The 56,165-nt window shown below is 62.3% G+C and carries 57 protein-coding genes, 1 tRNA gene and 2 pseudogenes (1 of these 60 running past the window's edge); 25 read left to right on the top strand and 35 right to left on the bottom strand.

The window, feature by feature from the left end; translation table 11 throughout:
• Positions 1-49, bottom strand: partial view of a FlaD/FlaE family flagellar protein gene (locus C437_RS16680; protein WP_004518170.1) — the 5' end (the start) only. Its footprint begins 437 nt before the window's first position; only the first 49 of its 486 coding nucleotides appear in the window; its start codon is at positions 47-49; its stop codon lies beyond the left edge, outside the window.
• Positions 50-219: 170 nt separating this feature from the next.
• On the opposite strand from C437_RS16680, the gene C437_RS16675 reads away from it, so the two are divergent.
• Entirely contained in the window at positions 220-1,125 is a 906-nt protein-coding gene (locus C437_RS16675) for a ParA family protein (RefSeq protein WP_004518169.1), read from the top strand.
• The gene (locus tag C437_RS16670; protein WP_004518168.1) at positions 1,122-2,096 is read left to right on the top strand and encodes a chemotaxis protein CheW; all 975 of its coding nucleotides are present in this window, start codon (positions 1,122-1,124) and stop codon (positions 2,094-2,096) included. The genes C437_RS16675 and C437_RS16670 overlap by 4 nt, the downstream gene beginning before the upstream one ends.
• Positions 2,097-2,124: 28 nt before the next feature.
• Here C437_RS16670 and C437_RS16665 read toward each other — a convergent pair whose 3' ends face one another.
• Complete coding sequence (locus tag C437_RS16665) at positions 2,125-3,270, bottom strand: NAD(P)/FAD-dependent oxidoreductase (RefSeq protein WP_004518167.1); 1,146 nt, start codon at positions 3,268-3,270, stop codon at positions 2,125-2,127.
• Between the two features lie 108 nt (positions 3,271-3,378).
• On the opposite strand from C437_RS16665, the gene C437_RS16660 reads away from it, so the two are divergent.
• The gene (locus C437_RS16660) at positions 3,379-4,599 is read left to right on the top strand and encodes a PAS domain-containing protein (RefSeq protein WP_004518166.1); all 1,221 of its coding nucleotides are present in this window, start codon (positions 3,379-3,381) and stop codon (positions 4,597-4,599) included.
• A gap of 1 nt (position 4,600) precedes the next feature.
• Here the strand turns inward: C437_RS16660 and mvaD are convergent, their stop codons facing one another.
• The 3 genes from mvaD to msrA all read right to left on the bottom strand — a co-directional run bounded on the left by mvaD (position 4,601) and on the right by msrA (position 6,972).
• Positions 4,601-5,575 carry a phosphomevalonate decarboxylase MvaD gene (gene mvaD / locus C437_RS16655; RefSeq protein ID WP_004518165.1) on the bottom strand — a complete coding sequence of 325 codons (975 nt, stop codon included), beginning with the start codon at positions 5,573-5,575 and terminating at the stop codon, positions 4,601-4,603.
• A gap of 104 nt (positions 5,576-5,679) precedes the next feature.
• The gene (locus tag C437_RS16650; protein WP_004518164.1) at positions 5,680-6,216 is read right to left on the bottom strand and encodes a cob(I)yrinic acid a,c-diamide adenosyltransferase; all 537 of its coding nucleotides are present in this window, start codon (positions 6,214-6,216) and stop codon (positions 5,680-5,682) included.
• An 87-nt stretch (positions 6,217-6,303) separates the two neighbouring features.
• Positions 6,304-6,972, bottom strand: coding sequence for a peptide-methionine (S)-S-oxide reductase MsrA (gene msrA / locus C437_RS16645; protein WP_004518163.1), 669 nt, complete (start codon positions 6,970-6,972; stop codon positions 6,304-6,306).
• Between the two features lie 92 nt (positions 6,973-7,064).
• Here msrA and C437_RS20715 point away from each other — a divergent pair, with 92 nt between their 5' ends.
• From C437_RS20715 to C437_RS16635, 3 genes are all read left to right on the top strand, one after another.
• Entirely contained in the window at positions 7,065-7,235 is a 171-nt protein-coding gene (locus C437_RS20715; protein WP_004518162.1) for a DUF7838 family putative zinc beta-ribbon protein, read from the top strand.
• A gap of 68 nt (positions 7,236-7,303) precedes the next feature.
• Positions 7,304-7,507 (top strand): DUF7511 domain-containing protein, encoded by a 204-nt coding sequence (locus tag C437_RS16640; RefSeq protein WP_004518161.1) that lies wholly within the window; start codon positions 7,304-7,306, stop codon positions 7,505-7,507.
• Between the two features lie 38 nt (positions 7,508-7,545).
• Positions 7,546-7,914: a response regulator gene (locus tag C437_RS16635; RefSeq protein ID WP_004518160.1), complete on the top strand. Its 369-nt coding sequence runs from the start codon at positions 7,546-7,548 to the stop codon at positions 7,912-7,914.
• Here C437_RS16635 and C437_RS16630 read toward each other — a convergent pair.
• The 6 genes from C437_RS16630 to C437_RS16605 all read right to left on the bottom strand — a co-directional run bounded on the left by C437_RS16630 (position 7,911) and on the right by C437_RS16605 (position 18,242).
• Positions 7,911-11,798: a PAS domain S-box protein gene (locus C437_RS16630; protein WP_004518159.1), complete on the bottom strand. Its 3,888-nt coding sequence runs from the start codon at positions 11,796-11,798 to the stop codon at positions 7,911-7,913. The two genes, C437_RS16635 and C437_RS16630, sit on opposite strands and share 4 nt — an antisense overlap.
• Before the next feature lie 76 nt (positions 11,799-11,874).
• Positions 11,875-13,296, bottom strand: a complete 1,422-nt coding sequence (gcvPB, locus tag C437_RS16625; RefSeq protein ID WP_004518158.1) for an aminomethyl-transferring glycine dehydrogenase subunit GcvPB — start codon at positions 13,294-13,296, stop codon at positions 11,875-11,877.
• Between the two features lie 82 nt (positions 13,297-13,378).
• Entirely contained in the window at positions 13,379-14,722 is a 1,344-nt protein-coding gene (gcvPA, locus tag C437_RS16620) for an aminomethyl-transferring glycine dehydrogenase subunit GcvPA (RefSeq protein ID WP_004518157.1), read from the bottom strand.
• Positions 14,723-14,828: 106 nt separating this feature from the next.
• Positions 14,829-15,212, bottom strand: coding sequence for a glycine cleavage system protein GcvH (gcvH, locus tag C437_RS16615; RefSeq protein ID WP_004518156.1), 384 nt, complete (start codon positions 15,210-15,212; stop codon positions 14,829-14,831).
• Positions 15,209-16,300: a glycine cleavage system aminomethyltransferase GcvT gene (gene gcvT / locus C437_RS16610; protein ID WP_004518155.1), complete on the bottom strand. Its 1,092-nt coding sequence runs from the start codon at positions 16,298-16,300 to the stop codon at positions 15,209-15,211. Before gcvT ends, gcvH begins: the two co-directional genes overlap by 4 nt.
• 145 nt (positions 16,301-16,445) lie before the next feature.
• Positions 16,446-18,242: a sensor histidine kinase gene (locus C437_RS16605; protein ID WP_049919868.1), complete on the bottom strand. Its 1,797-nt coding sequence runs from the start codon at positions 18,240-18,242 to the stop codon at positions 16,446-16,448.
• A gap of 164 nt (positions 18,243-18,406) precedes the next feature.
• On the opposite strand from C437_RS16605, the gene C437_RS16600 reads away from it, so the two are divergent.
• Entirely contained in the window at positions 18,407-18,853 is a 447-nt protein-coding gene (locus tag C437_RS16600; RefSeq protein WP_004518153.1) for an NYN domain-containing protein, read from the top strand.
• A gap of 53 nt (positions 18,854-18,906) precedes the next feature.
• Positions 18,907-19,752, top strand: coding sequence for a TatD family hydrolase (locus C437_RS16595; RefSeq protein ID WP_004518152.1), 846 nt, complete (start codon positions 18,907-18,909; stop codon positions 19,750-19,752).
• Positions 19,753-19,786: 34 nt separating this feature from the next.
• Here the strand turns inward: C437_RS16595 and pstB are convergent, their stop codons facing one another.
• Genes pstB through C437_RS16575 form a run of 4 tightly spaced genes read right to left on the bottom strand, consistent with a single transcriptional unit; the run spans position 19,787 to position 24,389 of the window.
• The gene (gene pstB / locus C437_RS16590) at positions 19,787-20,686 is read right to left on the bottom strand and encodes a phosphate ABC transporter ATP-binding protein PstB (protein WP_004518151.1); all 900 of its coding nucleotides are present in this window, start codon (positions 20,684-20,686) and stop codon (positions 19,787-19,789) included.
• A gap of 3 nt (positions 20,687-20,689) precedes the next feature.
• The gene (gene pstA / locus C437_RS16585) at positions 20,690-22,390 is read right to left on the bottom strand and encodes a phosphate ABC transporter permease PstA (RefSeq protein ID WP_004518150.1); all 1,701 of its coding nucleotides are present in this window, start codon (positions 22,388-22,390) and stop codon (positions 20,690-20,692) included.
• Between the two features lie 19 nt (positions 22,391-22,409).
• The gene (gene pstC / locus C437_RS16580) at positions 22,410-23,342 is read right to left on the bottom strand and encodes a phosphate ABC transporter permease subunit PstC (protein WP_004518149.1); all 933 of its coding nucleotides are present in this window, start codon (positions 23,340-23,342) and stop codon (positions 22,410-22,412) included.
• 51 nt (positions 23,343-23,393) lie between these two features.
• Complete coding sequence (locus C437_RS16575) at positions 23,394-24,389, bottom strand: PstS family phosphate ABC transporter substrate-binding protein (RefSeq protein WP_004518148.1); 996 nt, start codon at positions 24,387-24,389, stop codon at positions 23,394-23,396.
• Between the two features lie 309 nt (positions 24,390-24,698).
• Here C437_RS16575 and C437_RS16570 point away from each other — a divergent pair, with 309 nt between their 5' ends.
• Positions 24,699-25,697, top strand: coding sequence for a phosphate uptake regulator PhoU (locus tag C437_RS16570; RefSeq protein ID WP_004518147.1), 999 nt, complete (start codon positions 24,699-24,701; stop codon positions 25,695-25,697).
• A 48-nt stretch (positions 25,698-25,745) separates the two neighbouring features.
• On the opposite strand, the gene C437_RS16565 is transcribed toward C437_RS16570, so the two are convergent.
• A complete protein-coding gene (locus C437_RS16565) occupies positions 25,746-26,117 on the bottom strand; it encodes a 30S ribosomal protein S8e (protein ID WP_004518146.1) in 372 nt (123 codons plus the stop codon).
• Positions 26,118-26,207: 90 nt separating this feature from the next.
• On the opposite strand from C437_RS16565, the gene C437_RS16560 reads away from it, so the two are divergent.
• Together C437_RS16560 and C437_RS16555 are read left to right on the top strand one after the other, a co-directional pair.
• Positions 26,208-26,648, top strand: a complete 441-nt coding sequence (locus C437_RS16560) for a DUF2240 family protein (protein WP_004518145.1) — start codon at positions 26,208-26,210, stop codon at positions 26,646-26,648.
• Positions 26,648-26,992: a hypothetical protein gene (locus C437_RS16555; protein WP_004518144.1), complete on the top strand. Its 345-nt coding sequence runs from the start codon at positions 26,648-26,650 to the stop codon at positions 26,990-26,992. The genes C437_RS16560 and C437_RS16555 overlap by 1 nt, the downstream gene beginning before the upstream one ends.
• 50 nt (positions 26,993-27,042) lie before the next feature.
• Here C437_RS16555 and C437_RS16550 read toward each other — a convergent pair whose 3' ends face one another.
• Positions 27,043-27,525 carry a hypothetical protein gene (locus C437_RS16550; RefSeq protein WP_004518143.1) on the bottom strand — a complete coding sequence of 161 codons (483 nt, stop codon included), beginning with the start codon at positions 27,523-27,525 and terminating at the stop codon, positions 27,043-27,045.
• 116 nt (positions 27,526-27,641) lie between these two features.
• Here C437_RS16550 and pyrF point away from each other — a divergent pair, with 116 nt between their 5' ends.
• Complete coding sequence (gene pyrF, locus C437_RS16545) at positions 27,642-28,475, top strand: orotidine-5'-phosphate decarboxylase (protein ID WP_004518142.1); 834 nt, start codon at positions 27,642-27,644, stop codon at positions 28,473-28,475.
• On the opposite strand, the gene C437_RS16540 is transcribed toward pyrF, so the two are convergent.
• Positions 28,476-28,676: a hypothetical protein gene (locus tag C437_RS16540; RefSeq protein WP_004518141.1), complete on the bottom strand. Its 201-nt coding sequence runs from the start codon at positions 28,674-28,676 to the stop codon at positions 28,476-28,478. It abuts the gene before it with no gap.
• A gap of 132 nt (positions 28,677-28,808) precedes the next feature.
• On the opposite strand from C437_RS16540, the gene C437_RS16535 reads away from it, so the two are divergent.
• Entirely contained in the window at positions 28,809-28,994 is a 186-nt protein-coding gene (locus C437_RS16535) for a hypothetical protein (protein ID WP_004518140.1), read from the top strand.
• Here C437_RS16535 and trpG read toward each other — a convergent pair.
• From trpG to trpD, 4 genes are read right to left on the bottom strand one after another with little or no spacing between them, the layout of a single operon-like run.
• Positions 28,991-29,614: an anthranilate synthase component II gene (gene trpG, locus C437_RS16530; RefSeq protein WP_004518139.1), complete on the bottom strand. Its 624-nt coding sequence runs from the start codon at positions 29,612-29,614 to the stop codon at positions 28,991-28,993. The genes C437_RS16535 and trpG overlap by 4 nt on opposite strands.
• On the bottom strand, positions 29,611-31,224 hold the full coding sequence (gene trpE, locus C437_RS16525; protein WP_004518138.1) for an anthranilate synthase component I: 1,614 nt from the start codon (positions 31,222-31,224) through the stop codon (positions 29,611-29,613). The genes trpG and trpE overlap by 4 nt, the downstream gene beginning before the upstream one ends.
• On the bottom strand, positions 31,221-31,865 hold the full coding sequence (locus C437_RS16520) for a phosphoribosylanthranilate isomerase (RefSeq protein WP_004518137.1): 645 nt from the start codon (positions 31,863-31,865) through the stop codon (positions 31,221-31,223). The genes trpE and C437_RS16520 overlap by 4 nt, the downstream gene beginning before the upstream one ends.
• Positions 31,862-32,857 carry an anthranilate phosphoribosyltransferase gene (gene trpD, locus C437_RS16515; RefSeq protein ID WP_004518136.1) on the bottom strand — a complete coding sequence of 332 codons (996 nt, stop codon included), beginning with the start codon at positions 32,855-32,857 and terminating at the stop codon, positions 31,862-31,864. Before trpD ends, C437_RS16520 begins: the two co-directional genes overlap by 4 nt.
• A 178-nt stretch (positions 32,858-33,035) precedes the next feature.
• Between trpD and C437_RS16510 the strand changes: the two genes are divergently transcribed.
• Together C437_RS16510 and C437_RS16505 are read left to right on the top strand one after the other, a co-directional pair.
• Positions 33,036-33,110, top strand: a tRNA-Val gene (locus C437_RS16510).
• Between the two features lie 289 nt (positions 33,111-33,399).
• Complete coding sequence (locus C437_RS16505; protein WP_004518135.1) at positions 33,400-33,753, top strand: hypothetical protein; 354 nt, start codon at positions 33,400-33,402, stop codon at positions 33,751-33,753.
• A gap of 13 nt (positions 33,754-33,766) precedes the next feature.
• Here the strand turns inward: C437_RS16505 and C437_RS16500 are convergent, their stop codons facing one another.
• Together C437_RS16500 and C437_RS16495 are read right to left on the bottom strand one after the other, a co-directional pair.
• Entirely contained in the window at positions 33,767-34,258 is a 492-nt protein-coding gene (locus tag C437_RS16500) for an HTH domain-containing protein (protein ID WP_049919867.1), read from the bottom strand.
• 181 nt (positions 34,259-34,439) lie between these two features.
• Complete coding sequence (locus tag C437_RS16495) at positions 34,440-34,760, bottom strand: lycopene cyclase domain-containing protein (RefSeq protein ID WP_004518133.1); 321 nt, start codon at positions 34,758-34,760, stop codon at positions 34,440-34,442.
• Between the two features lie 108 nt (positions 34,761-34,868).
• Here C437_RS16495 and C437_RS16490 point away from each other — a divergent pair, with 108 nt between their 5' ends.
• Positions 34,869-36,011 (top strand): CBS domain-containing protein, encoded by a 1,143-nt coding sequence (locus C437_RS16490; RefSeq protein WP_004518132.1) that lies wholly within the window; start codon positions 34,869-34,871, stop codon positions 36,009-36,011.
• An 18-nt stretch (positions 36,012-36,029) separates the two neighbouring features.
• Here the strand turns inward: C437_RS16490 and C437_RS16485 are convergent, their stop codons facing one another.
• Both C437_RS16485 and C437_RS16480 read right to left on the bottom strand, forming a co-directional pair.
• Entirely contained in the window at positions 36,030-37,043 is a 1,014-nt protein-coding gene (locus tag C437_RS16485; RefSeq protein ID WP_049919875.1) for an NADP-dependent oxidoreductase, read from the bottom strand.
• Between the two features lie 185 nt (positions 37,044-37,228).
• The gene (locus C437_RS16480) at positions 37,229-39,454 is read right to left on the bottom strand and encodes a CDC48 family AAA ATPase (protein WP_004518130.1); all 2,226 of its coding nucleotides are present in this window, start codon (positions 39,452-39,454) and stop codon (positions 37,229-37,231) included.
• Positions 39,455-39,654: 200 nt separating this feature from the next.
• On the opposite strand from C437_RS16480, the gene C437_RS16475 reads away from it, so the two are divergent.
• Together C437_RS16475 and larC are read left to right on the top strand one after the other, a co-directional pair.
• A complete protein-coding gene (locus tag C437_RS16475) occupies positions 39,655-40,071 on the top strand; it encodes a universal stress protein (protein WP_049919866.1) in 417 nt (138 codons plus the stop codon).
• Positions 40,072-40,144: 73 nt separating this feature from the next.
• Positions 40,145-41,473, top strand: a complete 1,329-nt coding sequence (larC, locus tag C437_RS16470) for a nickel pincer cofactor biosynthesis protein LarC (RefSeq protein ID WP_004518128.1) — start codon at positions 40,145-40,147, stop codon at positions 41,471-41,473.
• Positions 41,474-41,475: 2 nt separating this feature from the next.
• Here larC and C437_RS16465 read toward each other — a convergent pair whose 3' ends face one another.
• The gene (locus C437_RS16465; RefSeq protein ID WP_004518127.1) at positions 41,476-42,243 is read right to left on the bottom strand and encodes a hypothetical protein; all 768 of its coding nucleotides are present in this window, start codon (positions 42,241-42,243) and stop codon (positions 41,476-41,478) included.
• Positions 42,244-42,400: 157 nt separating this feature from the next.
• On the opposite strand from C437_RS16465, the gene C437_RS21000 reads away from it, so the two are divergent.
• The 3 genes from C437_RS21000 (at position 42,401) to radB (ending at position 43,996) form a co-directional block, all read left to right on the top strand.
• Positions 42,401-42,841, top strand: coding sequence for a hypothetical protein (locus C437_RS21000; protein ID WP_241431702.1), 441 nt, complete (start codon positions 42,401-42,403; stop codon positions 42,839-42,841).
• A gap of 96 nt (positions 42,842-42,937) precedes the next feature.
• Entirely contained in the window at positions 42,938-43,231 is a 294-nt protein-coding gene (locus C437_RS20995) for a hypothetical protein (protein ID WP_241431701.1), read from the top strand.
• Positions 43,232-43,285: 54 nt separating this feature from the next.
• A complete protein-coding gene (radB, locus tag C437_RS16455) occupies positions 43,286-43,996 on the top strand; it encodes a DNA repair and recombination protein RadB (protein ID WP_004518126.1) in 711 nt (236 codons plus the stop codon).
• 317 nt (positions 43,997-44,313) lie between these two features.
• Here the strand turns inward: radB and phoU are convergent, their stop codons facing one another.
• The 7 genes from phoU to C437_RS16420 form a co-directional block, all read right to left on the bottom strand.
• The gene (gene phoU / locus C437_RS16450) at positions 44,314-44,994 is read right to left on the bottom strand and encodes a phosphate signaling complex protein PhoU (RefSeq protein WP_004518125.1); all 681 of its coding nucleotides are present in this window, start codon (positions 44,992-44,994) and stop codon (positions 44,314-44,316) included.
• A gap of 126 nt (positions 44,995-45,120) precedes the next feature.
• Complete coding sequence (locus tag C437_RS16445) at positions 45,121-45,432, bottom strand: hypothetical protein (protein ID WP_004518124.1); 312 nt, start codon at positions 45,430-45,432, stop codon at positions 45,121-45,123.
• A 53-nt stretch (positions 45,433-45,485) separates the two neighbouring features.
• Positions 45,486-46,817: a Trk system potassium transporter TrkA gene (trkA, locus tag C437_RS16440; protein WP_004518123.1), complete on the bottom strand. Its 1,332-nt coding sequence runs from the start codon at positions 46,815-46,817 to the stop codon at positions 45,486-45,488.
• A 540-nt stretch (positions 46,818-47,357) separates the two neighbouring features.
• Positions 47,358-47,918 (bottom strand): DUF7344 domain-containing protein, encoded by a 561-nt coding sequence (locus C437_RS16435; RefSeq protein WP_004518122.1) that lies wholly within the window; start codon positions 47,916-47,918, stop codon positions 47,358-47,360.
• 43 nt (positions 47,919-47,961) lie between these two features.
• The gene (locus tag C437_RS16430) at positions 47,962-48,675 is read right to left on the bottom strand and encodes a DUF7344 domain-containing protein (protein WP_004518121.1); all 714 of its coding nucleotides are present in this window, start codon (positions 48,673-48,675) and stop codon (positions 47,962-47,964) included.
• Between the two features lie 471 nt (positions 48,676-49,146).
• Entirely contained in the window at positions 49,147-50,850 is a 1,704-nt protein-coding gene (locus C437_RS16425) for a helix-turn-helix transcriptional regulator (RefSeq protein ID WP_004518120.1), read from the bottom strand.
• A 105-nt stretch (positions 50,851-50,955) separates the two neighbouring features.
• Entirely contained in the window at positions 50,956-51,714 is a 759-nt protein-coding gene (locus C437_RS16420) for a helix-turn-helix domain-containing protein (RefSeq protein WP_004518119.1), read from the bottom strand.
• A gap of 428 nt (positions 51,715-52,142) precedes the next feature.
• Here C437_RS16420 and C437_RS16415 point away from each other — a divergent pair, with 428 nt between their 5' ends.
• From C437_RS16415 to C437_RS16405, 3 genes are all read left to right on the top strand, one after another.
• Positions 52,143-53,558, top strand: a complete 1,416-nt coding sequence (locus C437_RS16415) for a DUF4330 family protein (RefSeq protein WP_004518118.1) — start codon at positions 52,143-52,145, stop codon at positions 53,556-53,558.
• A 49-nt stretch (positions 53,559-53,607) separates the two neighbouring features.
• Entirely contained in the window at positions 53,608-54,057 is a 450-nt protein-coding gene (locus C437_RS16410) for a hypothetical protein (protein WP_004518117.1), read from the top strand.
• 834 nt (positions 54,058-54,891) lie between these two features.
• Positions 54,892-55,248, top strand: coding sequence for a site-specific integrase (locus C437_RS16405; protein ID WP_004518116.1), 357 nt, complete (start codon positions 54,892-54,894; stop codon positions 55,246-55,248).
• A 45-nt stretch (positions 55,249-55,293) separates the two neighbouring features.
• Here the strand turns inward: C437_RS16405 and C437_RS16400 are convergent.
• Positions 55,294-56,011, bottom strand: a pseudogene (locus C437_RS16400) (IS5/IS1182 family transposase); the annotation flags it as partial.
• Between the two features lie 67 nt (positions 56,012-56,078).
• On the opposite strand from C437_RS16400, the pseudogene C437_RS20250 reads away from it, so the two are divergent.
• Positions 56,079-56,165 (top strand): annotated as a pseudogene (locus tag C437_RS20250) (IS5/IS1182 family transposase); the annotation flags it as partial.

Raw genomic sequence — 56,165 nt, 5'->3', positions numbered from 1 at the left:
CCATCTTCCGTAACTCGTCGAGGTCGTAATCGCGCGGGTTGATGGTCATGATACTTACCCTTCAATCTACACAATCATAAATCTTGCACACCGTCAGACGGCCGTCATGCACACGCTCGCGGGCGTTTCCGTCTCGCCCGCGTTCCGTCCCCCAGTTGCGACGTTGATAATCGGGACCACATTTTTATAGTGACTCGGAGTCGACCTGTGGATACTTAGATGACGAACCGGCAATCAGAAACCGGTCCAGCCCGCTTCTGTGTAACCAACGCGAAAGGCGGGACCGGAAAGACGACAGTTGCTATCAACGTAGCCGGTGCACTGAACGACCGCGGCCGGGACGTCCTCTTCATCGACCTCGACCCGCAGGGCAACGCCACGGAGGGCGTCGGCCTCGTCGAGGCGTACGACGCCGACCCGCCGACGCTGTTCGACGCACTGACCGGCGACCCATCGGCGCTGGGTGAGCTAATCTGTGAGGGCGAGGAGATGGACGTGATCCCCTCCAGCATCGATATGCTTCAGGCCGAGCACGAACTGACCATCGCCGACCTCATCGCACGGGTCAACACCCGGGGCGGGGATATCGACCAGGCCGCGCTGGCCTCGTTCGCTATCAACATCACGCCGGAGATGGTCACGGGGTCACACGCGCTCGACACGCTCGACCGGGCGCTGTCGACGCTCGATACCGACTACGACTACGTTATCATCGACTGCCCGCCGTTCTACGGGAAGCTGACCGATACCGGCATGTACGCCGCACAGAACGTTCTCATCCCCGCGCTGACTGAAGCGACCTCAGAGCGGGCCATCGAACTACTGATGGACCAGATGGCCGCGATGGAGCGCCAGACCGACGCGTCGATCAACACGCTCGGCGTCGTCGCCAACCGCGTCGAGACCACGTCCGAAGACGAGACGATGCTCGAGTGGTTCAACATGGCGTTCCCGGACAGTCCGGTCTGGGAGGTCCGCAAACGGGTGGCGCTCCAGCGCGCGTTCAGCGCCGGCCAGTCTATCTTTGCGACCGAGGAATCGTGTGACATGGCGGCTGTCTTCGAGGACATCGCCGCAGAACTCGACGAGCAGTTCGGCTTTACCGATACAGAGGTACCAGCATGAGTGACGACGAACGTATGGACAGGGCAGAGCGCATCCGGCAGATGCGCGAGGGGAACAAAGCAGAGACTACCGACGACACCGAGGAGGCGGACAACGCCTCCGCAGACGGGTCCGGTGAGCAGCCCGACGGGGCGGGCGAGGCCGAGGAGACAGCCCCTGCGGAGTCAGCAGCCACCGACAGCGGCGACGCGCCTGACGAAGCGGCTGCGGCTGATGGACAGGGTACCAACGACGGCGACAGCGACACTGACTCCGACGGCAAAGCGACTGCCCAGAACGACACTGACGCGATGGCCGCCGCACAGCGAGCGGCAGAGACCTCCGCACAGATGACCAGTGAAAACGTCGACGCCGGCGTCGCCGACCAGCCGACGGATGACCTTTCGGCGTCGGCCAGCCCGATGCAGGGACCGACCGGCGTCGAGTTGCCGGATCAGGAACTCATCGAGGAGGCGATGGCGTCGGACAACACCGCAACGACCGAGGGTGGCGCTCGTGCTGCGGCTATCGACGACGGCGCGACCCAGACAGAGGAACTGGTCCGGGTCCTCGAATTCGCGCTCGGCGACGAGTACTACTGTCTCGACATCGACTACGTCGAGGAAATCGTCAAACGCGAAACGGTCACCCGCGTCCCCAACACCGAGGACTACGTCGAGGGCGTCGTCGACCTTCGGGGCCAGATTACGACGATTCTCAACCCCAAGGCGATGATGGACATCGACAGCGACGGAACGGAGAACCTCATCGTCGTCTTCGACGCGGGTGTGTTCGAGGAACAGGGCGCGATGGGCTGGATCGTCGACGAGGTCCGGCAGGTCGTCCCCGTCGCCGAATCCGAAGTGAACACCGCCCCGGTCGACGGCGAGTACATCAACGGCGTCGTCGACCGCGACGGCGAAGACGAGTTCGTCATCTGGATCGAGCCCGACGACGTCCTCGGAAACGCGACCGCGGACGACGAGGACTGACGCACCGGACTACGGTTTTCGCGGTATTCTATTCGGGCTCTGTCTCCCCTGTATCGAGGTTCAGTTCTTCGCTCACGAGGTCGACCGCGTTCTGGACGGCACCGACCGTTCCAAGATAGCCCGCGCCGACGGTGGTCTTGAGCGCCAGCGCGGCCCGGCCGGTGAGGACAGAGGGGCCGACCTTCGCCACGGCGTCGTCGCCGACCGAGACGAGCCAGCCGGGCACGTTGAACTGGTACTGGGTCAGTCGGGGCTGGAACTCGACAGAACTGCCCTGTTGCCGCCCGACCAGCGTCCCGATGTTGTCCGCGGCGACGCGAGCCTCGCGGATGGCCGCCGCCGCGCTCGCCGGCACAGCCTCGCCGTCGCTGTCGACGACCCGGGCGGCGTCGCCGACGGCGAACGTCGACTCGCCGAGTCGGAGGTCCGCCCGGACGACGGGCCGGTCGGCGTCAAGCGCCGGCGACCCCTCGATACCGCCGGTCCAGACGAACTGGTCCGTCGCCAGTTCCGACCCATCCTCAAGCGTAATGAGGTCGGCGTCCGCGCCGGCTACACCCGTTCCGGTCCTGACTGTCACACCGGCGTCGACCAGCGCGTCGTGGACGGCCGACTGGAACGACGCCGGGAACGACGGCGCGACGGCGTCCTCCTGTTCGAGCAGCAGGACCTCGATATCACTATCATCGCGCATCTCGGCCAGTTCGCCGGCCACCTGTACGCCCGACAGGCCCGCGCCGCCGACGACCACGCGGTCGCCGTCACTGAGGTCGTGGAACCGCTCGCGGATCTCGTGGGCGTCGTCGAGGCGCTTCAGCGGCGTCGCGTGCTCGCGCACGCCCGGTAGGTCATAAAAGGCCGTCTGCGCGCCGAGACACACCGCACCCACGTCGTAGGACAGCGTCTCCGACCCGTCCAGCGTCGCAACACCGGCATCCGGGTCGACATCCGTGACCGTCGCTTGTCGGATTTCGCAGTCGAGAACGGCGTCGAGGTCGACGGTAATCTCGTCGGCCAGCGACGGCTGCCGGACGACCCGGTGGAGTTCGTGCTGAACGAGATGTTCAGCCTGTTCGTCGACGACGACCAGCGAGACGGTCTCGGGAAGTGTCTGGTGGAGCTTTCTGGCGAGCGTGAGCCCGGCGTATCCGGCTCCGAGAACGGCGACGCGCATGCCGTCTGGTTGGGACTAGACGCTGAAAGACCTATCTCCAGAGAGCCGCGAGGTGGCTCCCATCGCACCATTTATATTCATGTATCTCCCCGGTTAGGCTAGCCTAAAATGGACGACGGCGCCGAGTTACTCGTTGGAGAGCTGTTCCAGTCGCTAGCTGAAGAGGGACAGACGGAGACGCGCGAAGCGCTGTTGAACGTATATCAGAACAGCGCCGTCCGTGAGCGAGAGGCACTCTCCCGAACGTTGTTGTCTGAGCTGCTGGCGCTGCTAGATGCTCGGCTCGACCGCGAGACGGAGGTCGAAATACTGGCGAATTCGGTCGGGTCGCTAACGGAGCGCTTCTCAGCTATGGTCCAGTCAATACCTGCCGCAGTGGTCGTACTGGACGCTGACAGGTCGATTCAGTTCTGGAACGACGGTGCCAAGCGGCTGTTTGGCTGGGACGAGAGTCAGGTAACCGGCCGCTCGTATGCCGACACGCTGGCCGAATCACCGGAGGCGCTCGACAGGCTGCTGTCGTCACTTGTCGACGGTGAATCGCTCACCGGCGTTGAGTCCTGTCACCGCCACGCCAATGGGTCATCACTTGACGTGCGGCTGTGGGGTGCGCCACTCACCGGCGACAGCACGGACGGTGCATCGCTGTTCGTTCACGACATCTCGGAGCAGAAACAACGCGAGCAGCGGCTTACAGTACTTAACCGTCTGTTCCGGCATAACATCCGCAACGACGTGACCGTCATCCGCGGACATCTGGATCTGCTCAGCGACGAACAAGAGAGTGAGCATATCGACATCATTGCGGACCGTATCGAGGACATCCGTAGCCTGAGCGAGGCTGCACAGCAGATCGAGCAACTACAGAACAGCGACGAGACAGAACAGACCACCTTCGACCCGCGTGCAGTTCTCTCCGACCGGGTCGGCCGCCTACGAGCGGAGCACGCGGCCATCGAACTCCGGCAGGACGTACAAGTAGATGGCCGCGTCGTCGGTCACGAACTCTTCCCCTACGCGCTCGATAATGTCCTCGACAACGCAGTGGAGCACAATGACGCCACACCACCTCGCATCGATGTGGTAGCCGAGCCAGCAGACCGAAGCGACCGGGTTGTCCTTCGGGTGGCCGATAACGGCCCGGGGCTCCCTGAGACGGAGCAGTCGGTTCTGACAACTGGCACGGAGACGCCACTTGCTCACAGCACGGGCACTGGGCTGTGGCTCACTCAGTGGATCGTCCGCGAGTCAGACGGGTCGGTTTCGGTGTCTGAGAGCCGGTTCGGCGGGACCGAAGTAGAGATTCGCCTCCGGCGGCCAGTCGGCTGACTCAGAACAGCGCTTTGTCTTCGCTGAGAACCTGTGCGGGGCCGCCGACATCCCAGACGCGAGTGTCGACGCCGCAGTCGGCGACCGTCTCCTCGACGCGGTCGACGTACGCCTCGGTCGTGTTAATGTAGACGCTCGCGCCGGTGTCGACGGAGAAGTACACCGGTACGTCCTCGCTGTTGCGGAGCTCCCGGACGGCGTTGAATATCTCGATGGTGCGGGGCTGCCAGTACACCCAACCGGCCGGCCCAGTCATCGTCGCGGCGGCCAGCGAGAGCGAATCCTTTTCCGCGAGGTCGAAGACGGCGTCGAAATCAGCCTCGTACAGTGCGTCGCGCATGTCCGAGATCTGGCCGTGGATATGGGCCATGCGCGACTCGAACATGTGGCTCTCGGCGGCCTCCTTGTGGGCTTCCTCGGTTTCCTTGTAGGATGGGACCATACCGGCGACGATGCGCAGGTCGTCTTCGAGGTCCGTCTCGATGCGCTCGCTCCGGCAGTCTTTGTCGTTCATGCCGGTCCGCAGGTGGGAGAACGCACCCGTCACGGCACGGGCGGCCGAGGAGGAGCCGCGGCGCGCGACAGTCGAGATCTCGGGTCGGGTCATGTCTAGGCCTGCAGCCTCGACGAGGGCCATCGCCGCGGCGGCAAAGCCCGACGAGGAGGAGCCAAAGCCGATGTTCGTCGGGAAGTTGTTCGCCGACTCGAAGCGGACGCCGTGGTCGATGCCCGCGAGGTCGCGGACGTGGTCGACGACGGCGTCGATGCGCTCGGCCCCGCGGCCGGTGACTTCCTCGCCGTCGATGACGTACACGTCCTCCTCACGGTCCGGTTCGAAGGCGGCCGTCGTCTTCGAGTGGCTCGGCGCGGTACAGACGGAGATGCTGTCGTGGTACGGCAGTCGCAGTTCCTCGTCGCGCATCCCGTGGTACTTGACCAGCCCCTGAATCGGATGTGCCTTCGCGGTCGCTTTCATACCTCACCCTTCCGGGCCGGTCACTTTGCTATTGCGAACCGCCGGCGCTGGCGTTGACGTTGCGTCGCTGACGACTGCCTGTGGAAGAAAACGTGGTGCGGTCGTCAGTACTCGGGGTTCTCCTCTCGGATGCCCTCGCGCTTGTTGACGAGTCGGGCGAGCGTGAACAGCGCGTCAGAGAGCCGGTTCAGGTAGATGATAGCTGTCTCGTTGACGCCGGCCTCCTCGGCGGCGAAAGAGACACAGCGGCGCTCGGCGCGGCGACAGACCGCGCGGGCGTGGTGGAGTTTTGCCCCCGGCTCTGACCCCGAGGGAAGGATGAACGATTCGAGCGGGTCCAGTTCGTCGTCAGCCTCGTCGATGAGGTCTTCGAGCGTTTCGACGTGGGACTCCTGTATCCGCGGGTCGTCCTCCTCTGGGCTGGGGTTGGCGAAATCGGCCTGCACGATGTGGAGGTGGTTCTGGACGACGCGGAGCTTTTCATCGATGTCGTCGTGGCCGGTCGGCCTGACGACGCCGACCAGCGCGTTCACCTCGTCGACGGTGCCGTACGCCTCGATACGGCGGCTGTCCTTCGATACCCGTTCCATGTTCCGGAGATCCGTCTGGCCCTGGTCGCCGCGACCGGTATAGATAGTCATAGCTGAATCTGGCACTGCCAGCGTCTTATAGCCGTGGGCGAATCGTTGGGGAGCGGACAGCCGTGGCAGGGACCGCTAGCACCGCGCTCAGAGCCGACGGCGGACCTCGGAGAGCGCGGCCGGTGGGATATCCAGTTTGGCAAACAGCGCTTCGCGTTCGTCGTCCTCGCCGTGGCCAGCAACAAAGCCGTTGAGCCGGGCGGCGACCGTCGAATCGACGAAGGCATCGCCGTAAATATCTTCGAGTTCGTCGGCGACCACCGGCGTCGACCGGAGCTCGTATTTTTGATGATAGTCCTCCGCCAGATAGAACCGGTCGAGGGTTTCGATTGTCGTCTCGACAGCCGTCCCCGTCCGTGCTTCCAGCGCTTCGCGCGTCCGTTCTGCGGTCTCGCGCTGTCGGTCGCTGTGTGCCAAGACCACGCCGCGGTACTGCCGTTTCCGTGGGGTAGAAAACGGCGTGTGGTTCGCCCAGAACACGTCAAGCAGGTCTGTGTAACTCACCACGTCCGGGTCGTACTCGACCTGTACGACCTCGGTGTGGTCGCCCAGCGAGTAGTAACTGGGGTCTGGTTCAGTGCCGCCAGCGTAGCCGACTCGCGTCCTGACCACACCCGGCATCGCGCCGAATCGGGCGTCCGGGCCCCAGAAACAGCCCATGCCGAACGTCGCCGTTACTGTCTCCGACGGTGGCGGTGCCTCGGCATCGACAGCCAGTGCTGTTGGATGAGTCGGCTCATACGCACTCTGAGTCATACTGGGATACAGGGGTTCGAGCGGTTTGCCCCCTTCGACGCCCCCGCGTGGAACCGGGAAATTCAACTGTACCCCCACGGAAACAACTCGGTATGAGCCTCGAACTCGAACACTACTGTCCTGAATGCGAAGAGTACCGCGATTTCTGGAAGGTCGCGAGCACGACGATGCATCTGGGGACCAAGGTCAAGTGGCACTGCCCGGAGTGTGACTACGGGTTCGTCCGCATCAACGGCGAAGTCGACACCGGGCAGGCGGCATAGCTCTCCGGAGCGGTATAGAGACCTCTTAGCAGCCGTTTTACACGGTCACCAAGAAGCATCTGCCACCGATGAGCCTCGACCCGGACGGTGCAGGGAGTGCAACCACCGAGCGAACGCAAGCCCCGCACGAGCTGTCGATGACCGTGGTTGAGTACACCAGTGAACCGGACCGGTGCACCGTGTCACCGCGCGGACTCTCCGGCGTCGCCAAGCTGTCGACGTGGATGACCGTCAACAAGGAGGTTGTCGTCGGCTTAGCCGCGATGCGGTGACCGAGAGTTTTTACCGGGGAACCACGGACATAGAACCGATGAGTATCGAGGTGCTACTGGTAGACGAAGACGTAGACGTTCTGGAGATCGTCGGGACGTTTCTGGGACAGGAAGACGGGTTCGAGATAACAACGGAGGACGACCCAGAAGCGGCACTGGACCTGGCAGCTGACGGCGATTTCGACGCCGTCGTCAGTGACTACAAGATGCCCCGGCTCGACGGGATGGAGCTGTGTGCCGCGCTCCGGGACACCGGCGTCGACATCCCGTTCCTGCTGTTTACGGCCCGTGAACACGATGATGTAGCAGATGCCGCCACGGAACACGGCGTCACCGCTGTCGTCCAGAAAGGCACAGGTACGGAGCAGTACGGCGTACTCGCCGACCGGATTCGCGACACCATCTAGAGGTCTATCCGAGGCAACTCCAGCGTGACGACCGCCCCGCCGTCCGGCCCGCTACCGAAGTTCACTGTGCCGCCGTAGGTTTCGGCGACCCAGACGACCAGCCACAGGCCGAGCCCGGTCCCGTGGCGTAGTTGCGTAATCGGTTCGTCACCGGTCACGACGTCGAGTTCGTGCTGTGGAATGCCCGGGCCGTCGTCGGCGACCGTGATCGAGACGGTTCGCTGGTCCGTCGTCACCTCGATGCGGACCGACGGCTCGTCGCCGGAGTGTTCGAGGCTGTTTTCGATGAGTTCACCCAGAATCCGATGTAATCGCCCGTCGCCCGCTGTCACCGACGTATCCGGGAGGTCCGTTTCGATTCTACCGGTGTGCTTGTCACGATACGATGAGACGATATCCGTGACAGCCGCGGACACATCGACCGGGTCCGTGCCGAACTGGTCGCGGCGGACGGATCGCTCCATGTCGCGTGCGCGCTCGCTCAGTGACGCCATCTCCTCGGCCTTTCGCTGGAGCCTGTCGAGAATGTCGGCGCGCTCCGGGTCGTCGATCCGCTTGTCCAGCGCATCAGCCATGCCAAGAACGACAGTCAGGTCATTCCTGAGGTTGTGCCGGAGGACGCGGTTGAGCAGTTTCAACCGACGTTCACGCTCCCGCTGGTCAGTGATGTCAGTATAGATGCCGAACCCGCGGACGCTGTCTCCGTCCCGGCTGTACGGCACGCCCCGGAAGAGGAAGTCACGGAACCCTGTCTCGGTCATTAGTCGGAGTTCGGTCTGGAAGGGGTCGCCGTCCGCCTGTCGGTCGTCGAACTGGGGCAGTTCGTCGCGCGCAGTGTCCGGCGGTCGGAGGAGCTCGGAAAGGGGACTGTCTACAGCCGCGTCCTGACCGTAGCCGAACACGTCAGAGAACGCGGGGTTGACAGACCTGACGACGGACTCGTCTGCAACGGTCTCCGTTTCGATGACAGCGTCGGGGAGCGTGTTGAACAGGTACGAGAACCGGTCGCGCTCGTCTTTCAGTTCTGCCCGCGCCTGCTTGAGTTCGGTCAGGTCCCGGACGACACCGACGGTGCCGCGGAACTGGTCCGCGTCGATCAACGACACCTCGATTTCTGCCGGACGCTTCTCTCCGCTGGCCGTTTCCAGCGCCGTTTCGAGCTGGACCGCGCCGGTGCCGCCCTGCTGGCAGAGGTCACCGATACGGCAGGCGAACTCGTCGATGGCGTTCTGGTCGAGAACAATGCGTGGGTGCTGGCCAAGAAGCGTCGCCCGCTCGTAGCCGAGCCACTCCGCAAGCGGTTCGGTGACAAGCTGGAACCGACCTTCGTCGTCGAGGACGTACATCATGTCACGGACGTTCTCGACCACTGATTCGTAGCGTAACAGGCTCCGTTCACGCTCGACCCGGTCGAACGCAGCGGCTGCATTGGACGCGAGAATCTTCCCAACAGAGACGTCCGATTCGGTGAACTCGTGGCCCCGCTGTGCACCGATGCTCACGACCCCGTGGTCACCCATCGGGAGGTACATGACCGCTGTCAGAACATCGGAGTCGTAGTTGTCAATCCGGCCGAACTCGTCAACGACCAGCGGGTCACCGCGCTGGAACGCGTCGCCGGGGAATCCCTCATCAGCGTCGTACACCGGTCGCTCCGGGACCTTGTCGCTTGCGGCGGCCGGCCGGAGTGTGTCCGTCTCCGCGTCGTACAGCCTGACGAGCGAGTGGTCGAATCCGAGGTCCGACTCGGTCGCCTGAATAACTGTTTCGGCGACCTCCTGAGCCGTCTGGGCCTGCATGAGCGAGCGGGTCGTATCCAGCAGCCCGGCCAGAGCCTCGTCGCGCTGTTTCTGCTCAGTGATATCCCGAACGACGCCTGCGGTCCCGTCGAATCGGCCGTCGTCGTCGTACAGCAGCGTCATGTGGTCCTGCGCAGGGAACGAGTTTCCAGAGGCCTGCTGAATCTCCAGCTCGAACGTTTCCTCGTCGTCACGGTCCTCGAATATCATCTCCTGCACGATGGATTCGGCCCGCTCGACGACGCCGTCGTTTTTGATGAAGCCAGTGTAGGAGCCAAGCAGTTCCGACTCGGAGTAGCCTGTAAGGTCAGTCATCGCCTGATTGACGAACTCGAAATACCCCTCCGAGTCGAGCGCGTACACGCCGTCGTCGACCGCTTCGATGATGTTCTCGTAGCGTTCGAGTTCGTCCTCGCGGTGGCGGCGTTCGAGTTCGTGGTTCACCCACTCTACGAGGACTTTCATGAACGCCTCCTCGCTCTCGGAGAACGACTCCGACCGTGGCCGTTCATCGCCGAAACAGAGCGTTCCGTACGGCTCGCCGTCGACAGTGATGAGGCCACCGGCGTAGCACGCGACGCCGCTTTTCTGGTACACGTCAGCCGCGTGTCCATCCGCGGCGGTGGCATCGGTAATTGCGTAGAGGTCACCGGATTCGAGCACTTGCTGGCAGTACGTGTCTTCAAGCGGCGTCTGTGTCCCGGCTTCGAGAGGGGAGTTCCCGCTGACCATCTGGATTTCGTGGACTCCGTCTTCGATGCGGCTCAGATAGCCAAACGCCATGTCGAGTCGGTCCAGCCCGATTTCGATGACTCGGCCGACGGTTTCGGCCTCGCTGAGTCCGTTCCCGGTTGCAAGCTGTGTCAGCTCCTGCAACGAGTCGTTGTTGGCGCGTAACGTCTGTTCGCGCTTCTTGCGCTCTGTGATATCCGTGGCGATGGCGACAAGGCGCGGGGCCTGTGCGTCCCGGTCCTCGATAACGCCGCTTGTCCGGAGCCATCGCGTCTCTCCGTCGACATCGGTACGGAACTCGGCGTCGACCCGTTCGCCGCTCTCCGACACCCGCTCGAAGGCCGCTTCGAGCGACTGGCGGTCCTCCGGATGGACGTACTCGTAGAACGCCGAGACGGTGCCTTCGAAGGCCGTCGGCGTCGTTCCGAAGAGTTCCGCAGTCGCTTCGTCCCACACCATCTCGCCGGTGCTCAGATTCCACTCGTAGACACCGGTGTCTGTTCCGTCCAGCGCGAGGTCGAGCCGCTGGTTCGTCTCTTCAAGCGCCCGTTCGCGCTCTTTCCGATCTGAGATATTCCTGAGAACGCCCGTACAGAACCACTGCCCGTTGCGCTCGAAATCACCGAACGACACCGCGACGGTCAGCTGGTCGCCGGCAGCGGTGACGAGCGGGAGTTCGAGGTAGTCCCAGTCGACGTTCCGGTCACCGGTCCGGCGGTACCGGTCCATCCCCTCGAAGTGAGAACTGCGCAAATGTTCAGGGATGACTTTGGCGAAATCGTCACCGACCAGCTCCTCACGGTCATAGCCCGTCAGCTCAGCGGCCTCGTCGTTGGCGTACACGACCTCGCTGTCGGCGTCGATTGTGACGACGGCATCGGAGATACTCCCGGCGATAGCGTCGAAGGGGTCCGCGAGTTCCGGTGGAAGCCGCGTCGGTCGGTCACCGGTAGCGGCCGGTGAGCTACTCCCGTTGCCACGGCCCGTCGGGTCACGTCCCTGCGTCACGATGTCGTACACGCGATCCGCCAGCGACACTTCGCTGCGAGGAACGTACTCGGTCACGTTGAGCCGTGTTGCGCGAGCGGCGACCGAGCCGTCCGGTTCGGCCGTACAGAGAACGACCGGAAGTGCGTCGTACTGCTCACGTATCGCTGCCAGTGCCTCCAGACCAGTTTCTGCCCCCGGCAGTTGCTGTTCACAGACGACGGCGTCGTAAGCGTGTTCGGCCAGTTCAGACAGCGCGTCCGCCACGCCGGTAACTGACGTGACCGAGGCCGGCGCGTCGGGCATGGCTGTGTCCGCGTCATCGCCAGCAGCGCCTACGTACAACAAATGCGGCATATCGGACATAGCGTTCCGTTGTAATTGCTATACCACGGGGTGGCATATACGCTCGGGCGAGAGTATCAAATGTCGAAACGAGCGGCTACGTGTCGTCAAGCGCCTGCCAGGAGAGCCGCGGGTTCCGGGCCGCAGTCGCCTGGTCGATGCGTTTCGCCGTCGGACGCGACGGCGCGTCGGCCAGTTCGGCGTCCGAGTCACCGGCCACAGCGTTGAACGCGGCCGCAAGCTGGTCCAGCGACCGTTTGGTCTCACCCTCTGTCGGTTCGGTCATCAGCGCCTCGTCGACGATTTCGGGCCACTTCGTCGTCGGCGGATGGACGCCGTAGTCGAGCATCCGCTTGGCCGCGTCGGCGGCGTCCTGTTCGCCCGCGCTGGCGACGAACTCGTGATGGAACGGGCCAAAGGGGACCTCGTACTCGATCTGCTCAGCGAGATAGTTCGCGTTCAGTACGGCCTTGGCGCTGGCGTCCCGGAGCCCCTCGTCGCCGAGTCTGGCGATGTACGCGAAGGTCTTGAGCAGGACCGGCCAGTTGCCATAGAAGCCATGCACCTTCCCGATTGAGTGGTCCGGCTCGTAGTGTTCGAAGTTGCCGCCGCGCTCCCTGACGTGTGGGTTCGGGAGGAACTGTGCCAGTTCCTCGCGGACGCCGACCGGGCCGGCACCGGGGCCGCCGCCGCCGTGGGGCGTCGCGAACGTCTTGTGGACGTTGTAGTGCATCACGTCAAAGCCCATATCGCCGGGGCGAGCGCGTCCCAACAGTGCGTTGAGGTTCGCGCCATCGTAGTACAGCAGGCCGCCGGCGTCGTGGACGATGTCGGCGACGTGTTCGATATCGCGCTCAAACAGCCCCAGTGTGTTGGGGTTTGTGAGCATCAACGCGGCGGTTTCATCACCGACGGCCGCCTCCAGCGCCTCAATGTCGACCCGACCGTCGTCGCCGCTCGGTAGCTCCACGACATCGTAGCCGGCCATCGCCGCCGTCGCGAAGTTCGTCCCATGTGCCGAGTCCGGGATGATGACCTCCGAGCGCTCGTCGTCGTTGTGCTCGTGGTAGGCCTTCGCGATTTGGATGCCGGTGAACTCGCCGGCCGCGCCGGCCGGCGGCTGCAGCGTCACGGCGTCCATCCCGCCGATTCGGCCCAGATAGTCCTGTAGCCGGTGACACAGCGCCAGCGTCCCCTGCGTTGTCGAATCGGGTCGATCCGGGTGGATAGCGGCGTCCGCCCGTGCAGCCACGTCCTCGGTGAAGGAGGGGTTGTACTTCATCGTACACGAGCCAAGCGGGAAGGGCCCGCTCTCGACGCCGTAGTTCATCTGCGAGAGGCGCGTGTAGTGGCGGGCCAGCTCGGGCTCTGCCGGGTCCGGCAGTGAGAGACTGTCGCGCGTCAGGTCATCGGGCAGCGGCGAGTCGTCGATGTCGACCGTTTGGCTCGCTTTCTCCGAGAGCAGCGGTTCGTACCGGTCCTCGTTGTCGTCGGTCCAGCGCGCCTGGTCGTATTTCACGCGAGACACCCCCGTGTCGAGCGTGACGCCTGTGGGACGCAGTCTGTCTCACAGTGGTTCGCCGAGTACCGCGAGACGGGCGTCATTTCGCCACCTCCCGGAGTGCCGCGACAAACTCGTCTGTCGCGTCGGCAGTGGTCTCGGTCGCACACACCTGCACCAGATGATCGCCGACGGCGTGGACCGCGAACCCCTCCGCTGCGAGATCGGCAACGATGGCGCTTGCGGGCTGGTCCGTATGGGCGAGGAACTCCCGGAAATGATGGCGGCCGTGAACCGGTGCTTTCACGCCGACGATGTCGTCGAGGCGGTCGGCCAGATCACGGGCGCGGGTCACACAGTCCTCTGCGAGGTCGACCAGTCCGTCCGGGCCGAGCCAGGCGGCGTGCATCGCGGTTCGAAGCGCGACCCATGCCTGATTCGTACAGATGTTGGACGTGGCCCGTTCCTTCCTGATGTGTTGCTCCCGGGTCTGGAGTGTCAACGTGTACGCACGGCGGTCGGCGGCGTCTTCGCTAGCCCCGACCAGCCGCCCGGGGACCTGCCGCAGGTACTCCTCGCGGGTGACGAACATCCCCAGCCCGAAGCCGTAGGCGGTGCCGGTCCCCAGCGACGCGGCGTCACCGACGACCACGTCAGCCCCGACATCGACCGGACGCTCAAGCAGGGACAGCGCAACCGGGTCCGAGCCGAGACAGAACAGCGCCTCGTGGTCGTGCGCCAGATCGCCGATAGCGCTGAGGCGTTCTTCGATAACGCCACGGACCGTCGGCGACTCGGCGTACACCATCGCGGTGTCGTCGCCTATCTCGTCAGTCAGCGCCGGGACGTCGACGACGCCGTCGGTCATCGGATAGGACTCGACCGTGAGCTCCGGTCCATCGGCGTAGTTCGACAGCACGGCGCGTTTGCCCTCCCGGAGGTGTTCGGGAACCAGAATCCGGTCCCCGGACACAGAGCGGACGCGCTGGGAGAGCGTCGCCGCCTCCCCCAGCGCCGTCGCGTCGTCATACATCGAGCAGTTGGCAACGCCCAGTCCCGTGAGTTCCACCAGCATCGACTGGAACTCGAAGAGGGCCTGCAGAAAGCCCTGTGCGACCTCGGGCTGATACTGCGTGTAGGAGGTCAGGAACTCCGACCGGCTCGCGAGGTCGTCGACGACGCTCGGGACGTAGTGGTCGTAGTGGCCACGACCGAGAAATTCGGTAAGGTCGGCGTTCCGACCCAGGAGGCGCGCGACTTCCCGGCGCGCCGCCCGTTCGCTTCGGGCGTCGATGCCGAACTCGCCGTCGAAGGCAACGGACTCGGGAACGTCGAACAGCGATTCGAGGTCGTCGGCCCCGACTGCCTCAAGCATCGTCGCGGTCTCTGCAGCCGTCTGCGGTGCGTACGGACTGCCTGTTGTGTGTGAATCACTATTGCTCATTGGAGAACCACCCAGTAGCGGCGGGGTGACATGATATCGACAGCTAGCGACCGTGCCCACATTAGGTTACTCCTTTCACCCCTGCCGGGGACCGCTGCCACAGGGGTTACTCGATCTGGTCGCGGTACGCGTCGGGTGAGAGCAGGTCGTCGACTTCACTCTCATCAGCCACCTCGACCTCAAGCATCCAGCCGTCACCGAACGGGTCCTCGTTCAGCAGTTCCGGCTCGTCACGGAGCCGGTCGTTGACTGCTGTGACGGTGCCGGATACGGGGGCGTACACGTCAGACACAGCTTTGATAGACTCCACGACGCCGAAGTCTTCACCAGCGGCCAGCTCCGCCCCTTCCTCGGGTAGCTCGACGAACACCACGTCGCCGAGCTCGTCCTGTGCGAACGCCGTGATACCGACTGCGGCCGTATCGCCGGCGACGCGTACCCATTCGTGTGACTCCAGATATCGCAGGTCATCGGGAACGTCGAAGCTCATCTATCGAGGAATGGTGTGCTCCTGGTACGTGCTTTCTTCGGTTCACCGCGGACGACAACGCGGACGGACGTGTCCGGTTCGGCGTACGCCGCTGGGACATATGCGAGGGCGATTGGCGACCCCAGCGTCGGACTCATCGTTCCGCTGGTGATGTGACCAATCGGCTCCCCGTCCGGCGTCGTCACGTCGTACCCGTGGCGCGGGACGCCACGGTCGATGAGTTCGATGCCGATGAGCTTCTCCTCGGGACCGTCCGCGGCGACGCCCGCTAATGCGTCTCGACCGGTAAACTCCGTATCGAGCTTGACTGTCCAGCCGATACCGGCCTCATAGGGCGTTCTGGGCTCGTCGACCGGATGGAACTCCTGCCCAGAGAGCAGAAATCCCATTTCTAGACGGAGGGTGTCGCGCGCACCGAGTCCGCAGGGCTGGCACTCAAGCGCGCCCCAGACCGCCTCAGCCTCGTCTGGCGGACAGAGGATTTCGAAGCCGCGCTCGCCCGTGTATCCTGTCTGAGCAATCAGTGAGTCAACGCCAGCGACAGCCCCGTCAGCTACCTCAAACCGTGACAGGCCGGCGAGCGAGATATCTGTCTCGGCCGCCAGCAGGTCCGGCGCGTCAGGCCCCTGGACGGCGATCATCGCGTACTCCTCGGTCCGATTCATCACACTCGCGTCAAGCCCCCGCTCGTCCCGCTCGGAGAGCCACCGTTCGGTCATCTCTCCGTCGTTCCCGGCGTTTGGGATGAACAGGAACTCATCGGCCGCGCCTTCGGGCAACCGGTAGAGGACGATGTCGTCCAGCATAATCCCGTCTTCGTCTGTGATGGCTCCATACTGGGCCTCGCCCGGGTCCAGCACAGTCACGTCGTTCGTGGTCAGCCGCTGTGTCAGCGTCGCCGCGTCCGGACCGGCCACGGTTATCTGTCCCATGTGTGAAACGTCGAACTTCCCGGCTTCGTCCCGGACTGCCTCGTGTTCCGTGCGAATCGATTCGAACTCGACCGGCATCTCCCACCCGCCGAAATCGGTGAACGAAGCGTCGGCTCGCTGGTGAACCGCAGAAAGCGGTGGTGCCCGCAGTGTCATACGCGACCCTCTCGAACCGCGTGGTCTTACCGTTTGGCCCTCCGCCGCCTGCGAACCGCTGATAAATCATATACGACGATATCAAATCGACGATTGTGTCAGACAGGACGACGAGGTCAAGAAAGAAAATGAGCCGTCGTTTCGCTTACTCGCTTCGCGCCTGCGGGAACACGAGTTCGACGCGCGTTCCGTCGTCGTGGTCCTCGTCCATCGTCACGGACCCGCCGAGCCGTCGGACAAGCCACATGACTGCCCACAGTCCGAGCCCACGGCTATGTGCCACTGGTCCCTCGATCTCCGAAGTCAAGACATTGCGCTCCATATCGGGGATCGCAGCGCCATCGGTATCGATGCTGACTGTCGCCTGTCCAAGCGGCGATTCTTCGGCTGTAAGCTTGATTGTCGGGTCGGACTGGTCACTGTATTCCAGAGCGTTCTCGAGAACGATCTCCAGTATCAGGTCGATAGCCATCCTGTCACCCGATATCTCCGCGTCAGTGGGTGCGACTTTGATGGTGACTCTGGGGTGCTGTTCTGTGAGGTCATCTCGGACATCATTGAATACCTGCTGGAGATGGACTGTCCCGCCTCGGAGGTCTCGCTCGATGACACGGTCGAACGTCCGTGCTCGTTCGGCCAGTGAATCGAGCTCTTTCGACGCGCTCTCGATTCTGTCGATGTGTCCCATAGCGGTATCAACGGGGGGTTCAGACGAAGTGAGGGCTTCCTTGAGGAGTCTCGAATTGCCCCGTATCACTGTTAGCTTGTTCCGGATGTTGTGCCGGAGAATCCGACTCATGACCATGAGCCGCTGCTCTCGCTCCTTGTCCTGCGTGATGTCTCGAACGATGCCTCGCAGTTTCGGCGTCCCGTTCCGGACAGTCTTTTCAGCCCGGAGTCGGAACCAGCGCTCGGTTTCGGCAGCGGTCTGGCGGCGTGCCTCTAGTTCCATCGGTTCACCGGTTTCACAACAGGTCTTGATCGCGTCGCGAACGGCCGCTCTATCGTCGGGGTGGTACTGCTCGATGGCCTCCTCAAGCGTGGGGTTGTAGTCAGGCGTTCCGTAGAGGCGCTGCATCCCCGTAGTTCCCTCTATCATATCCGTCTCCAGATCGAGTTCCCACCCGCCAACGTCGGCCAGGGTTTCAGTTCCGACAAGCCACTCTAGTTGCTCTTCCCGCTGTTTCAATCCCGTTGCGTCGTCTAGACCAACGACAACGCGCTCAACTGTCCCGTCATCACTCAGTATCGGCGCGGCATTGCTCGAAAGCCACCGCTCGCTCCCGTCAACCAGTTCGATCCAGTGCTCGAACCCGAATATCGGTTCACCCGAGTCAAGCACTTGCGTGACCGGGTGTTCCGAATTGGGGATTGGCGTCCCGTCTTCGTAGTATATGTTCCACTCAGGTTGGTTGTATCGTCTCTGAGTGAGTTCTTCGCGTTCGAGACCCAGCAGTTCCTCGGCGCGCTCGTTAGCTAGCGAAATTCTGCCAGACCGTTCGACGACGACGATACCGACCGGGCTGACCTCAAACACCCGCTCGATGAGGGCTTGCTTTCTTTCCCGCCGTTTACGCTGTGTGATATCCTCCGCCAGCCACAGCACGCGCCCCGCATTATCACCGCCGACCGGCGTAACACGAGCCTCGAAGTATCGCTCTCCGTGATCGAGCGATAGCTGGTACTCGATATGCTGCTGTTCACCCGTTTCTAAGACATCCTCGATAGTCGCGTGGAACTGATCGGCCTGTGCTGTCGAGAAGATATCCCAGAGATCCGCTCCCAGCAGTGTTTCCGGATCTTTGAAAAACAATGCCCCGTTGTGGGCGTTGTGAATGACATCGGCAAAGACGCCGTCGGCGTCGAGGACCATAGCTGGATCCGAAATTATCTCACAGAGCCCGTCTAGTACGTCTTGGTCGTGAAGATGTCCTTCACTCATATGTCAAATACCACGCATTGTTGCTGGCCGACTGCGGATGGAACTGCGTCCGTAGTGTGAGAGAGGTATCATCCTAAGCTTTGTGCCATACCGTTCTATATAGCGGGGAGTGGTTTACAGACTGAAGCGGCACGCATAAGCGGGCTGGGCAGGGAAAGAGGCGCATGGAGCTATTCCGTCGGATATTCGAGGAGAAAGACGGACCACAGCGCGTCGGCCTATTCGTCGACGGGCCAAACGTCCTCAGGTCCGAGTTCGATGTCGATCTGGATGCGGTCCGGGATGTCGCAGCCGAATATGGTCCACTGGCAGTTACTCGTCTCTATGTCGACCAGAACGCCTCGCCGGGACTCATTCAGGCCGCCGAGGCACGAGGCTTCGAGGTCCGGACTACCAGCGGTGATGTCGATGTCCGGTTGGCCGTTGACGCGACAGACGCCGCCGTTGCCGGACAGATCGACGTACTGGCCATTGCCTCACGAGACACGGATTTCAAGCCGGCGCTGGAAGTGGCTGCACGGGATGGAGTCAGGACGGTCGCTATCGCGCCGGGAGAGTATGGCCGCTCCGATGCGTTACGCAACGCAGCTGAAGACGCAGTGACACTCTAAGATTCGACGCTCATGACGCCAACTGTTTTTTCCGCCAGTGCTATTGAGCACGTATGAACATCGACGATACGCCGGTACTGGACAACCACCTCCATCTCGATCCGGTCAACGGCCGGAACGTCGCGGCAGCCGAGGAATTTGCGGCACAGGGCGGCACACACCTGTTGGTACTCAACAAGCCGTCTTGGCACCTCGTCGAGAAGGCCACCGACGAGGCAATCTTCCGCGAGGTGTTCGACCTCACTGTTGAGGCCGCCGCCGAAGCGACCGACGTACTGGACGGCCGTACCTGGCCAGTCCTCGGCGTCCACCCGGCGTTGATTTCGAAACTCGTTGATGACGGCTACACGCCGTCGGAGGCGCGGGACATCATGCAGACCGGCCTCGACGTGGCAGCGGAGTACGTCGCCGACGGCGAGGCGCTCGCGATGAAGTCCGGTCGACCACATTACGACGTGGACGACGCCATCTGGGCGGCCTCGAACGAAGTGATGTGTCACGGGTTCGAGCGTGCCGCCGACGTGGGCTGTGCGATACAGCTGCACACCGAGGGCGGCGAGGACTTCGAAGACGTCGCGCAGTGGGCCGAAAAGCGCGGTCTCGACCGAACGCAGGTCGTCAAACACTACTCCGGCGGACGGCTCCGTGGCCCGGTCAAATCAGTGCTTGCGGACAAAGACGAACTGGAAATCGCGGTCGAGTCCGACGAGCCGTTCCTGATGGAGACCGACTATATCGACGACCCGGACCGCCCCGGCGCGGTACTTGGGCCGAAGACCGTCCCGCGGCGCGTCCGCTGGCTACTCGAAAACGGACACGAAGAGGCAGTCAGAACGGCACACGTCGAGACACCGAAAGCGGTGTACGGTATTGACACTGAAGCGACGCTGGACCGGTAAGCGGTGATAAAAACGGCCGATTCGAAGGAGGCAGCTATCCAAACTTGCCGGTGATGTAGTCTTCGACGCGCTGGCTTTCGGGGTTCTCGAATATCTTGTCGGTATCGTCAAACTCGACCAGCTCGCCGCCGGTGAGGAAGACGGCCGTCTTGTCGGAGATGCGGGCCGCCTGTTGCATGTTGTGCGTGACGATGACGACGGTGAACTCCTCGGCCAGCTCCTCGATGAGGTCCTCAATCTTCGAGGTGGCAATCGGGTCCAGCGCCGACGCCGGTTCGTCCATCAGAATGACATCCGGGTCGACAGCGATGGCGCGGGCGATGCAGAGCCGTTGTTGCTGGCCGCCCGAAAGGTCGAGCGCGCTCTTGTCCAACTGGTCTTTGACTTCGTCCCACAGCGCGGCGCGCTTGAGTGCCGTCTCGACTTTCTCGTCTATGTTCTCCGTCTGGTCCTGAATCCGGAGACCGTAAGCAACGTTGTCGTAGATGCTCTTGGGGAAGGGGTTCGGATGCTGGAACACCATCCCGATTCGTCGCCGCAGCGCCACCGGGTCCACGTCGGCATCGTAGACGTTTTTCCCCTCGAAATAGAGGTCTCCCTCGACCCGCGCCGCGTCGATGAGGTCGTTCATGCGGTTGATACACCGCAGGAACGTGGACTTCCCACAGCCGGAGGGACCGATCATAGCCGTCACCTGTTTTTCAGGGATGGCCAGATTGATACTCTGCAGCGCCTGCGTCTCGCCGTAGAACACGTTCAGGTCGCGGGATTCGATGACTGGCTCCCCGGTCTCGGCCGCGGTCGCGTCGGTTCCATCCACGTCAATCGACTGTTCGATGAGGGGGTCACCAGACGGGTCCGGTGACGACGCGGCCGTTTCAGTGGTCGGTGTGGGCTCGGTACTGTCGTTGCTCGTCATCTCGTTCTGTGTCATGAATTATCCTGTTCGCTGATACCGGTTCCGGATGACAATCGCTGTCGCGTTCATCACCAGCAACACCGCAAGCAGTGTAATTACGCCGGCCGCCAGCACGCCGTGGCGAAACGCGGGCTCCAGTTCCGACGACCACGAGAAGATCTGGCGGGGCATCATACTACCCACGTCGAAGAAGCTGTTCGGCGCGAGCCGGACCGACGCCGCTGCCCCGATCATCAGCAGCGGGGCCGTCTCGCCGATGGCTCGACCCAGCGCCAGAATCGTCCCGGTTAGAATGCCCGGCAGGGCTTCTGGAAGGACGACCTGACGGATCGTCTGCCAGCGGGTCGCCCCCATCCCGTAAGAGGCCTGTCGGAACGAGTCGGGAACGGATCGAATCGCTTCCTGGGCAGAAATAATCACAATCGGGAGGATCAACAGACCGACCGCGAGGCCGGCAACGATGATAGAGCCCTGTGGCCACTGGAGAACCCGGATGAAAAGCGCCAGTCCGAGCAGGCCGTACACGACCGATGGGACACCGGCGAGGTTCCCGATGTTGATCTCGATGAGCGTGACAAACTTGCCCATCAGCCCCTGTGAGGGGGCGTACTCTTCGAGGTAGATCGCCGCCCCGACGCCGACCGGGAACGCGGTGAGCACGATCACGATAATCATCATCACCGAACCGACCATCGAGGGGTAGATGCCGGCATCGGCGGCAGTCCGTGAGGTCGCGCTCGTCAGGAACCCCCAGTCGAGCCAGGGGTCCGGTCCGGCGAACCCGAGCGCGCCGGTGATGAGGCTACCTGCGACGACGCCAAGCACGGCAACAACCGGGAACGCGAGGCCGCGGACGCCCTCACCGCGACGGAGTACGCCTTCGACGTAGACGCCCAGTGGGAGTACGGCGAATGTGACTACGAGCAGCCACACGTCAGCCCCGATACCGAGTAGCGGCCCGGCGACGACGCCCAGTACCGCAGCGACCGTCGTCAGCCCGACGACGGCCAGCCCGTCACGCCGTGACTCGCGTCGCTGTTCGACAAACCAGCCTGCGGCACCGGCGGCCGGGAGCACGAGCGTCAGGAGTAGCATGACCCAGTCCGTGGGCACGAACGGGAGCAGCATGATCGCTTCCCGGAGGCTGATCACGCGGTAGTACAGCCCGAAATCGAGACCAAGCGCTGCGGCGGCGTCGGTGACGAGCCAGTTGAATCTGGTGGGTGGCAGACCGAACACCGTGACGACCGGGGCGAGGAGTACGACCACGAGGCGTTCGAGCGCGGCCTTCGGTCGCAATCGGCCGTGTGCGACGATCAGGCCGGCAGCCGCGACCAGCGAGATGAGGAGCGCGAACCATTCAAGGACTGAGAGTAGTTCGGTGAACAGGACCGCAAACCCGCCCGTGAGCAGGAGGCCGACGACCGGGAGCCCGCTGGCGACGTAAGCGACTTCGCCGGCCGGTTCATCAAGTCGATAGTAGTAGACGGCCAGTGCGGCCAGCGGCACCACCACGGTCACGGCGTAGGTCGCCAGCCACCCTACGTCCGCCGAAAGGGGCCGAAACGCGTCGTTGGCGACGAACAGTAGGAGCAACATGACGGAGACGAGTCCAAACGCGGTCAGTGCCAGACAGGTCGCCTCGAAGGCACGGCCGCGCAGGTGGTTGACGTCGCTGTTCTCCCCGTGCCAGCCCGTTTCAGGTTTTCGCGTTGCCATCAGTTCAGTCCCCCAGTGATCATTCGTACTCCTCCCGGTAGCGCGCCGCGATTCGGTTGCTCAGCAAGTTCAACAGGAACGTAATGACGAATAGCGTCAGGCCGATAGCGAAGAGACTGGTAAAGCCCAGTTGACTGACGCTGTCGGCGCTGTTGATCTGGACCATTGCCGCCGTCATTGGCTGGTACCCCTGGAAGAGGTTCGCCAGTGGGTCCGAGAGGTTCAGCATCCGGGGCCGGCTACCAGCCGCGACGACGACAATCATCGTCTCGCCGATGGCCCGTGACAGGGCGAGAATGAACGAGGAGAAGATACCCGAGGCCGCCGCGGGGACGACGACGCCGGTGGTCACCTCGAACTTCGTCGCGCCCATCCCGTAGCCGGCCCGGCGCAACGAATCCGGGACGGCGCTCATCGCGTCTTCGCTCAGGCTGGAGACCATCGGGATGATCATGATACCGACCATGATGGAGGCGCTGAGGATGTTGAACGTGTTCACCGGGAGCCCGATGGCCTGGAGGAACGGCGTCACGTACACGAGCGCGAAGATACCGTAGACGACGGTCGGGATACCAGCCAGAATTTCAAGCCCAGGTTTCAGCACCGACCGCATCTGGTCGCTGGCGTACTCGCTGAGATAGACCGCGGCCGCGACACCCGTCGGGAGCGCGATGACAGCGGAGATCACCGTGACCAACAGCGTGCCGCTCAACAGCGGGAGCAACCCGTAGACGTTCCGGCTGATGAGAAACTCCGTCCCGGTGAAGAAGTCGACCGGGTTCACCAGCGTGAAGAACGTGACCGCGTCGCGCGCGAGCAACACGACGATGCTGACGGTGACGAGAATCGACGCGGCAGCACACAGGAGCAGGACGTATCGGTACATACGCTCGCGTGCTGCACGCCCGCTCGGTCTGGACGTAATATCCGGCCCGGTCGTCTCGGTACTCATTGTGTTGTCTCTCATAATGTGCTCATGTGAGTAAGCCGACTCTCGACCGTGTTAGCCGGCGATCTCGTCCAGCTTTTCGAGGTTCTCGTCGCGCTGCTCGGCGCTCGACGGCACGTACCCGATATCCTGAACGACATCGGTTTCGGCCTGTTCGAGGTAGAAGCGAATGAACTCAGAGACCGCCTCCGTCTGGAGGGCCGACTCGGCCACATAGAGGAACAGCGGCCGGGCCAGCGGGTAGGAGCCGTCCTTGGCGTTTGCCAGGCTCGGCGGCGTACATTCGTCGTCATTCTCGGCCTTGACTTCGACGGCTTTCACCGCCTCGGAGTTCGAGTTGTAGTAGGCAAACCCGAAGTACCCCATGCCGCCTTCGTTATCGCGGATGCCCTGAACGATGGTCTCGTCTTCCTCGGTCGGCTGGTACTCAGTCGTGTGTTCAGTGTCCTCGCCGACGACGTTCCCGTTGAAGTAATCGAACGTCCCAGAGGTCGACGCCGGGCCGTAGCGCTCGATTTCCATGTCGGGCCACTCGTCGCGCACGTCTGACCAGTTCGTGACGCCCGCTTCGTCGCTCCAGATCTGGCGAAGTTCCTCAAAGGTCAGACAGTCGACCCAGTCGGCGTCGTTGTTGACCGCGACGGTCAGGGCGTCGCCCGCGATTTCGAACTCGACCGGTTCGACGTCGTTGCTCGAACACTGCTCTACCTCGGCGTCCGTGATAGGGCGGGACGCCCCGTTGATATCAGAGTCGCCGGGGCAGAACCAGTTCTCGAAGCCGCCCCCGCTCCCCGTGGAGTCGACAGTCACGTTGACGCTTCCGTGTTCGTCCATGAACGCTTCGGCCATCGCGTCGGAGATGGGGAACACAGTACTGCTACCCTTGATAATGACCTGCCCCGAGAGGCCGTCAGACCCGCTGTCAGCGGAGCCACCGTCGCCGTCACGGCTCGTGTTCTGCGTACAACCGGCCAGTGCCAGCGCTCCGATTGTACCGGAACTTGTTAAAAATCGGCGGCGTGAGAGACCACTGCTCGGTGAATCTGTCATTACCTGATGGAAGTTACAGAGCGGGTAAGTACCCTACTATTAGCCCTATATCCGGATATAAATACTATATATTGCTATATACTTTTGATGGCGCTGCTATCTCACCCGTCTAAAACTATCTAACGGGCGTCTAAACCCGATAGCGGCCTCCTCAGGAAATAACTCGTTAGTTCTGATAGTGCCACCATACCGCATGGGTTAGCGCCCGCAGCGTGCGTCGTTGTCTCATGCCATCCCAGCTCAGAGTTTCGATTAGTAATATATAGTCAAAGCATATTTTATAAATCCGCAGCGCGTATTCGTAGTACTATGGAGACGCGCAAAGTACAGCTGACGGGCGGGTCCACGTACACTGTCTCATTACCGAAGGAGTGGGCGACAGAGAACGACGTCGAGAGCGGCAGTATCGTCGAATTTTACGCTGAAGACGACCTGTTACTGGTCTCGCCACAGCACGGCGACGACCACGTCGAGGGAACGCTGGACGTGACCGGTCTCGAAAACAGGCACGAACTTACGCGGGCAGTGATGACGATGTATGTCAGCGGTTTCGACATCATCCGGCTGGAGGCCGCTCGAATCACGGCCGAGCAGCGACGCATCATCCGCGATGCGACGCAGGGACTGGTCGGCCTAGAGATGATCGAGGAAACTGCTGACCGGGTCGTTCTGCAGGACCTGCTCGACTCCTCGGAGCTCTCTGTTCTCAACGCGATAACACGAATGCGACTCGTGTCGCTGACGATGCTCTCTGACGCTGTCGAGGCGCTCATCGAGGACGACAACGACCTCGCGGCGGACGTGATACAACGCGACGACGACGTGGACCGGCTCTGGTACATGGTGTCGCGTGTGTTCCGAACCGTCCTTCGCAATCCGACGGCTGCCAACGAGATTGGCTTCCCACGCGAGACAGTGTTCGATTATCAGTCAAGCGCCCGCCAATTAGAGCGCATCGCCGACCACGCGACCAAGATCGCCAGCCTCTCTCAGGAGATCGGAGAGATAACTGGGGAAACCGCCGACCTCCTCGACCAACTGGAGACCGAAGCCATCGCCGTCCCCGAAACCGCGATGGATGCGCTGTTGACCGAAGACTCCGACGAGGCCGTCGAACTGGCAAACAAGGCTCGTTCCCGCATTCCCGAAGTCGACGAAACCGCCCGCGAGGTCGATGGAAAGGTCAGGGAGCTAGACCCACAGAGTGCGCAGCTACTTGGCCGCGTGGTGGACTCGCTGTCCCGGACTGCAGACTACGGCGGCAACATCGCCGAAAGCGCACTCCAGAAGGCAGCTCCACGGCCATAGCTGTCGCTTCGGACTCTGGACAGCTGAAGAATCTGATTGCGTGCCGGATTACTCGACCAGCACGGCGTTGACCTGACCGTGCTGTCCGGGACGGGAGGTCACGCGGGCCTGTCCCTCGGAGGTTTCGAGGATAGCGCCTTTCGTGATGATGTTTCGCCGGGCGTAGTTGGGGTTCGACGGGTTCTCGACGACGTTCTCGATGGTCGCTTCGATGGTTTCCGCGCCGTCGGCGATGCTCGCAACGTTGGTCTTGACCGCACGGACCTTCTGTGTGTTGCCGCGGGAGTCGACAGTCTTCAGTCGCTGCTCACCGACCTGCGTCTCGACGGTGTCCTTCCCGAGCTCGTGTTTCTTCTTTTTGTGGTTCGGTCGTCGGCGTCCACCTGTCCGCTTGCGAGGGGAGCGTCCCTGGTCTTTCATACGGGAAGGAAGACCCAGCGGCTACTTGAACCGTTCGATGCCGACTCGCCATCGTAATCGTTACCCCAGCGCCGCCCAGTTGTGCTGACGATGAGTCTGAAGACGGCCGTCGCTGCACCGTTCCGCCAGCGTGGCACCGACAGGATGGCGGAAAGCGAGTTCGTCGTTGCGCTCTCGCTGGACCGGAACTGGTTCTCGCCCGACCAGGCCAAGACACTGGTCGATGTGGCCGCGAGTGAAGGGTTGGTCGAACGGGACGACGATGACCTCGTCGTCGCCTTCGACGCCACACACACCGAGATTCCAGACGGGTTCACGCCCGGCGAGGAAATCCTGCAGTCGCGGTCGACGTTCGAGCGGGTGCTCGACGCTGTCGTCGAGGCCGGCATCGAAAAACAGACAGCCGTCGCCGGCATCAACGCACTTCAGTCCGACATCGGCGTCACGCTGGAAGCTGCGGCCGTTGTGTACGCGCGCAATGAGGGTGTCGACGTCGAAGCCGTCGCTGCGGACGTTCGGGAGGAACTCTAATGGTCAAAGACAGGATTGCTGACGGCCGGCGAATCGGGCAGTTACTCGCCTCGGAACTGACCGGTCTCCAACGCGGACCGCTCTCAGAGGTTTCTGTCGTCGATGCCGACAGGGACGTTGACCCGACACCTGAAGGGGCCTTCGCCTACCGCGTGACGGCTGCGGACACCGAAGTGGCGGTCGTCGAAGTGACACCGGAGACGGCCCGTCTGGTTCTGAGCGAGGGGCCCGTACTCGTGCCGGAGCGAGACGATATCACGACCGACGGGGCAACCGTTGTTGTTCACAGCGGCGCGGCGGTGAAAGCCGCGGTCGACGTGCTTGAGCAGACCCTCTCGGGGTAGACGGTTTTCCACGGGCGAAAACAACTGGACACCGGCTAAAACACCTGCAATCAGTGGCGGCTCGGCTCAGCGATAGCTGCGGACATCCATGCGACGAACCCGGTGAGGATGAGCACGGACCCGAGTATGGCTGTTACGGCTGCGATAGCGAGCACCAGCGTCGGGAGGCCGAGCGGCGTTCCGACGGCGATGACAATCGGTGTCACTGTGATACAGAGCGAGCCCAGCGCGACGGCCCGGCGCTGTGTCTGGGTCAGTTCGATGCCGAGATGGAACAGCGACCCGGGCTCCGGGTCGGGGGCGGCGAGGCCGAGACACAGCAGCGGAACGCCGATGAACACCAGCGTCGCGGCGACAGCGTACGACCAGAACAGCCACTGCTCGGACGCGGGCGCAAGCGACAAAAGCGCGCCGAGGGCCACGAGCACGACACCGCCGACGAGTCCGAACTGCCGCAGCCGTGGGTCGTCCAGGGCTTCGCTCAGGTCTGGAAGGGTCTCGGCCACGTGGCCGACATCCATGAAGCGGTCCATACGCGGGCTTCTACCCGCGGTGGCAAATAGACAGGGGAGAAAATATCAAATCTGATTCCAACAGGGAGCGGCGTGAGAGGGAAACGCTTGTATCGCTGCCAACCGCCGCGGTATCTATGCACTTCTTCGACCGCCTCGCGGACCGCATCGCAGCCGCCGACAGCGTGGTGTCGGTCGGGCTTGACCCGGACCCCGCTCGACTCCCGGACAGCGTGCTGGACGCCGACCTGCCGCGCTGGCAGTTCAATCGCCGGATCATCGACGCGACCCACGAACACGCCGCCTGCTACAAGCCAAACGCCGCCTTCTATGAGGACCCAGACGGCTGGCGCGCCCTCGAAGAAACCATCGCCTACGCACACGGCAAGGACGTGCCCGTCCTGCTGGACGCCAAGCGGGGCGACATCGGCAACACGGCGCGGCAGTACGCCCAGATTCTCGACGACGACGGGGGGCCGTCCGCCGACGCTATCACGGTTAACCCCTTCCTCGGCCGGGACTCGCTTGAGCCGTTCCTCCAGCGCGCCGAAAAGGGCGTGTTCGTCCTCGGGCGCACCTCGAACCCCGGCGGCGAGGACCTGCAGGACCTCGAACTGGCCTCCGGTGAGAAACTGTACGAGCGTGTCGTCCACCTCGCGGACCTCTGGAACGGGAACGGCAACGTCGGTCTCGTTGTCGGCGCGACCAACCCCGACGAACTCGAAGAAATCCGAGAACTGGTCCCGGACATCCCGTTTCTCGTCCCCGGCGTCGGCGCACAGGGTGGCGACGCCGAAGCGGCCGTCGAACACGGCCTCGCCGATGGCGTCGGTCTCGTCAACTCCTCTCGCGGTATCATCTTCGCCGGCGAGGACGCCGACACGCGGCGTGACGACTCCGGCGACGCGTTCTTCAAGGCCGCCGGCCAGTCCGCAAAACAGCTCAAACAGCGGCTGAACCAGTTCCGGTAGCTAAAAGCGGTACGTGTCCACGCCGTCGGGCATGTCTTCCGGCGAGACGCGGTCGCCTGGCCGGCCAACCTCCGCGCCACATTCGACACACATGCCGGTGTCGTCGTCCCAGTGGCGGTCACAGACGAGCCGTCCACATCTGTCACAGGAGTGGTCAACGTCAGGGCGCTCACAGAGTTCACACAGTCCGGCGACGCTCATGGTAGTGGGTAGCATAGCTGACTGTTTGAATCTTTGGCGGTGTGAGCGTGCAGTGGTTCAGCAACTCTGGGCCGGGACAGCCACCTCTGGCTGGCCACGAAGTATTTGACCGTGGGCATTCCTCTCTCTAGTATGTTGCCGCTCCTTCAGCTCGGGTCACTCTCACCGCCAGCAATACTCGTCGGCTTGCTAGCTATCGCTGTGGTGCTACTGGTCGGTCGACTCGTGATGAAGGTGGCGTGGCGGCTCGTCATCATCGCTATCATCGCGGTCGCCGTCCTCTGGATACTCGGAATGCTGGGCTTTCAGGTCATTTAGAGTCCGGACAGGAAGTTCCGAATCACGTCGTGGCCGACCGCGGTCAGGACCGATTCCGGATGGAACTGCACGGCTTCGATGGGATACTCGCGGTGGCGGACGCCCATCACCAGTTCCGTGCCGTCCTCTGTCTCCGTCGTCGCGCTGACGACGAACTCCGCTGGAACTTCTTCAGCAATGAGTGAGTGGTAGCGCCCGCCCTGGAATCCCTGTTCGAGTCCAGCAAAAACGCCTTGCTCGTCGTGGTCGATGGGGAACGCCTTGCCGTGAATCGGCTCTGGCGCGCGGCCGATGGTGCCGCCGTAGGCGTACACCGCCGATTCGAGGCCGAGACAGACACCGAGCGTCGGCACGTCGGGGCTGACCTCCCGGAGGACATCGAGCGTGACGCCGACATCGCGTTCGTTCTTCGGGTGGCCCGGACCCGGGGAAAGGATGATTGCATCGGGGTCGAACGCCTCGACCTCGTCGAGCGTCGCGGTGTTGCGGACGACTTCAGTCTCGGCGTGTTCGGAGACGTACTCGACGAGGTTGTAGGTAAACGAGTCGAAGTTGTCCACGAACAACACTCGGAGATCGTCCCTGACAGCGTCTTCGCCAGCGGGCTGTGACGCGCTCATCGGGTCACCTCCTCGGGGTCAGCGTCGGCATCAGCGGACGACTGGTCGCCCACGTCTTCGATCTCTTCGAGCGCCGTCAGCACGCCGTCCATCTTCTGCTCGGTCTCGACGTACTCGCTTTCAGGGTCCGAATCCGCGACGATGCCGGCCCCGGCCTGCACGGTGATGCGGTCCCGGTTGCCCTCGTCTTCGACCGTCGCCGAGCGGATGACGATGGCGAAATCGGTGTCGCCGTCCCAGTCGAAGTAGCCGACGCCGCCGCCGTAGGGGCCACGCGGCGAGCGTTCGAGTTCGTCGATTATCTCCATGGCGCGGATCTTCGGCGCGCCCGAGAGTGTCCCTGCTGGGAACGTCGCGCGGGCGGCGTCGAAGGCGTCCTTGTCCGCGGCGAGTCGCCCCGTCACCGTGGACTCGATGTGCTGGACGTGGCTGTACTTGAGGACGTTCATGAACTCCGGGACGCGGACGCTGCCGGCCTCGGCGACCCGGCGCACGTCGTTGCGCGCGAGGTCGACGAGCATCGTGTGTTCGGCGCGCTCCTTCCCGTCGGCGAGCATCTCGCCGGCGAGGCGTCGGTCCTCGACGGGGGAGGTCCCGCGCGGGCACGTCCCCGCGATGGGGTTCGAGACGACGTGGTCGCCCGCGACCGAGACGAGCGTCTCGGGGCTCGCGCCGACGATAGTCAGGTCGTCGTAGCCAAGCAGGTACATGTACGGCGATGGGTTCACGTCACGGAGCGCCTCGTAGAAGCCCAGCGGGTCGACCTCGCCGTGCAGTTCGCGGGTCCGCGAGATGACGCCCTGATAGATGTCGCCCGAGAGGACGTACTCCTTGGCGCGCTCGACGGCGTCCTCGTATTCGTCCTGTGGGCCGGCTACTTCGTCCTCGCGGCGGAAGCCACCGGTCGAGAGTGGGGCGAGGTCCGAGAGCACTGCCTCGACCCGCTCGGCCTCGGCGACCAGTTCATCGTAGCGCTCGCCGGCGTCCTCGTCCTGTCTAACGACGGGCGTGAACACCAGCGAGACAGTCTCCTCGACGTGGTCGAAGCGGACCGTCGATGTGGTCAGGACGAACTGGGCGTCGGGGAACCGCGAGTCCGGGCGGTCCAGACCGACCTCGTCGAGCCAGAGGTCGTAGACGGCGTCATACGAGAGGAAGCCGACGAGGCCGCCTTCGAGGTGCTGGCGGTCCATCTCGGGGAAGTTCCGTAGCGCCACGTCGGGCATCGCCGCTCGGAGGTCGTCCACCACGTCGCCGCCGTCGGTCGTCACGAGGTCGGCGTAGCGGTCGTCGAAGGCCTCGACCTCGCTTTCGTCGCCGGTCACCGTGACGACGGCGCGCGGGTCGTAGCCGACAAAGGAGAAGCGGGCGTGACGGTCGTCCGTCTCCGGCGCGAACGCGCCGTCGGGGTCGCTGGAAGCGACTTTCTCGGCGCTTTCCAGCAGGAACGTGTAGTCGTTTGCGGCCACGTCGCTCGTACGACCGGTCAATGCTGCGTATGCGGTCAGCGGCTCCACGTCGACGTCCAGCTCCGCGGCGGCGCGGACGACGACTGGCCGGTCTGCCTTTGCGTGCTCGACGAACTCCTCGCGGGAGATATCGAGGGTCATACCGCGCCTCCCGACGCTCGCGTGGCGTTCCGGACGAACCGCCTGATCGCGTCGTGGTCTTTCGTGCCGCCGGCGGACTCGACACCGCTGGCCACGTCGACGGCGAATGGCTCGACCGTCTCGACGCCCTCGGCCACGTTCTCCGGCGTCAGGCCGCCCGCCAGCACGATAGGGACGTCCAGCGAGTCGACGAGGCCGCGCGTGCGCTCCCAGTCGTGTGTCTCGCCCGTGCCGCCGCCGCCGTCGGCGTCGACCGAATCGACGAGCAGGGCGTCGGCGTGGGTAGCGTAGTCCTCGATTGCCGGGGCGTCTGCCTCGACGACGGCGACGATGTCCTGAGTGATTCGACTGTCGAGGGCCCCGAGTTCCGCCGGCGAGAGCCCGTCGTGGACCTGCACTGCGTCGGGTTCGATGCTGTCGATTCGCCGGACGGCCTCCTGGACCGTCGTCGGCATCGTCACCAGCACGCTCGTCACGAACGGCGGAACACCCTCGACGAGCGTCTCAGCGGTGTCCTCGTCGACCTCGCGCGGTGTGTCGACCGGGACGCCGTGGATGACGCCGACTGCGTCAGTGCCGGCCGCAACGACGGCGTCGCGGTCCGCATCGCACGTCACACCGCAAATCTTCACGCGCGTCATGCCCCGATCAGATCGTCGAGTTTGTCGGCCGCCGCGCCTGACTCGATGGCGTTGCGGGCCATCTCGACGCCTTCCTCGTGTGTGTCGGCGACACCGGCGACGTAGATGGCCGCGCCAGCGTTTGCGAGGATGATGTCCCGCTTCGCGCCGGTGACCTCACCGGTGACGATACCACGGAGGTCGGCGGCGTTCTCCGCTGGCTCGCCGCCCGAAATATCCTCGATCTCGTGCGTTTCCAGACCCATGTCCTCTGGAGTGATGGTGTACTCCGCGATTCGGTCGCCGGTGACCTCCGCGACAACGGTCTCGCCGTGGATTGCAATCTCGTCGAGACCGTCGCCGTGGACGACCAGCGCCCGCTCGACATCAAGTCGGGCAAGTGCCTCTGCCATCACGGGCACGAGGTCCGGGTCGTAGACGCCAAGGACTTGGGCGTCCGCGTCAGCGGGGTTCGTCAGCGGCCCAAGGATGTTGAACATAGTCCGCATCCCGAGTTCCTGACGCGGGCCGATAACGGCCTTCATCGCCGGGTGGAACACGGGCGCGAGCATGAACCCGATGCCCTCGCGCTCGATGGTCTCCTCAACGTCCGGCGGTTCGGCCTCGATGTCGACGCCGACCTCTTCGAGCACATCGGCACTCCCAGAAGACGAAGAGACAGAATAGTTGCCGTGTTTGGCGATGGGGACGCCGGCCCCGGCCGCGACGATGGCGCTCGTCGTCGAGACGTTGATCGTGTTGTAGTCGTCGCCGCCGGTCCCGCAGGTGTCGACAAGCCCCTCACGGTCGGGTCGGATGGTCCGTGCGGCGTCGCGCATCCCCTCGGCAAAGCCGGCAATCTCGGCCTCCGTCTCCCCCTTCGCCCGCAGCGCCGTCAGGAGCGCACCGATCTGTGCCTCTGTCGCATCCTCGAAGACGGTCGTCGCAACAGCCCGGGCCTCGTCCTGTGTCAAGTCGTCACCGTCGGTGACGCGTTCGATATACTCTTTCATTGTATTCACCAATGGACTATTTCGTGTTATGATGTACAAATCCGTACATTGACTTAAGCCTATCGGGACTCCGACTCGTTGACGTATCTGTGTGGGCAATCAACAGACAACGTGGCGATACGGAATCCGAAACCTTCAATTATACCCACCGGAAACAATGTGGTGTACCTCGCAGTGAGGGTTCGTGGTCTAGGTCGGTTATGACACCTCCTTGACATGGAGGAGGCCGGCGGTTCAAATCCGCCCGAACCCACTATTTCTGTCGCGACCAATTCGGGAGCGACGAAATCGTTCGTGAGGGCGATTTGAACCAGGGAGTGCAGCGAAGCGGAACGACCGTGGTTCACGATCCGCCCGAACCCATTTCTGACGACGCAACCGATGAGCGGAGCGAGTCATCTTCGGTCCAAACCCGGCCGAACCCACTTCTACCGGCATCAAGACTGTGGGTCCGACATCAGCGTCCGGGTCAACAGAATCGAAACGGGACGGACAGATTACGTCCCATAGTTTCTTGCCCTAACCGCGTTAGAGTCATCTATATGAGAGATCAGGTCCAGTCGGCGGACGCGTTCGAACAGTTCGTGTTGCTGGCAGTCGCAGAACTCGAAACGGCCGGCGAAACGCCAGCCCACTCCTATCACGTGACGCAGACGGCAAAAGCACATCTCGCAGATATCGACCGACAGCCGTTCGGCGGCGTCGAGCGCCAAGAAGTCATCTCGGCGCTGGGCCAGCTCGCCGACAAGGGGCTGTTACTCACCGAAAAGACGGAGTCACCAACAGGGAAAGGGCGGCCGGGGTACGAACTGGCTGGGGACTCGGAAGAAGTCCTCGAAGCGCTGTCAGAGACCAACGAGTTTGAGCCGTACGTCGAGGCAGTCTGGTCCTCGTAACTGACACTCCTCGTTAGACGACGCTCACGCCGCCGCGCTCCTGATCGAGAGCGGGTGGCTGGCCCGCTTCGAGACGTTCGAGTCGGTCCATAATCGTGTGGACGACGTCGTTTTTCGTACAGGGAGCGACGTGGACGAGTTCGCTGCCGTCGTATTCGGCCAGCCCCATGACTGGCAACGCCATGGCGTCGTATGCCGACTCCGCCACTTCAGAGTCAACGGTTGTGTCCTGATAGAAAGAGTCCAGCGAAACATTGTTGCTCAGTGCCCACTGCTTGAATTCGGCGACGCGGTTCAGGATGTATTTGCCCTCTTCAGTCCGTGCGGCGGCCGACTGCGGTGCAATCTGTTTGCCCCAGACGATGACGTTGAACCCGTCGATGTGGTCGTTCTCGTCGAGCGTCTGGAGGCGGTCGATGACCGCTTCCTGTCGTTCGTGTGCGCCGTCGGGCAGCATCGACCGGACATATAGCTCGATATGAGGTGTCGGGTTAGTATCACTCATGACTATCGGACCGGACTCCCGGCTGACACATATAGATACCGTGAGAAATGTCTGCATAGTACAGATAGGCTCTAGAGGACTGTATGCGCGTGAAATCAGCAGTATCTGTGAGCAGATTCGCTTCCAGTTGTAACGCTGACGCAGAAGTGGTTAACAGCTGAAACCAGTGTACGATTGCTGACTAGTCGGCGTTTGACCCAGACGAAAAACCGTGGAGGTTCTCGTGGATCCCGAGAATAAGCGCTGGAACGACGATCATGAAGATGTGCTCCTCAATCGGGATTCCGAGCAGGTCGACACCGGTCCGGAGTTTGATTTCGAAGACACCGACGGTAAGCGTGTACCAGTCCCAGACGTAGGCGATCGGATAGAGCACGACGATGGTCTTGGCCGCCATCCGGAGGGCGTTCGCGCGCCAGAGCAACACGAGGGCAATACTCCCCCAAATTACCTCCGTGACCAGATACGTGTAAGGGCCGAAGACACCAATGTCGGGCAGCATACAGCGACCTTAGACCCAAGGGCCTAAAGCTTAGTTAGTCTCTCGGTTTCCGGGGACTAAACCAACCTTGATAACCCCACACGTCGAATCTACGAATCGTGAAGAACGATGGATATTGCTGATATCGCCACCAGAGAATTTGTCGAGGTTGACGCCAACAAGCGCCTGGGGAAAGTCCGGTCTATCTTCGAGCGCGAGAACCCCAAGGGCATCATCGTCACGGAAGACGGTGACTACGCTGGCGTTATCACGCAGAAACAGCTGGTCCAGTCCCATGTCGAGGACAACGCGAAAGCGGGGGCGATGACGCGCTCGGCGCCGAAAGTCGAGCGCACCGACGACGTGCGCGAAGTCGCGCGCGTCCTCGTCGAGGGTGGTGTCAAGCTCGCGCCGGTGTTCGAGGCAGGCGAGCTCTGGGGTATCGTCACTGAGGACGATATCCTCGACGCAGTTCTCGACAACCTCGACGCGCTGCGCGTCGAGGACATCTACACGCAGGATGTCATCACGGTCTCTGAAGACACCAACGTCGGCCAAGTCGTCAATCTCCTCCGGAAACACGGCATCTCCCGGCTTCCGGTGCTCGGCGACGACGACGGCCTGACCGGAATGGTCACGCGCCACGATATCGTCGACGTGGTTGTCCGAGACATGAACAAGACGACGCGGGGCGACCGCTCCGGCGAAGTCGAGCGCGTGCTCGACATGCCGGTCTACGACGTGATGAGCAGCCCGGTGGAGACGGCGAAGCTCGGTGACTCCGTCGAGGACGCCGTCGCGCGGATGCTCCAAAACGACTTCGCCGGGCTCGTCGTCACGCCTGAGGACGATGACACCCACGTCGCCGGCATCCTCACGAAGACCGACGTGCTCCGTGCCCTGACCTACACGGAAGAAGAACACATGGACGTCCAGATCACGAACATCAAACTGCTGGACACTATCCCTCGAGCGGACATCCGGTCGGACATCGAGACGGTGGCGGACAAGTACGGCGCGATGCAGGTCCAGCACGCCCACGTCCGGTTCCACGAACACAAGGAGAAGCTCCGTGGCACGCCGCTTATCCAGTGTCAGATCCGCCTGCGGACCAACAAAGGTCAGGCGGCCGGCTCCGGCGAAGGCTACGGCGCTGAAACCGCGTTCAACGTCGCACTCGACAAGCTAGAGCGCAACGTCCTCGAACTGAAAGGCGTGCAGGCCGACGAGGAGTACCGCGGCCAGCTCCTCCGCAAACTCGGCGAACTGTAACCGGGGACTCGTTCTTTTCTATCGCTCGGCGACCTGCACGAGCTGCTTGCCGATGTTCTCGCCCTCGAACAGCCCGAGGAACGCGTCGGGCGCGTTCTCGATGCCTTCGGTGACGGTCTCTCGGTAGGAGATGTCGCCCGAGGCGACCCACTGGCCGAGTTGCTTCGTCGCTTCCTCGAACCGTGGCTCGAAGTCAGAGACGAGGAGCCCTTCGACGGTTGCCCGGGACTGGATGACTTGGGTAAGCTTGCGCGGCCCCATCGGAATGTCTTCGCTGTTGTACAGCGATATCTGTCCGCAGACGGCGACGCGGGCGTCGGTGTTGAGTCGCGTAAACACCGCGTCTGTGATCGGTCCGCCGACGTTGTCGAAGTACGCGTCGACGCCGTCCGGCGCGGCCTCGTCCAGCGCGGCCCGGTAGTCGTCGGTCGTCTTGTAGTTGATGCCTGCGTCGAAGCCGAGGTCGTCTTCGAGGAACGAGACCTTCTCGTCGGAGCCGGCGAAACCGACGACGCGTGCGCCCTGAAGCTTGGCGAGCTGGCCCGCAACAGAACCGACGGCCCCGGCAGCTCCGGTAACGACGAACGTATCGCCGGCCGACGGCTGTGCCACCTCTCGGGTGCCGAAGTACGCTGTCAGGCCCGGCATCCCTAGGACACCGAGCGCCGTCGAGATTGGTGCGAGTTCCGGATTGACTTCTGTAAGCACCGGTCCGGGTGCTGTGGCATACTCCGCCCACTCTAGCTCGCCGGTGACAACGTCGCCTTCATCGAAGCGTGCGCCGTTGGATTCGACAACCTCACCGACGACTGCACCCTTGAGCGGGTCGCCCACGTCCCACGGCTCCTCGTACGATTCGCTGTCACGCATCCGGTCGCGCATATACGGGTCGACAGAGAGGTACAGCGTCTTGATGAGTACCTCGCCGGGACCTGGTTCCGGGATTTCTTCCTCGGAAAGCTCGAACGTATCGTGGTCTGGAGTTCCTTCGGGCCGCTTTGCTAGCCTGTAAACGCGGTTAGTGTTCGACATCATCCCCTATACACTTGGGACCTGAAAGGGGGCTTCGAAAGGAGAAACAAACACCGGTTGTATAGTTTATCTAATAATTATGCACGGATATTGCGTAACCACGGGAGGCGCATCGCTGGCCGGGAGCAATGAAGCGGAAACCGCGTCCGAATCGCAGCGAAAAACAGGTGTCGAGGTCGCCGGCGTTACTGGAAGCCGATCCGGCCACCGGTTCCGGCCTGACGCTGTGGGCTGGAACCGCCTCTGAACTCTTCTTCCATCTGCTCGTAGTACTCGCGGATGTCGTCGGTGATGGTCGGACGCACACTGTCCATCGCCTGCCGGAAGTGGCGCATCTCGACTTCCTCCGCGTCGTCGTCCTCGCGGAGCGCTTCGATGGCGGCTTCACGGGCGATAGATTCGAGGTCCGAGCCGACGAACCCGTCGCTGACTTCGGCTAGCTCTCGCAGACTCACGTCGGGCGACAGCGGCGTGTCGTCCGTGTGGATCTTCAAGATCTGCTCGCGGCCCTCGATGTCGGGCTCGCCGATCATCACCAGCCGGTCGAACCGGCCCGAGCGGATCAGCGCCGGGTCGATCATGTCCGGCCGGTTGGTCGCGCCGATGACCATCACGTCCTCCATCTCTTCCAGCCCGTCGAGTTCGGTCAACAGTTGGTTGACGACCCGTTCGGAGACGTTCGACCCCATCTCGCCGCCCCGACCCGGTGCCAGCGAGTCGAGTTCGTCGAAGAAGATGATGGTCGGGGCGACCTGGCGGGCCTTCCGGAACGTCTGGCGGATGGCCTTCTCGCTCTCGCCGACCCACTTGCTGAGCAGTTGCGGGCCACGGACCGAGATGAAGTTCGCGTCGGTCTCGTTGGCGACGGCTTTCGCCATGAGCGTCTTCCCGGTGCCGGGCGGGCCGTACAGCAACACGCCTGACGGCGGCGTCACGCCCATGCGTTCGAACTTCTCCGGGGAGTTCATCGGCCACTCGACGGCCTCCTGGACCTGCTCTTTGGGGCCGCTGAGGCCGCCGACGTTGTCCCAGGACATCTTCGGGAGCTCGACCAGCACTTCCCGCATCGCCGACGGACTCACCTCGTTGAGCGCCCCTTTGAAGTCGTCTCGTTTGATGATCATCCGGTCGATGAGACTCGGCGGGATGTCCTCCTCGTCGAGGTCGATTTCGGGGAGGTACCGGCGCAGCGCCTTCATCGCGGCCTCCTTGGTCAGGCTCTCGATGTCGGCCCCGACGAAGCCGTGCGTGTCCGTCGCCAGCTTGGCGAGGTTCACGTCGTCGGACAGCGGCATGCCGCGGGTGTGGATCTGGAGGATCTCCTCGCGGCCCACTTCGTCCGGCACGCCGATTTCGATCTCGCGGTCGAAGCGGCCCGGGCGACGCAGCGCCGGGTCCACGCTGTCGACGCGGTTCGTCGCAGCGATGACGATGACCTGACCCCGGGATTCGAGACCGTCCATCATCGTCAGCAGCTGGGCGACGACGCGGCGCTCGACCTCGCCGGTCACGTCCTCGCGCTTTGGCGCGATGGAGTCCAGTTCGTCGATGAAGATAATCGAGGGCGACTCCTCGCTGGCGTCCTCGAATATCTCGCGTAACTGCTGTTCGCTTTCCCCGTAGTACTTCGAGATAATCTCGGGACCGGCAATAGAGAAGAAGCTGGCGGAGGTCTCGTTGGCGACAGCCTTCGCGAGCAGGGTCTTCCCGGTACCGGGCGGCCCGTGGAGCAGGACCCCCTGTGGCGGCTCGATGCCGAGCTTCTTGAAGATCTGCGGGTGTTTCATCGGCAGCTCGACCATCTCTCGCACCCGCTGGATCTCGTTCTGAAGCCCGCCGATGTCCTCGTAGGTGATACCGCCGCCGGTCTTCTCGAAGCCGGAGATCGGTTCCTCGCGGAGTTCGACCTCGGTGTCTTCAGTGATGAGACAGACGCCTTCTGGCTCGGTCTCGACGGCGATGAGCGGGATAGCCTGTCCGGGCGAGCGCATGAACGGGTGGTTCGTCGAGGACATCACCGGAACGATGTCGCGCTCGACGACCGGCCGCTTGAGGATCTGCCGTTTGACCATGCCGGCGGCGTCGGAGCCGAACTGGACCGACGCCTCCTCGGGCGGCGCGAGGACGAGCTTGTCGGCCTTCTCGGCCTCGGCCTTGCGGATGGTGACGCGTTCGCCGATACCCACGTCGGCGTTCTGGCGCGTGAAACCGTCGATGCGGACGGTGTCGGTGTTCCAGTCCTGCCGGTCGGCCCGCCACACCTTGGCCGCGGTGGTATCGCTCCCTTCGATCTCGATGATGTCACCGGGGGAGAGCTTGAGGTGCAACAACGTATCGGGGTCGAGTCTGGCGATACCACGTCCCGAGTCGTTCGGGTACGCCTTCGCCACTTCCAATTGGACTTCGTTCATAGTAGAGCCTGCTTACAACGAACTCGGGTAGCCCCAGAGATATGCTTTATGCTACCGGCGGCCAAGACGCAGGGCGACGGGTTTATATGTTACCTAATAACACACTGCACAGCAGGGGCTAATATCCTCCGGCCTGGGTAGTGGTGACACAGGCTGCCGCCATCGCCGCGTTTCATAAGGCTGGACGCGATAGCGCCGATATGGTATTTCTCGTTCCCTTCGACGGGTCACCGCTCGCAGACGCCGCGCTCGACCGTGCCGTTTCCTACGCCGCGGCACTCGACGAGGACGTCGTCGCCGTCGCGTTCATCCCGACCGGAGCCAACTACGCCGAGCGCCGCCGCCGCGTCGACCCCACCGAGGACTTCGCCGCCGAGACTGCCGCGGACGACCTCCGGCGCAAAATCGAGGAGGCGACCGACGACTCCGAACTCCGCTACGACGACGTGAGCGCTCACTCCACCAGTGAACTGTCGACGACGATCAGACAGACCGCCCGCGATGTCGACGCCGACGTCGTGTTCCTCGGCAGCGACGACACGGAAGACATCGTCGTCCCCATCGGCGAAGTCACCGACGGCCAGTCCTACGACGTGCACATCGTTCGCCGGGCCTGATCGCCGGCGACGCGCCGCGCGCGATGGAGTCGTAGTATGAGGGCTTTTACTCGCGGGGCGCGACGCCCCGTGTATGCGAACACTCGCTTTCGACGGCCGGATGGGCGCTGCCGGCGACATGCTTCTGGGGGCGCTGCTGGCTGCCGGGGCCGACCGCGAAGCCCTATCGCCGGTCGAGGACGCACTCGCTATCGAGTACGCCGTCTCAGAGGTGGACCGATGCGGCATCGCCGGCACGCGCGTCGAGGTACTGCTGACCGACGCTGATGGCGACAGCGATGTCTCCCACGACGAGGAACACGGCCACACTGGGGACGACCACTCACATTCCCACGACCACGGCGACCACGACGATAGCCACGACGGTCACGACCATGGCCACGACAGTCACGATCACACCCACGCTGAGGGCCACGGCCCGAGCCGCACGTACGCCGAGGTCGTCGAACTCGTCGAAGAGATGGACCTGCCGACGGCCGTCAGAGCGGACGCGCTGGCGATTTTCGAGATCCTCGGCGAGGCCGAGGCGTCGGTCCACGGGACGGACCTCGACGGGACACACTTCCACGAGGTCGGGGCCGACGACGCAATCGCCGACATCGTCGGCGCCTGTCTCCTGCTGGACGACCTCGACGTAGACCGGGTCGTGACGACACCGGTGTCGGCCGGCGGCGGCACCGTGGAGATGAGCCACGGGACCTACCCCGTCCCGACCCCGGCGGTGGTCGAGATCGCAGAACGGGCCGACTGGTCGCTCCGGGGCGGTCCCATCGACAGGGAACTAACAACGCCGACCGGCGCGGCGATTCTCGCACACATCGCCGAGGGGACCGAGTCGCTGCCGCCGCTCGACGTCGACGCGTCGGGGTACGGCGCTGGCGGATGGGACCTCGACGACCGTCCCAACGTCCTGCGGGCGATGGTCGGCGACGGCGCGGGACGGCTCCGCCGCGACGAAATCACGGTGCTTGAAACCAACGTCGACGACGTTCCACCCGAGGTGCTTGGTGACCTCCAGCGAACGCTGAAAGATGTCGGCGCTCGCGACGTGTCGATAGTGCCGACGACGATGAAGAAGTCCCGGCCCGGCCACATCGTGAAAGTCATCTGCAGACCGGACGACGCCGAGCGGGTCGCGCGCCGCCTCGCCGAAGCGACCGGGACGCTCGGCGTCCGCGAGTCCGGGGCCGGCCACCGCTGGGTCGCTGACCGTGAGTACGAGACGGTCACGCTCTCCGCCGACGGCGAGCAGTTCGAGGTGACGGTCAAGGTCGCAAGTGACACTGACGGCACGGTGTTCGACGTGAGCGCGGAGTACGACGACGCCGCAGCGGTCGCGGACGCCACCGGACTCCCCGTCCGCGACGTGATGCAGCGGGCCGAGCGGATGGTCCGAGAGTAGCGCTACTCGTTGTCGGGTGCATCCTCGTCGTCGGTCGAACTGTCGCTGTTGTGTTCCACCAGCGCCTCCTCAACGGTGAGCGCGCCGGTCGCGACCTGCCGGGCAAGCTCTTCGCTGATCGCCCGGTTCGTGTCGCTTTTCTCTCGCGAACGGTCCTTGATTTTCTGGAGTTCGCCGGCCGTGGGCTCGATTGTCCGGCTCTCGATTTCCTCCCCCTCCAGACGGGCGATGTTGACCGCGGCAAGCACGTCACCCATCCCCCGCGCGCCGGAACCGAGATACGGCGTTGTGCCCGTCTCGTCGACCAACTCGACCGGCACGGACTGGATATCGTCGATAATGCGCGCGCCGACGAGCCGCGCACCGTCGCCGATGCGAACGACCGGATTGACAGCATCTTCGACTTCCTCGCGGACGATCTCTCCGGCTTCCGCTGCGGGCACCTGAAACGCTGCGACGACCATCTCGCCGTGGAGAATCGCGACGCCCGGTCGCTCGCCGGGATCGATACCGATGACGGTACGGCCGTCGCCACCCCGAAGCGTCGAAATAACGGCTTCGACGGCCCGCCGCGGCGCGTCCGGGTCTGCCTGCACAAGGTCTACGCCGTCGGGTATCTCGACCGATTCCCCTTCCGCGATGACCGCGACATCCGCCTCATCGGGCCAGTCCTCGCTCGGTTCGATAGTCGTGAACGCCACGCCACGGTCGCGTAGCTCGTTGACGACACCGTGGTACACCTCGAAGTCTTCGGTGGCGACGACAATCACGACCGGATTTCGGACGCCGATTACTTACAGATGTGGGAGTCCGGTGCTCCGCGTCTGTGGCTCGGGGAGTAGCGAGAAGCGCCCTGTCAGATAGCCCCAGTTCCAGCATCGATTACGTTTAAGAGGGTTTTTGTGACAGGTGAGTGAACTGTGAGTGATGCGTTCGGCGGCCGACACTGACCGAGAGAATACGGGCTCCGATCCGCTGTTTGGTGGCGTCAGCGGCGCGTATCTGGGCCTGCTTCTGGCACCGCCAGCCATACTGACTCTGGAGTGGGCCGGCGTCACTGAATCCTGGGCGCTATACCTGGCGCTGATCGGAACGTTTGCCGTTGTGACCGCTGTGACGGGCTGGGTGCTCTCTGGTCGACCACCGGTGGCCGTCACACTCGGGGCGACTCGCACACGCTGGCTCCCGATGGCGATTGCGGTCGTGTACGCCGCCGCCGGCTTTGTGTCGCTGGGAACGACTGGCATCAGCGGCGTGCTGGCGTTCTTTTTCGGCCTGCTGGCCTTTCTGCTTGGAGTCGCTCTCGCGGTCATGGCACAGACACGGTACACCGCTGCGGTCACCGCCCGGACAGATGAGCTGACCTGATGGCGAGCGAGCTGGCCCGAGTCCGCACGGCGGCGACGCTTATACCTCAGTGGGGCCGTCACCGCCGCCGCGACCGTTGGCTTTGCCGTCGGCGCAGTGTTCGACCACACCGCCCTCCAGTACATCGGTCAGATACTGTTTCCGTTCGGGTTCGTCCTCCTCCCGACGGACGGGACCCGGACCGCCGTTGCGACCGATGCCGGTCTGGAAATCAGACTGCCGGTCGCCAGACGGTTCTACGCCTGGACAGACCTCCAGTCGTACGACCTCGACCCTGAATCGCTCGTTATCACCCGCAAATGGGGACCGGACCTGCGGTTTGCAACGGCCGAAATCGACGACGTCTCACTCGCCGAGTGGACGCTGGCCGAGCGGCTTTCAGACGACTGACAGCAGTGCCGGCAGGTACCAGTGTTTTTATCCGAACCTGACCAAGCCCTGCCCGTGAGCGAGTACGTCTCGACCGGGTGTGACGCTATCGACGACCTTCTGGGTGGTGGGCTGGAACGCGGCGCAGTCACGCAGGTGTACGGCCCGCCGGCGGCCGGCAAGACTAACTTCGCCCTGTCGGCGGTGATGGAAGTCGCCGCCGCCGGCGACGCGGCGCTGTACATCGACACCGAAGGGCTCTCGGCCGACCGGATGGAGCAAGTCGCCAGCGGCCGCGCACGTGGGACGGCCCAGACTGTCGACGACCTCGCCGGCCGTCTCATCATCACCGAAGCGCTGGACTACGACGAGCAAGCCGAGGCCGTCCAAGACGCCGCGGAGTTTGCCGCCGAGGTCGAACTCATCGTGCTGGATAGCGCGACCGGGTTCTATCGGCTCCGCCGGGACGACGAGGACGGCGGCGAGACGCTCCGGGACGTGGCCCGCCAGATAACCCATTTGCTCTCACTGGCCCGCAAACACGACATCGCCGTCCTGTACACGAACCAGGTGTTCACCGACCCGGACAGTGACCGCTCGACGGCGCTTGGTGGCCACACCCTGAACCACTGGTCCGGCGCAATCGTCCGCCTTGACCGCTTTCGCGGCGGGAACCGACGCGCGACGCTGGAGAAGCACCGCGCCAAACCCGCGGGTGAGACGGCCCAGTTCCGTATCACCGATTCGGGACTCGTGGGCGACGATACGCCCGAAACGCCGCAGTAAGTCAGTCAATAACAAATACGGCTGTCAGGCGCGCGCCCTCGCGGCGACGGCCGCGTCGCAAGCGCGAGGGACGAGTCGCACAGGCGAGCAAAGCGAGCCGAGCAACGCAGTCGGTTGGGGAGGCGTGTGGCTGTCGCGGTTTTGTGGCTGTCGCGGTTCTGTGGCTGTCTCATGCGTACCGCGCGAGCGGAGCGAGCGCGGTTTCGCTCCGAGCGCGGCCCTGGCCGCGTCTCGGAGGTCGTTTTTAGCGTAGATTTTTGCAAGGGGGGTTCCCGCAGCGCCGCAGGCGCGAGGAAACCCCCTGCAGTAAAAAGGTACTAGTAAATGAGGTCGTCGTCGTTCTCGACCATGTACAATGTCCGCGCGGCGATGTTGACGGCGTGGTCACCGACCCGCTCGATGTCCCGAATCGTCAGCAACAGCCGGGAGACATCGGCCATCAACTGTTCGATTTCGGCCTCGCTGGAATCGGCGTCGATTTCGCGCTCGATGAGGTCGCGCACCACCATCTCGGAAGCGGCCTCGCACCGTTCGTCGACCTCGTCGTCGATGTCGGCGATGGTATAGCACTGGTCGGCGTTCTCGTCGCCGTATGCCGCCATGGCGTTTTCGACCATCTCGATGGTCACGTCGGCAACGTCCTGGATGTCGACCTCGGGGTACACGTCGCGTTCGGCCTCCAGCGAGTACTCGCCCAGATTCGTCGCGAGGTCACCGATCCGTTCGAGGTCAGTGATAATCTTGAACGACGCGGCGATAAACCGGAGGTCCGAGGCGACCGGCTGTTGTAGCGCCAGCAGGTCGATGCAGTCCTGTTCGAGGTCGAGATACAGCTGATTGATCTCGTGGTCGCCCTCGATGACCTCCCGGGCCATCGCCTCGTCTTTCTGTTCGAGCGCATCCAGGCCAAGCCGCAACCGTTCGAGGACGATTTCGGACATATAGAGGACATCTTCGCGGAGCGAGTTCAGTCCCTCCTGATAGGAATCGCGTGGCATAGTCCGGAATGTGCTGGTGGTATGCATCAGCCTTTCCCTTCTCCCAATATCTCCCGACACCGACCGGCGTGACGGTTACAGTGGGCGTGTTACGCAGGGACGGGCACGCTCGGCAGGAAGAAACAGCTACTGGGGCACTACCTCGGCGTCGTCACGGGGATGAACGTCCAGCGTCGTCCCGTCCCCGACTATTGTTCCGCCCTCGACGCGCTCGACGCGCAACACCACGTCCTGTGGCGTTGCGCAGCCACAGCTCACGAACTCGTCCCACTCCTCGCCGGCGGCTACCGGACCGCCGTGGGCGCGTCGAAGGTACTGTTGATAGGTGTCCCCGCGGAGTTCGTCGGCTATCCACTCGGTATCGACGCCAGACCACGGGTCTCCATCGGCGGTGCTGGGGGCAAACGAGAGGACGATACGGTCCGCAACGGAAGCCATACACTACCTACGGCGGAGTCAGGCTTAGTCTCTCGGGAGCGGCCTTGCCACGATTACAGTTTGTCGTTGACCGCTTCCAGACAGTCGGCGTCGACGAACACCACGACGTGGTCGCCGGGTTCGATGACAGTGTCACCACGGGGGATGACCAGTTCGCCGCCGCGGCTGATAGCGCCGATGACCACGCCGGTCGGCAGTTCCTGTACCGACTCCTGGATCGGCCGCCCCGCCAGAACGCTGTCGGCAGAGACCTCGATTTCCAGCACCTCGGCGCGGTCAGATTCGATGATGGCAACCTTCGTCGCGTCGTACTCGCGGGTGAATCGCGTGATCTCCTCGGCGGTCGTCTCTCGGGGGTTGACGGCCACGTCGACGCCGACAGCCTCGAACAGGCCGACGTACTCGCCGGAGTTGACGACGGCAACGGTTCGCTCCGCACCGAGTCGCTTGGCCAGCAGCGTCACCAGAAGGTTCTTTTCGTCGCTATCGAGCGTCGCAACCACCGCGTCAGCGTCTTCGACGTGTTCTCGTTCTAGAAATTCGCTGTCGGTCGCGTCGCTTTCCAGCACGGTGGTTCCCTGAAGGTCTTCCGCGAGTTCGCGTGCTCTGTCGTGGTCCTTTTCGATAAGCCGGGGTTTGATCCCTCTGTCCTGGAGCAGCCGCGCAGTGTGATAGCCGACATCGCTCCCGCCGACGACGAGGACGTTCTGGGTCGATTTTGACTCCGGTGCGATTTCAGTCGCGAACAGGCGAACGCTTTCACAGCTGCCGATGACGACGATCTCGTCACCTGCTTTGATTACGGTCTCCCCGCGCGGGATGATGACTTCGTCATCGCGCAAGACGGCAGCGAAGGTCAGAGACTCGTAGCGGTCAGCCTCCGCGACGGTCTGGTTCGTGATCGGGCTGGATTCACGCACCTCGAACTCCCCCATCTGGACCTGCCCGTCGACGAACGTTTCAACGTCACGCGCACCGGGAAGCCCGATTACGCGGGCAATATTCTCCGCAGTGAGGAGGTTCGTGGCGACCATGTGGTCCACCCCGAAAGCGCCCGCAGACTTCTCCCATGTCCGGAGGAACTTCGCGCTCTTGACGCGAGAAATGGTGAACGGGTCAGCGGCCGTTACCGCCGTCCCACAGGTGACGATGTTCGTCTCGTCGTCGTCGGTGCTGGCGATGAGTACGTCGGCTTTTTCGATGCCGGCCTGTGAGAGGGTGTCGAGTTCTGCACCGTCTCCTTCGACGCCGAGTACATCGGCCTCGTACATCAGTGCCTCCACACGGTCGGGGTCGATATCCACGACGGCGACTTCGTGGCTTTCAGCGAGGCTCTCGGCGATGTTCGAACCGACCTCGCCCGCGCCGACAATTACGATGTACACGGCTGTGCCTCCGCCTGATACATATGCACCAGCTTTCCACCGATGGGTGAAGTGTATTTTCATCCGGCCAGCGGCTCGGTCCCATCAGAGCGAACAGGTACCAGACCCGGCCGCGGATAACTGCCGGTCCGCCGGTCAAATTGTGGTCTGTGGCCTGTTTATGGCTCATCTCGGGGCGGCACATTCAACCAAGGGCAGAGGGGTGACCGACGTTGGAACCGTTCGACCGCATCGAACGATTCTTTCGTCTCTTCGATCGCCTTCCGCATACTGGCGTAGTCGGTCATACACGCTTCCTCTGTCTCCCACCGTTTGATTATATGCTTCTTTACGCCCGCTATCTATCCGGTAGACACGTACTTCTGTCGCTCAGTTCAGGGAACCACCGTCAACGGCTGTGGCCACATTACGACACGGAACTTTGTTTGCAGCCTCGTTTAATGCCCAGCAGCCGCCCGGTGGAGCGTTTATACGGTAGCAGGTGACTACTATTTCACCACTGGCCCAGTGTAAGTGCTACGTCCGGCCACACGGATGCGCTCAGTCACTACTTCTGAACGGAGATGTGAACCCAGAAATAAGAACCAGAAGGTGAACCACAACGAGTCCGAAAAGCAGGACCGTTCTGGCTATCGGTGGACTCACGACTGCGACCGCGCCTATCGCCACCGTCAGAATACTCACGATGGGCTCGGCTTGAATACTCTCAGTTGCCTGCTTTTCCGGTGCGCGGGCCGCTTCGAACTGCTCCCTGATAGCGCTGAATCTGGGGCCCTGACGGACACGTTTTCGGTTTTGCTCGTACTCTACCAGCCCGACAGCGTCGAGTTTTGGCAGATGAGTCTGACAGAGTGAAACGTACACGCTGTCGTAGAGTTCGTCGCTATCAGCCTCTGTATCGGCGACAGCTCGTGCCACCTGTTTGCCCAGCGTACTGACGGACATCGCTGCCCCGTGTTCAGCAAGGCAGCGCAAGCATGCGCGGCGGCGCTCGTTACCGAGGCTATCGAATAGTGTCGCGTCATCGAGGCCGTGCTGCTCTGGCGGCTCAGTTGTTTTCTCGGTACCAAGGACGGCGTCGAGTCCCACTGTCGGTCGCATATGTTATTTACCCCTGTGTGCACGCATCTGTCCAGTGCGTAGCTTACCTCTCCGTCCCAAGAGCGGCCCGTAACCGGTCTGAAAGCGACTTCGGTGTCGACAGTGAGAGCCGATGACTCACCGCCAGTGCTACGAACACCACGCTCACGACGAGTGCGACTGCGACACCCGACACTGTGGTCTCGCTGAGTGCGAGTCCACCGGCTGCAACCAGTGTGGCACACGCAGTCCCGAGATACCGACTCGACCACCGCTCACTGGGAGACGTGTGGCCATCAGTCCGGCCGTGATTAGTTACCGGCCCGGCCGACAGCGTTGACTCCGCAGCCGGTGTCGACAGGAGCGATGGCTCCTCATCGAGATATTTGTCGAAGGAGTTCGCGAGCGCGGTCGCTTCGACGAGTCCCCGGTCCTGGTTGTAGTTGATGACGCCCGCATCGTCCATCTTTGGGAGGTGGGACTGGTACAGCGCGATGTAGACGCGCTGGCGCTGTTTCGAGCGAAGCGAGTCGACTGTCGTGTCGTGTTCCAGCGCCGCGATGTGTTCTGCGATATCGCTCATATCGGCCGGCTCATCGCCGGGGTGCTCGTGGAGGTACTTGAGGACTAGACGGCGACGACGACACTGGAGGACGTGGAAGAGGTCGTCGCGGGTAAGGCCGTCGTCAGATGGGGAATCTCCAGACAGTGACTCGTCTGTCGTGGACTCCGCTGTCTCAGTTTCCGTGGGTTCAGACGCCGTTTCAGCTATCGACATGTACCCGTTCCTTTTTCAGCAACCGACATATACCGGGTCGACTGTTCCGTCGATTGCGACTGTTTCACCGATTTAGCAGGTCAGTAATGGCTAATTTACTCTGAAGATGATACAGTAAAAGTGGCTTCTAAAGGGGTAATACAGTCAGATAACCGGGTTTCGACACCGGGCTTGCTTTCTATTACTGTTTCACGCACCATACCGAATTGTTTCACCACTTCAACGGCAACTAGTGTGTGAAAAACCACACTGTTGTACTGTGGAGATTCTCAAACCACGGAGCTGTTCTGCCGTTTTCCGCATGTAGAAGCCACAACAGCCGGCAAAAAGGAGACCATTGGATCTGTTAGACAGTGTGTAAACCTATTTTTGACCAGCGTGACAGCCGCCGGCAGGTGTGCTTGACCGAAATTCACCCGTTGCTGTGCAGTGATGCCACTAGCAGCCCGACTCGCGCGGTCCGTAGTCGGCTTATCCGCCGGGGGTCGGCGGCTTGATGTCGCCCGCATGGGGCGAGTCCGCCGCTTGGGGCTTTGCCCGCTCCAGACAGATGAGGTTCTCCCTGCCGAGACGTATCTTTACGACCTCGTCGTCGTCAACCATCTTCGAGAGGAGGCGGCTGACTTTCGCTTTCGACCAGTCCGTCGCCTCAACGATGGCGGTCTGGTGCATGCGGCCGCTCTCGACCTGCAGCATCAGTTTCACGAGCCGTGCGTCAGGAGTGAACTCCTGATCGGCTTGCTCGAACGCCTCAGCCGCAGTGGCCACGTCGATGCCTGCACTGTCAGCCTCGTCCTCCCCTTCTGTGGCTTCGATTTCACGGTTAACTTCGAGTATGTCCCGATCCAGTTCGAGGGAGCGATAGATGAACAGCCTGGCCGCCGTGGAGAGCCTCGTGACCCAGCCACGCCTGATTGCTGTGACTGACAGCCCAGTCCCTATCAGGAACCCCAGAAGTGAACTCGTTACCCAGGCTGGCGTCAGGACGCTGTTCGGGTTCGTCCCCCAGGTGACTTCCTGCGGGTCAGTCAGGAAGTCACCGTCCGAATCAGACGCGAGTGGGTCCGTTCCAAGGTCCGAAACCTCGCGTCCGTCGCTGAGACCGTCGCCATCCGTATCGACGGTGGTCGGAGACGTGCCGGCTGCCAGTTCCCTGCCGTCGTCGAGGCCGTCACTGTCTGTATCACTCTCGGTGGGTGCGGTCCCCGATTCGAGTTCTGTCCCGTCGGCTATCCCATCACCGTCAGTGTCTGCGACCGTCGGGTCTGTGCCCAGAGCCAGCTCCCTGCCATCAGCGACCCCATCAGCGTCGGTATCGGCCTGTATCGGGTTCGTCCCGACTTCCAGTTCCCGACCGTCAACGACGCCATCGTCGTCAGTGTCCGCATCGGTTGGGTCGGTCTTACCGGACGCCTCTCGCTGGTCGGACAACCCATCGCCGTCAGTATCGGCGACGGTGGGATTCGTCCCGAGTGTCAGTTCGCGTTCGTCGGCCAGCCCGTCGCCATCCGTATCGCCCTGCCGCGGGTCGGTGCCCTGTTGGATCTCAGTCCTGTCGGTGACACCATCTTCATCAGTGTCTGCAACTGTGGGGGTCGTCCCGTGCTGATGGACCTCTGTCCCGTCTAACAGCCCGTCTCCGTCAGTGTCGGCGTCAGTGAGATTCGTACCCTGTGCTACCTCCTGGCTGTTGTTGAGCCCGTCGTCGTCAATATCACCGGCACGCTGAATCGGCTGCAGAGACACCGGTTGCCGATCTAGCGTGGTGTCGGTGCTCGTGTTGTAGAGAGCGACCGAGAGGTCACCAAGTCCAGTCGTCCCGGGAGTCGTGAGGGCCGCAGTTCCGTTCGGGCCGACCGGCGTACAGCTCAGCGACCCATTTGCGCGCGCACAGATCGAGAGGTTCTCGTGCGGCGAGCTAACGGTCACTGCAATCCGGTACCCGCCGGGGCCCTCGCCGTCTATCTGTTTCCAGACGAACGCAGTTCCGTTCGGCCCGTCCCCAATAGCCTGTGTGGGACCGGCCGATTGTATCGCTGGCGCTGTTTTGTTGCCCGTCGCTGTGTATTCAACAGACTGCCCGGCGTCCGCTGCAGCAGCGACACCTACGGATGCGGACGCGGCTGCTAAGAGGAGGAATATAGCGCATATCCCGCTCACGATCCGGTGTCTCATACAATGGAGGTGTCATAGCGGGACAATATCCTTTTTGGCACATAGCTTCCCTGTCACTTCCAGACACACCTGACATTCCAATGATGTTCTCTGCGTCCAAGCTACCTACTCATCAGAGAGTCCGAGTTCCGCCCCAACGACCTGGTCCATCCCGCGCCGAATCCGCTGTGACATCGCCGACGGTGAGATGCCGAGTTCGTCCGCCAACTCAGCCTGTGAGATGCCACGGGGAACGTCGAAATACCCCTCTCTGTGTGCTGTCTCAAGTGCGACTTGCTGGTCTGCGGTCAGCCCGCATGCACCGGCGTTGGCTTCTCCAGAGGTCCAGTACAGTCGATCAAGTCGAAACGTGATATCCCGCTCAGAGCACTCGGATCGGAACTGCGACAGCGCCGCCCGTGACCGAAACTGGGCGTGTACAAGCCACTGTCCACCCGTCCCTTCGATGTCGAGCGCCCGGCCACCGGCACGGACAAGCGAGTCCGTGACCCGGACGGCGCTGTCGGCCACCTCGACACGATAGACGCGACTCGTTTCCGTCCAGTCTAATACGAGGGGGTCACACACTGTACTATCTCTCTCCAGTGCCGTTTCGAACTGGTCTAAGGTTTCACCTGCGGCCTCTATCACCAGAAAGGTCGACGTGCCGTCGCCGACCATCTGCTCCGGACGGACTGTTACGCCCGGACTACTCTCGATTGCATCCGTCAGAATCAGTTCTGGATGGCTCAGACACAGATCGACACCGAGGCTCTTCTCCCGTGATGTCCCAGCCGTCTCCGATGGACTTGCTGGCCCGTAGCCAGTACCATCAACTGGCTGGTCTGCCTCGGTTGTCGACCCCTGGTCGCCGGTGTTGCGCATACGGACACCAGACGGATCCTACGAAAGGCTATTGTCACTATATTAATAGCACCCTCTGATGGAGAGGCTATATTGATAATCACAGTGGGGACCCGTTCTATTCCCGCTTGCACATCGCTCAGTGGGACGGCCACGCAGGTGCCTCCTGCCTCGCATGTCTCTGCCACTCGTTTCAACGATGTAAACAGGTCAACCACAGCGCACAGGGTGCAGCAGGTTCCGGCTGCAGTCCTCGGATGGACAGAATAAGCGCCACAGGACCAGATCACCGACAGTTTAAGCCGGCCAGTACATCGGAGGGGGCGACAAGAGACTGTCTCTGAAGAGCCTCGAAGGGTCACATTGGCGGAGCTGAGGCAAACGAAATCCGCTTTCGATCATCATCAGACAACGAAACACCCAAACCACTTGGAAGAAATGCTTGCAGCATGGCAGATAGTCGTTCGTCATCCCTCCTAGACGAGGATGGGAACCTCTTTGGCCTCGTCAATATCGTCGATGCGCTGGCCGTCCTGCTCGTCATTGCGGTCGTTGTAGCAGGCGCCGCACTTGTCCTCCAACCGGAGCCAGAGCCACCTGCTCCGAACACTACCAACGTCACTCTCGACCTCGGGACACAACCCGGATACATCGTCACCGAAATAGCAGAAGGTGATACGTACAGTCCAAACGGTGATTCAGAGCTCACAGTCACAGATGTTCAGTTAACACCACAGGGCAACCAGACACGCGTCATTCTCCGTGCCACACTTCGGGGACCACCTAGCGATGATAGTCTCACGTATTCGAATGCCCCCCCACGCCTCGGCCGGTCGCTGTCTATCGCGACGAGCCGCTACGAAGTAAGTGGCCAGATCCGTGCAGTGGGTGGAGACAACAGCCTCGCTCAGGAAGACACGACGGTGGTTCTCAGAGACACCATGACTGCCGCCGAAGCGCGAGACGTTACTGCCGGTGATGAGATCCGACTCGCCGGACGTACTGTCGCGACTGTCGAAGATGTCGCCGCATATGCAACATATAACTCAACCGAACAGACCGTCTTCGTCGAAGCAGAACTCAACACGTATAGACAACAGTCCGACCGTCGGTTCGGCGGCACACAGGTTCGGCGCGGGCAGACAGTCACACTTCCGGCCGAGGATTACACGTTCAACGGCCGTATCGAACAGATAGATAGCGGCCTCCAGCTAACGACGACCGACGTTCTCCTTGAGGCGACCGTCGATGCAGAAACGGCTGACCGCATCGCTGCCGGCGACGTCACTACCGTCGCCGGATACGAGGCAGCCGAAGTGAAGACGGTCACCACGTACGCGACACAGAATCCCGACCGAAAACGCGTGCTCGTGGGCCTCTCGCTGGCTACGCTGGAAGACAACGGCCAGCAGCGGTTCGGCAACGCCGTTGTCCAGCGCGGGAACAATATCACTATCTCGACTGAAAGCTATGAACTCTCCGGGGCGATCAGGCGTGTTGGTGCACTTGAGCCACGCGGAGCGCTCGCTAACCGGACAGTAACGCTGCGGATGACCGACGTGCGTGCAGACATGGCTGACGCAATCAGGCCCGGTATGACCGAAACCAGCGGTGGCGACACAATCGCTCGCATCACTCGCGTCAGTACTGAGCCATCTGTGATTATTACGACGGGTGACAACGGCTCCGTGAACGTCGCCGACCACCCGTACCTGCGTGACATCACCATCACAACCGAGCTCCGGGTCCGCGAGACGATGGACGGTGTGCAGTTCAAGCGCGAGCCTCTCCAACAGGGCTCGGCAGTCGTGATCAATCTAGGGACAATCACTATCGAAGCGACGGTCGTGAGTGTTGGGCTCTGAGCAACATCACAAACGCTATATCGGACCACCCAAACCAGTATATAATCGGATGTCCGAGGAATCCGGGTCGCTAAACACTACTGCGGCTGTCGGGGAGAAAATAAACGCAATTAGCGACGGGTCACAGATCATCAGCGCCGGGCGGGCAATCAGTGCTCTAGTGAGTGAGTACGTTCAGGAGTCGTATTGCTATCGCTGGCTCACGAAGGAGCCTGACCCAGACGTCATCGTTATCGATCTTCGGGAGACGTACGCTTTCGGTCCGTTCATTACGCTGTTGGACCAGCTCGTCCCACATATTGAGGACGCATGGCAGCACTCGCGTGTGGGAGCGGCCGCAGAGCGCGTCTTCAAACGACTCGTGGAAGACGTATTTGCTCCACTTTCCGAGACGCGTGGCTACGAGCTTGCAGCCGCAATGTTGGCGCCACCGGAGCCACCAGAACGGCGGAACGCGACGGTGGACGATTCAGAGTCTACCGAAGACGAACTGTCCTGACTTGCACAATATTCCCTTCAGAAGCCTGAACGGAAATCGCCAAGCACGCTGAGTGAAAGCATACGATACGTCCTCTCTATCTCATCGGGCCGTTTCCAAGGATGTGTGCCAGAATGCACACGAAAGACACTCTCCTTCTGGTCGAGTTCATTGAGGCCGGCGGGGTCAATACGAAACTCTCCGGGGGCGCACAGGGCGGTGCCTGAAAGATGCAGATGCTCCATGGTAGGTTTGTCCGACATAGACGCTGTGAAACTACCGAAGAAGTTAGCTCAGCAACCTTAGCAATGAACTCAGTTCAATCCAAGAGTCTATCTTCCACAGCATATACCACGTACCGCAACTCAAGAACTGAGTCGTCAAGGCCACGACCCACCCCGCCATTCAATGAGCAATCAGCGGGACGCGATGACATACAATGTCATGGAGTGCACCCTACTGGCACTGAACGAGTCTGGACAGACCCCGACGCCTGTCGCAACCGAACGGACAACCGACTACAAGTAGCTTGTTCATGATTCAATGCGGGATCGGGCAGTGGGTGGTGGAGATGTGATTATCACCATGTTTGTGTGGGATATTGATGCCATGGCTAATTCCGACCGCCCTGTAGTGGGTAAATTAAATGCGAAACAACTGCTCACCAGCAGTTGATAAATAAAGCAATGTAGATATTCTGAGGTTCTATCCGAACATCTGGCGCATCAAACGTGTGTTGTTAGAATATAGTTATCACAGATGATTTGCAGACCTACCTGGTAATGACTTCCATCGAAAAGTTCACTTATTAAACACCACTGCGAAGGCGATATTCGCATAGATATCTATAGTCTCGTGCTGGAGGAGATCGACAATCCGACAGAGGACATCTCGCTGCCGCGCGATTACGGAATCAAGAACCTTACCGAGTACGGCCGCGTCCTAGATCACGAGGGGAAGACGGACATCATTTCGTCCAGCGCCGCGGACGTTCGCACGTTGTTCGAGCACGTCCCGGGGAAACGTAACTTCACGCAGACGCGCAACGAACTCATCGTTCGCCTGTTCTGGGAAACGGCTCTGCGTTCGGACGAGATGAGTCGCGTGAAGATGCGGAATATCGACGACGACCAGCGGGAGATCACCGTTCACTCTGCGAAACTCAACCGGAAGGAACACCCGGACCTGTATCACCGACGGGTGTGGTGGTAACAGGATCTGGATTATCTGCGGTGTTGAATAGATGCTGAGTTACGGTTACAGGGACTCACAGAGCGGTTCTATGTTCGAGATGGCGAACATCAGGACGATTTCACGGAACTGCCGATACCAGCCAAGCGCTCGCACGGCTCGCCGAGCGAGCGCTCCGTTTTCGAATACGAAGTCTCGGCCATCTAGCACTGAGAGTAGCCTTTTGCGCGGATGAGCGTATTATGTCCCAGCGTGAGTGGCCTCGATCCACGCTGTAAGATGAGTGGCTTGACGCCCAGTGCGTAGAACTCGTACTTCGTGACCCAGTTGTGGAAGGCTTTGTCGGCAGCTACGGACAGCAGGTCGTCCGCCGGAATGCGGACGACCTGCAGCCCAGTCTTCGTATCGTGTTTCCACCAGGCAGAGATGTGTACGACAAGAACGGCGAGCGACTCTCTATCGGTTAGCGTCGTGACTTTTAGCGTTCGGACGTTGCTTCCTGACCGCGGGCGGTAATACGATGAAGCTGAGCGGCGGTCGAAGAACGTGCTGTCGAGTGCAGTAGGGCCAGATTGCAGGTATTGCTGCGCGGAAATGCGCAGCAACACCCACCACACCCACATTTCCAGCCGGCGAACGATTTGTAGATCGTCGTGAACTCCGGCAGATCGTCCGGATCTAGAGCAAGAGCGTCACAAATCTCGGTCATGTACTTCAGCCGATTCGGCGTTTCACGGTAGCTGTGGCCGTCTTCGAGCCGAAAACAGTTGAGAAGGCTGTGTTGAATCACTAGACGGCGTCGGGATAGGTCGCTAATCCAAAGGAGTTGAAGCGGGAAACTGCGGTTACCTATGACGCAAATCTCCCGCTTCACTGAGGAAGTTGTGCCGGTTGCTCAAAGAGTTACTGGCGATGGAGACGAATCCGCCGCCGCGGAT

This window comes from Haloarcula vallismortis ATCC 29715, from assembly GCF_000337775.1.
Classification (GTDB): domain Archaea; phylum Halobacteriota; class Halobacteria; order Halobacteriales; family Haloarculaceae; genus Haloarcula; species Haloarcula vallismortis.
Note: the sequence above shows the minus strand (reverse complement) of the source record. Positions and strands in the feature narration are given on the sequence as shown.

Coding starts and splice junctions, on each gene's coding strand:
- mvaD (WP_004518165.1), bottom strand. CDS start 5,575: ATGAAAGCGACCGCGAAGGCACATCCGATTCAGGGGCTGGTCAAGTAC.
- C437_RS16660 (WP_004518166.1), top strand. CDS start 3,379: ATGGACGACGGCGCCGAGTTACTCGTTGGAGAGCTGTTCCAGTCGCTA.
- pstA (WP_004518150.1), bottom strand. CDS start 22,390: ATGGCAACGCGAAAACCTGAAACGGGCTGGCACGGGGAGAACAGCGAC.
- phoU (WP_004518125.1), bottom strand. CDS start 44,994: ATGCCACGCGATTCCTATCAGGAGGGACTGAACTCGCTCCGCGAAGAT.
- C437_RS16575 (WP_004518148.1), bottom strand. CDS start 24,389: ATGACAGATTCACCGAGCAGTGGTCTCTCACGCCGCCGATTTTTAACA.
- C437_RS16555 (WP_004518144.1), top strand. CDS start 26,648: ATGGTCAAAGACAGGATTGCTGACGGCCGGCGAATCGGGCAGTTACTC.
- C437_RS16480 (WP_004518130.1), bottom strand. CDS start 39,454: ATGAACGAAGTCCAATTGGAAGTGGCGAAGGCGTACCCGAACGACTCG.
- C437_RS16560 (WP_004518145.1), top strand. CDS start 26,208: ATGAGTCTGAAGACGGCCGTCGCTGCACCGTTCCGCCAGCGTGGCACC.
- gcvPA (WP_004518157.1), bottom strand. CDS start 14,722: ATGAGCAATAGTGATTCACACACAACAGGCAGTCCGTACGCACCGCAG.
- C437_RS16535 (WP_004518140.1), top strand. CDS start 28,809: ATGTTGCCGCTCCTTCAGCTCGGGTCACTCTCACCGCCAGCAATACTC.
- trpE (WP_004518138.1), bottom strand. CDS start 31,224: ATGACCCTCGATATCTCCCGCGAGGAGTTCGTCGAGCACGCAAAGGCA.
- larC (WP_004518128.1), top strand. CDS start 40,145: ATGCGAACACTCGCTTTCGACGGCCGGATGGGCGCTGCCGGCGACATG.
- C437_RS16650 (WP_004518164.1), bottom strand. CDS start 6,216: ATGACTATCTATACCGGTCGCGGCGACCAGGGCCAGACGGATCTCCGG.
- C437_RS16475 (WP_049919866.1), top strand. CDS start 39,655: ATGGTATTTCTCGTTCCCTTCGACGGGTCACCGCTCGCAGACGCCGCG.
- msrA (WP_004518163.1), bottom strand. CDS start 6,972: ATGACTCAGAGTGCGTATGAGCCGACTCATCCAACAGCACTGGCTGTC.
- C437_RS16500 (WP_049919867.1), bottom strand. CDS start 34,258: ATGAGTGATACTAACCCGACACCTCATATCGAGCTATATGTCCGGTCG.
- pstB (WP_004518151.1), bottom strand. CDS start 20,686: ATGACACAGAACGAGATGACGAGCAACGACAGTACCGAGCCCACACCG.
- C437_RS16435 (WP_004518122.1), bottom strand. CDS start 47,918: ATGCGACCGACAGTGGGACTCGACGCCGTCCTTGGTACCGAGAAAACA.
- C437_RS16675 (WP_004518169.1), top strand. CDS start 220: ATGACGAACCGGCAATCAGAAACCGGTCCAGCCCGCTTCTGTGTAACC.
- C437_RS16550 (WP_004518143.1), bottom strand. CDS start 27,525: ATGGACCGCTTCATGGATGTCGGCCACGTGGCCGAGACCCTTCCAGAC.
- C437_RS16565 (WP_004518146.1), bottom strand. CDS start 26,117: ATGAAAGACCAGGGACGCTCCCCTCGCAAGCGGACAGGTGGACGCCGA.
- C437_RS16490 (WP_004518132.1), top strand. CDS start 34,869: ATGGATATTGCTGATATCGCCACCAGAGAATTTGTCGAGGTTGACGCC.
- C437_RS16415 (WP_004518118.1), top strand. CDS start 52,143: ATGGCAGATAGTCGTTCGTCATCCCTCCTAGACGAGGATGGGAACCTC.
- C437_RS16570 (WP_004518147.1), top strand. CDS start 24,699: ATGGAGACGCGCAAAGTACAGCTGACGGGCGGGTCCACGTACACTGTC.
- C437_RS16540 (WP_004518141.1), bottom strand. CDS start 28,676: ATGAGCGTCGCCGGACTGTGTGAACTCTGTGAGCGCCCTGACGTTGAC.
- C437_RS16425 (WP_004518120.1), bottom strand. CDS start 50,850: ATGAGACACCGGATCGTGAGCGGGATATGCGCTATATTCCTCCTCTTA.
- C437_RS16520 (WP_004518137.1), bottom strand. CDS start 31,865: ATGACGCGCGTGAAGATTTGCGGTGTGACGTGCGATGCGGACCGCGAC.
- C437_RS16495 (WP_004518133.1), bottom strand. CDS start 34,760: ATGCTGCCCGACATTGGTGTCTTCGGCCCTTACACGTATCTGGTCACG.
- C437_RS16670 (WP_004518168.1), top strand. CDS start 1,122: ATGAGTGACGACGAACGTATGGACAGGGCAGAGCGCATCCGGCAGATG.
- C437_RS16410 (WP_004518117.1), top strand. CDS start 53,608: ATGTCCGAGGAATCCGGGTCGCTAAACACTACTGCGGCTGTCGGGGAG.
- pstC (WP_004518149.1), bottom strand. CDS start 23,342: ATGAGTACCGAGACGACCGGGCCGGATATTACGTCCAGACCGAGCGGG.
- C437_RS16640 (WP_004518161.1), top strand. CDS start 7,304: ATGAGCCTCGACCCGGACGGTGCAGGGAGTGCAACCACCGAGCGAACG.
- C437_RS16445 (WP_004518124.1), bottom strand. CDS start 45,432: ATGGCTTCCGTTGCGGACCGTATCGTCCTCTCGTTTGCCCCCAGCACC.
- C437_RS16430 (WP_004518121.1), bottom strand. CDS start 48,675: ATGTCGATAGCTGAAACGGCGTCTGAACCCACGGAAACTGAGACAGCG.
- gcvT (WP_004518155.1), bottom strand. CDS start 16,300: ATGACACTGCGGGCACCACCGCTTTCTGCGGTTCACCAGCGAGCCGAC.
- gcvH (WP_004518156.1), bottom strand. CDS start 15,212: ATGAGCTTCGACGTTCCCGATGACCTGCGATATCTGGAGTCACACGAA.
- C437_RS21000 (WP_241431702.1), top strand. CDS start 42,401: ATGCGTTCGGCGGCCGACACTGACCGAGAGAATACGGGCTCCGATCCG.
- trpG (WP_004518139.1), bottom strand. CDS start 29,614: ATGAGCGCGTCACAGCCCGCTGGCGAAGACGCTGTCAGGGACGATCTC.
- C437_RS16605 (WP_049919868.1), bottom strand. CDS start 18,242: ATGAGTGAAGGACATCTTCACGACCAAGACGTACTAGACGGGCTCTGT.
- C437_RS16600 (WP_004518153.1), top strand. CDS start 18,407: ATGGAGCTATTCCGTCGGATATTCGAGGAGAAAGACGGACCACAGCGC.
- C437_RS16595 (WP_004518152.1), top strand. CDS start 18,907: ATGAACATCGACGATACGCCGGTACTGGACAACCACCTCCATCTCGAT.
- C437_RS20715 (WP_004518162.1), top strand. CDS start 7,065: ATGAGCCTCGAACTCGAACACTACTGTCCTGAATGCGAAGAGTACCGC.
- C437_RS16485 (WP_049919875.1), bottom strand. CDS start 37,043: ATGTCGAACACTAACCGCGTTTACAGGCTAGCAAAGCGGCCCGAAGGA.
- C437_RS16635 (WP_004518160.1), top strand. CDS start 7,546: ATGAGTATCGAGGTGCTACTGGTAGACGAAGACGTAGACGTTCTGGAG.
- C437_RS16420 (WP_004518119.1), bottom strand. CDS start 51,714: ATGCGCAACACCGGCGACCAGGGGTCGACAACCGAGGCAGACCAGCCA.
- C437_RS16505 (WP_004518135.1), top strand. CDS start 33,400: ATGAGAGATCAGGTCCAGTCGGCGGACGCGTTCGAACAGTTCGTGTTG.
- trpD (WP_004518136.1), bottom strand. CDS start 32,857: ATGAAAGAGTATATCGAACGCGTCACCGACGGTGACGACTTGACACAG.
- pyrF (WP_004518142.1), top strand. CDS start 27,642: ATGCACTTCTTCGACCGCCTCGCGGACCGCATCGCAGCCGCCGACAGC.
- C437_RS16665 (WP_004518167.1), bottom strand. CDS start 3,270: ATGCGCGTCGCCGTTCTCGGAGCCGGATACGCCGGGCTCACGCTCGCC.
- C437_RS16630 (WP_004518159.1), bottom strand. CDS start 11,798: ATGTCCGATATGCCGCATTTGTTGTACGTAGGCGCTGCTGGCGATGAC.